51 protein-coding genes, 1 pseudogene and 1 riboswitch (3 of these 53 only partly in view) are annotated in these 57,210 nt (G+C 71.3%); of the genes and pseudogenes, 16 read left to right on the plus strand and 36 right to left on the minus strand.

All coding sequences use genetic code 11. The features are described from left to right. The 6 genes from ACZ7OO_RS07745 to ACZ7OO_RS07770 form a co-directional block, all read right to left on the minus strand. Positions 1-65, minus strand: the start of a protein-coding gene (locus tag ACZ7OO_RS07745) for an SDR family NAD(P)-dependent oxidoreductase (RefSeq protein ID WP_471502570.1). The gene continues 676 nt to the left of window position 1, outside the view; 65 of the gene's 741 nt are visible here — the first part of the coding sequence; its start codon is at positions 63-65; its stop codon lies off the left edge, out of view. 98 nt (positions 66-163) lie between these two features. Beyond that, positions 164-1,750, minus strand: a complete 1,587-nt coding sequence (locus ACZ7OO_RS07750; RefSeq protein WP_471502572.1) for a Na+/H+ antiporter — start codon at positions 1,748-1,750, stop codon at positions 164-166. A 74-nt stretch (positions 1,751-1,824) separates the two neighbouring features. Next, positions 1,825-2,295, minus strand: a complete 471-nt coding sequence (locus tag ACZ7OO_RS07755) for a GNAT family N-acetyltransferase (protein WP_471502574.1) — start codon at positions 2,293-2,295, stop codon at positions 1,825-1,827. Continuing rightward, positions 2,292-3,236 (minus strand): RluA family pseudouridine synthase, encoded by a 945-nt coding sequence (locus ACZ7OO_RS07760; RefSeq protein WP_471502576.1) that lies wholly within the window; start codon positions 3,234-3,236, stop codon positions 2,292-2,294. Before ACZ7OO_RS07760 ends, ACZ7OO_RS07755 begins: the two co-directional genes overlap by 4 nt. Before the next feature lie 73 nt (positions 3,237-3,309). Then, positions 3,310-3,918 carry a signal peptidase II gene (lspA, locus tag ACZ7OO_RS07765; RefSeq protein WP_471502578.1) on the minus strand — a complete coding sequence of 203 codons (609 nt, stop codon included), beginning with the start codon at positions 3,916-3,918 and terminating at the stop codon, positions 3,310-3,312. 66 nt (positions 3,919-3,984) lie between these two features. After that, positions 3,985-4,863 (minus strand): TraR/DksA family transcriptional regulator, encoded by an 879-nt coding sequence (locus tag ACZ7OO_RS07770; RefSeq protein WP_471502580.1) that lies wholly within the window; start codon positions 4,861-4,863, stop codon positions 3,985-3,987. A gap of 590 nt (positions 4,864-5,453) precedes the next feature. Between ACZ7OO_RS07770 and ileS the strand changes: the two genes are divergently transcribed. Beyond that, positions 5,454-8,591 (plus strand): isoleucine--tRNA ligase, encoded by a 3,138-nt coding sequence (gene ileS / locus ACZ7OO_RS07775; RefSeq protein WP_471502582.1) that lies wholly within the window; start codon positions 5,454-5,456, stop codon positions 8,589-8,591. Positions 8,592-8,894: 303 nt separating this feature from the next. Here ileS and ACZ7OO_RS07780 read toward each other — a convergent pair whose 3' ends face one another. The 16 genes from ACZ7OO_RS07780 to rsmH form a co-directional block, all read right to left on the minus strand. Next, complete coding sequence (locus ACZ7OO_RS07780; protein ID WP_471502584.1) at positions 8,895-10,163, minus strand: DivIVA domain-containing protein; 1,269 nt, start codon at positions 10,161-10,163, stop codon at positions 8,895-8,897. A gap of 55 nt (positions 10,164-10,218) precedes the next feature. Further along, entirely contained in the window at positions 10,219-10,503 is a 285-nt protein-coding gene (locus ACZ7OO_RS07785; protein WP_046729537.1) for a YggT family protein, read from the minus strand. 59 nt (positions 10,504-10,562) lie between these two features. Then, a complete protein-coding gene (locus ACZ7OO_RS07790) occupies positions 10,563-11,204 on the minus strand; it encodes a cell division protein SepF (protein ID WP_471502586.1) in 642 nt (213 codons plus the stop codon). 126 nt (positions 11,205-11,330) lie between these two features. Beyond that, a complete protein-coding gene (locus ACZ7OO_RS07795; protein WP_471502588.1) occupies positions 11,331-12,050 on the minus strand; it encodes a YggS family pyridoxal phosphate-dependent enzyme in 720 nt (239 codons plus the stop codon). 3 nt (positions 12,051-12,053) lie between these two features. Then, positions 12,054-12,785 (minus strand): peptidoglycan editing factor PgeF, encoded by a 732-nt coding sequence (gene pgeF, locus ACZ7OO_RS07800; protein ID WP_471502590.1) that lies wholly within the window; start codon positions 12,783-12,785, stop codon positions 12,054-12,056. A 10-nt stretch (positions 12,786-12,795) separates the two neighbouring features. Beyond that, positions 12,796-13,992, minus strand: coding sequence for a cell division protein FtsZ (gene ftsZ / locus ACZ7OO_RS07805; protein ID WP_471502592.1), 1,197 nt, complete (start codon positions 13,990-13,992; stop codon positions 12,796-12,798). Between the two features lie 277 nt (positions 13,993-14,269). Beyond that, the gene (locus tag ACZ7OO_RS07810; protein ID WP_471503380.1) at positions 14,270-15,064 is read right to left on the minus strand and encodes a cell division protein FtsQ/DivIB; all 795 of its coding nucleotides are present in this window, start codon (positions 15,062-15,064) and stop codon (positions 14,270-14,272) included. 28 nt (positions 15,065-15,092) lie between these two features. Next, positions 15,093-16,181 carry an undecaprenyldiphospho-muramoylpentapeptide beta-N-acetylglucosaminyltransferase gene (gene murG / locus ACZ7OO_RS07815; protein ID WP_471502594.1) on the minus strand — a complete coding sequence of 363 codons (1,089 nt, stop codon included), beginning with the start codon at positions 16,179-16,181 and terminating at the stop codon, positions 15,093-15,095. 6 nt (positions 16,182-16,187) lie between these two features. Further along, positions 16,188-17,543, minus strand: coding sequence for a putative lipid II flippase FtsW (gene ftsW, locus ACZ7OO_RS07820; RefSeq protein ID WP_471502596.1), 1,356 nt, complete (start codon positions 17,541-17,543; stop codon positions 16,188-16,190). Between the two features lie 66 nt (positions 17,544-17,609). Then, a complete protein-coding gene (murD, locus tag ACZ7OO_RS07825) occupies positions 17,610-19,043 on the minus strand; it encodes a UDP-N-acetylmuramoyl-L-alanine--D-glutamate ligase (RefSeq protein WP_471502598.1) in 1,434 nt (477 codons plus the stop codon). Beyond that, entirely contained in the window at positions 19,025-20,095 is a 1,071-nt protein-coding gene (gene mraY, locus ACZ7OO_RS07830) for a phospho-N-acetylmuramoyl-pentapeptide-transferase (RefSeq protein ID WP_471503382.1), read from the minus strand. The genes murD and mraY overlap by 19 nt, the downstream gene beginning before the upstream one ends. After that, entirely contained in the window at positions 20,095-21,507 is a 1,413-nt protein-coding gene (locus tag ACZ7OO_RS07835; protein WP_471502600.1) for a UDP-N-acetylmuramoyl-tripeptide--D-alanyl-D-alanine ligase, read from the minus strand. Before ACZ7OO_RS07835 ends, mraY begins: the two co-directional genes overlap by 1 nt. 4 nt (positions 21,508-21,511) lie before the next feature. Continuing rightward, on the minus strand, positions 21,512-23,176 hold the full coding sequence (locus ACZ7OO_RS07840) for a UDP-N-acetylmuramoyl-L-alanyl-D-glutamate--2,6-diaminopimelate ligase (protein WP_471502602.1): 1,665 nt from the start codon (positions 23,174-23,176) through the stop codon (positions 21,512-21,514). A 42-nt stretch (positions 23,177-23,218) separates the two neighbouring features. After that, on the minus strand, positions 23,219-25,204 hold the full coding sequence (locus ACZ7OO_RS07845) for a peptidoglycan D,D-transpeptidase FtsI family protein (protein WP_471502604.1): 1,986 nt from the start codon (positions 25,202-25,204) through the stop codon (positions 23,219-23,221). Positions 25,205-25,209: 5 nt separating this feature from the next. Beyond that, positions 25,210-25,761 (minus strand): cell division protein FtsL, encoded by a 552-nt coding sequence (gene ftsL, locus ACZ7OO_RS07850; RefSeq protein ID WP_471502606.1) that lies wholly within the window; start codon positions 25,759-25,761, stop codon positions 25,210-25,212. Positions 25,762-25,803: 42 nt separating this feature from the next. Beyond that, positions 25,804-26,760, minus strand: coding sequence for a 16S rRNA (cytosine(1402)-N(4))-methyltransferase RsmH (gene rsmH, locus ACZ7OO_RS07855; RefSeq protein ID WP_471502608.1), 957 nt, complete (start codon positions 26,758-26,760; stop codon positions 25,804-25,806). A 354-nt stretch (positions 26,761-27,114) separates the two neighbouring features. Between rsmH and ACZ7OO_RS07860 the strand changes: the two genes are divergently transcribed. The 4 genes from ACZ7OO_RS07860 (at position 27,115) to ACZ7OO_RS07875 (ending at position 32,696) form a co-directional block, all read left to right on the plus strand. Then, positions 27,115-27,663, plus strand: coding sequence for a beta-class carbonic anhydrase (locus ACZ7OO_RS07860; RefSeq protein WP_471502610.1), 549 nt, complete (start codon positions 27,115-27,117; stop codon positions 27,661-27,663). Positions 27,664-27,925: 262 nt separating this feature from the next. After that, positions 27,926-28,966 (plus strand): AAA family ATPase, encoded by a 1,041-nt coding sequence (locus ACZ7OO_RS07865; RefSeq protein ID WP_471502612.1) that lies wholly within the window; start codon positions 27,926-27,928, stop codon positions 28,964-28,966. After that, entirely contained in the window at positions 28,966-30,312 is a 1,347-nt protein-coding gene (locus ACZ7OO_RS07870; protein WP_471502614.1) for a DUF58 domain-containing protein, read from the plus strand. The genes ACZ7OO_RS07865 and ACZ7OO_RS07870 overlap by 1 nt, the downstream gene beginning before the upstream one ends. Further along, positions 30,312-32,696 (plus strand): transglutaminase TgpA family protein, encoded by a 2,385-nt coding sequence (locus ACZ7OO_RS07875; RefSeq protein WP_471502616.1) that lies wholly within the window; start codon positions 30,312-30,314, stop codon positions 32,694-32,696. The genes ACZ7OO_RS07870 and ACZ7OO_RS07875 overlap by 1 nt, the downstream gene beginning before the upstream one ends. 106 nt (positions 32,697-32,802) lie before the next feature. Here ACZ7OO_RS07875 and ACZ7OO_RS07880 read toward each other — a convergent pair whose 3' ends face one another. The 3 genes from ACZ7OO_RS07880 to ACZ7OO_RS07890 form a co-directional block, all read right to left on the minus strand. Next, positions 32,803-33,192, minus strand: coding sequence for a DUF3040 domain-containing protein (locus tag ACZ7OO_RS07880; RefSeq protein WP_471502618.1), 390 nt, complete (start codon positions 33,190-33,192; stop codon positions 32,803-32,805). Between the two features lie 277 nt (positions 33,193-33,469). Beyond that, positions 33,470-34,240: a methyltransferase gene (locus tag ACZ7OO_RS07885; RefSeq protein WP_471502620.1), complete on the minus strand. Its 771-nt coding sequence runs from the start codon at positions 34,238-34,240 to the stop codon at positions 33,470-33,472. A gap of 151 nt (positions 34,241-34,391) precedes the next feature. Further along, the gene (locus ACZ7OO_RS07890) at positions 34,392-34,955 is read right to left on the minus strand and encodes an SAV_6107 family HEPN domain-containing protein (protein WP_471502622.1); all 564 of its coding nucleotides are present in this window, start codon (positions 34,953-34,955) and stop codon (positions 34,392-34,394) included. A gap of 193 nt (positions 34,956-35,148) precedes the next feature. On the opposite strand from ACZ7OO_RS07890, the gene ACZ7OO_RS07895 reads away from it, so the two are divergent. The 5 genes from ACZ7OO_RS07895 to ACZ7OO_RS07915 all read left to right on the plus strand — a co-directional run bounded on the left by ACZ7OO_RS07895 (position 35,149) and on the right by ACZ7OO_RS07915 (position 41,183). After that, entirely contained in the window at positions 35,149-35,919 is a 771-nt protein-coding gene (locus tag ACZ7OO_RS07895) for an ATP-binding cassette domain-containing protein (protein ID WP_471502624.1), read from the plus strand. After that, positions 35,891-37,975 (plus strand): YhgE/Pip family protein, encoded by a 2,085-nt coding sequence (locus ACZ7OO_RS07900; protein ID WP_471502626.1) that lies wholly within the window; start codon positions 35,891-35,893, stop codon positions 37,973-37,975. The genes ACZ7OO_RS07895 and ACZ7OO_RS07900 overlap by 29 nt, the downstream gene beginning before the upstream one ends. A 62-nt stretch (positions 37,976-38,037) precedes the next feature. Next, on the plus strand, positions 38,038-38,664 hold the full coding sequence (locus ACZ7OO_RS07905; protein ID WP_471502628.1) for a TetR/AcrR family transcriptional regulator: 627 nt from the start codon (positions 38,038-38,040) through the stop codon (positions 38,662-38,664). Positions 38,665-39,047: 383 nt separating this feature from the next. Further along, positions 39,048-39,662, plus strand: coding sequence for a DUF4126 domain-containing protein (locus ACZ7OO_RS07910; protein ID WP_471502630.1), 615 nt, complete (start codon positions 39,048-39,050; stop codon positions 39,660-39,662). 48 nt (positions 39,663-39,710) lie between these two features. Beyond that, complete coding sequence (locus ACZ7OO_RS07915; protein WP_471502632.1) at positions 39,711-41,183, plus strand: phytoene desaturase family protein; 1,473 nt, start codon at positions 39,711-39,713, stop codon at positions 41,181-41,183. A 31-nt stretch (positions 41,184-41,214) separates the two neighbouring features. On the opposite strand, the gene ACZ7OO_RS07920 is transcribed toward ACZ7OO_RS07915, so the two are convergent. The 5 genes from ACZ7OO_RS07920 to ACZ7OO_RS07940 form a co-directional block, all read right to left on the minus strand. Continuing rightward, positions 41,215-42,192, minus strand: coding sequence for an SCO2102 family sporulation regulator (locus ACZ7OO_RS07920; RefSeq protein ID WP_471502634.1), 978 nt, complete (start codon positions 42,190-42,192; stop codon positions 41,215-41,217). Between the two features lie 56 nt (positions 42,193-42,248). Next, entirely contained in the window at positions 42,249-43,172 is a 924-nt protein-coding gene (metF, locus tag ACZ7OO_RS07925) for a methylenetetrahydrofolate reductase [NAD(P)H] (protein WP_471502636.1), read from the minus strand. 113 nt (positions 43,173-43,285) lie between these two features. Next, positions 43,286-43,933, minus strand: coding sequence for a thiamine phosphate synthase (thiE, locus tag ACZ7OO_RS07930; RefSeq protein WP_471502638.1), 648 nt, complete (start codon positions 43,931-43,933; stop codon positions 43,286-43,288). 33 nt (positions 43,934-43,966) lie between these two features. Continuing rightward, on the minus strand, positions 43,967-44,332 hold the full coding sequence (locus tag ACZ7OO_RS07935) for an Rv2175c family DNA-binding protein (RefSeq protein ID WP_352226306.1): 366 nt from the start codon (positions 44,330-44,332) through the stop codon (positions 43,967-43,969). A gap of 127 nt (positions 44,333-44,459) precedes the next feature. After that, positions 44,460-45,698 carry an NAD(P)/FAD-dependent oxidoreductase gene (locus ACZ7OO_RS07940; protein ID WP_471502640.1) on the minus strand — a complete coding sequence of 413 codons (1,239 nt, stop codon included), beginning with the start codon at positions 45,696-45,698 and terminating at the stop codon, positions 44,460-44,462. Positions 45,699-45,827: 129 nt separating this feature from the next. After that, a riboswitch (TPP riboswitch) is annotated at positions 45,828-45,939 on the plus strand. On the opposite strand from ACZ7OO_RS07940, the gene thiO reads away from it, so the two are divergent. The 5 genes from thiO to ACZ7OO_RS07965 all read left to right on the plus strand — a co-directional run bounded on the left by thiO (position 45,937) and on the right by ACZ7OO_RS07965 (position 51,243). Then, positions 45,937-47,106 carry a glycine oxidase ThiO gene (gene thiO, locus ACZ7OO_RS07945; RefSeq protein ID WP_471502642.1) on the plus strand — a complete coding sequence of 390 codons (1,170 nt, stop codon included), beginning with the start codon at positions 45,937-45,939 and terminating at the stop codon, positions 47,104-47,106. It overlaps the preceding riboswitch by 3 nt. Beyond that, positions 47,103-47,303 carry a sulfur carrier protein ThiS gene (thiS, locus tag ACZ7OO_RS07950; protein ID WP_351732427.1) on the plus strand — a complete coding sequence of 67 codons (201 nt, stop codon included), beginning with the start codon at positions 47,103-47,105 and terminating at the stop codon, positions 47,301-47,303. The genes thiO and thiS overlap by 4 nt, the downstream gene beginning before the upstream one ends. Before the next feature lie 3 nt (positions 47,304-47,306). After that, positions 47,307-48,101: a thiazole synthase gene (locus ACZ7OO_RS07955; RefSeq protein ID WP_471502644.1), complete on the plus strand. Its 795-nt coding sequence runs from the start codon at positions 47,307-47,309 to the stop codon at positions 48,099-48,101. A 219-nt stretch (positions 48,102-48,320) separates the two neighbouring features. Next, positions 48,321-50,282 (plus strand): Stk1 family PASTA domain-containing Ser/Thr kinase, encoded by a 1,962-nt coding sequence (gene pknB / locus ACZ7OO_RS07960; RefSeq protein ID WP_471502646.1) that lies wholly within the window; start codon positions 48,321-48,323, stop codon positions 50,280-50,282. Between the two features lie 82 nt (positions 50,283-50,364). Next, the gene (locus ACZ7OO_RS07965) at positions 50,365-51,243 is read left to right on the plus strand and encodes a deoxyribonuclease IV (RefSeq protein WP_471503384.1); all 879 of its coding nucleotides are present in this window, start codon (positions 50,365-50,367) and stop codon (positions 51,241-51,243) included. A 9-nt stretch (positions 51,244-51,252) separates the two neighbouring features. Here ACZ7OO_RS07965 and ACZ7OO_RS07970 read toward each other — a convergent pair whose 3' ends face one another. The 5 genes from ACZ7OO_RS07970 to ACZ7OO_RS07990 all read right to left on the minus strand — a co-directional run bounded on the left by ACZ7OO_RS07970 (position 51,253) and on the right by ACZ7OO_RS07990 (position 56,625). Then, positions 51,253-51,744 (minus strand): Pycsar system effector family protein, encoded by a 492-nt coding sequence (locus ACZ7OO_RS07970; protein ID WP_471502648.1) that lies wholly within the window; start codon positions 51,742-51,744, stop codon positions 51,253-51,255. Further along, positions 51,741-52,829, minus strand: a complete 1,089-nt coding sequence (locus ACZ7OO_RS07975) for a hypothetical protein (protein ID WP_471502650.1) — start codon at positions 52,827-52,829, stop codon at positions 51,741-51,743. Before ACZ7OO_RS07975 ends, ACZ7OO_RS07970 begins: the two co-directional genes overlap by 4 nt. Further along, complete coding sequence (locus ACZ7OO_RS07980; protein WP_471502652.1) at positions 52,826-55,039, minus strand: serine/threonine-protein kinase; 2,214 nt, start codon at positions 55,037-55,039, stop codon at positions 52,826-52,828. Before ACZ7OO_RS07980 ends, ACZ7OO_RS07975 begins: the two co-directional genes overlap by 4 nt. Beyond that, a complete protein-coding gene (locus ACZ7OO_RS07985) occupies positions 55,036-55,845 on the minus strand; it encodes a nucleotidyl cyclase domain-containing protein (RefSeq protein WP_471502654.1) in 810 nt (269 codons plus the stop codon). Before ACZ7OO_RS07985 ends, ACZ7OO_RS07980 begins: the two co-directional genes overlap by 4 nt. A gap of 111 nt (positions 55,846-55,956) precedes the next feature. Beyond that, positions 55,957-56,625: a Crp/Fnr family transcriptional regulator gene (locus tag ACZ7OO_RS07990; RefSeq protein ID WP_471502655.1), complete on the minus strand. Its 669-nt coding sequence runs from the start codon at positions 56,623-56,625 to the stop codon at positions 55,957-55,959. Positions 56,626-56,954: 329 nt separating this feature from the next. Here ACZ7OO_RS07990 and ACZ7OO_RS07995 point away from each other — a divergent pair. After that, positions 56,955-57,210, plus strand: a pseudogene (locus ACZ7OO_RS07995) (DUF4396 domain-containing protein); its annotated part runs 20 nt beyond the window's last position; the annotation flags it as partial. Continuing rightward, positions 57,194-57,210, minus strand: partial view of a sulfite oxidase-like oxidoreductase gene (locus ACZ7OO_RS08000; RefSeq protein ID WP_352226300.1) — the end only. 616 nt of this gene lie beyond the right edge of the window; the window shows 17 of its 633 coding nt (coding positions 617-633); its start codon lies off the right edge, out of view; the stop codon is at positions 57,194-57,196. The pseudogene ACZ7OO_RS07995 and the gene ACZ7OO_RS08000 overlap by 37 nt on opposite strands.

A 57,210-nucleotide genomic window follows, 5' to 3' on the forward strand; every position in this document is an offset into this window, starting at 1 on the left:
AACACCCGCGCCGCGGCGAGCCCGATTCCTGTTCCTCCACCACTGATCACAATGTTCCGAGCCATGATCCGAGACTACGAGCGCACCGCCGACCTCGCCTTCGGATATCCACAGCCGCCACATGTTTGTATGACTGCAACTCCGCCGGACCGGCCGTGGGCGATCAGCGCAGGCTACGGACGTCCAGATGCCGCAGCACCCGGTCCACGATCTCCGGATCCGCCCCCGGCTCGCTCCGCGCCGCCAGCACCTCGTGCCGCGCCGCGCTGAGCATCTCCTGCTGGATCCGCCGCAACCGCTTCAACCGCTTCGCCCGCTTGTCGTGCCCCTCCCGCCGCTCGTCATCCGCCACCTCGGGGCTGATCCGGAACCCGATCTCGAAGGCCCGCCGCAGCATCTGCTCCGACACGTCCTCCGGCAGGTCCTCGACCTGCTCGATCTCCCGCAGCCGGCGCCGTGCCGCCTTCGCCGCCCGTACCGCCAGTTCCTTCTCGAACTTTTTCTCCTGGTCGGTGTCGGCCCGTACCCCCAGCCGCTTCACCAGCCACGGCAGGGTCAGCCCCTGGAGCACCAGCGTCGCCATGATCACACCGAACGCGATGAAGACGATCTCGTTCCGGTCCGGGAAGGCGGATCCGTCGTCGGTCTTCAGCGGAATGGCCAGGGCCAGCGCCACCGAGGCCACCCCGCGCATCCCGGACCACCACATCACCACGGTCTCCCGCCAGCTGGTCGGGATCTCCTCGTCGTAGTCCCGCCGGGCGTGCAGCCGCTTGGTCAGCCAGGTCGCCGGCAGCAGCCACACCAGCCGGACCACGACGACCACGCCCACGATCGCGGCCGCCCAGCCGAGCAGCTCGCCCCAGCGGCCGGACGCCGTACGGATCGCGTTGTGCAGTTCCAGGCCGATCAGCCCGAACGCGACGCCGGTGACGAGCGTGTCGACGATGTCCCAGAAGGTGTATCCGGCGAGCCGGGTCATGACGTCGTCGGCGTCGGTGGCGTACTCGGCGATGAACAGCGCGGTGGTGAGCACGGCGAGCACCCCGGAGCCGTGCAGTTCCTCGGCGAGGACGTAGGAGACGTACGGGACGAGCAGGGTCAGGCCGATCTGGAGGGTGGCGTCACCCAGCACGTCCATCAGCTTGTTCGCGCCCCAGCCGAGTGCCAGCCCCACGGCGATCGCGACCACGGCGGACAGCAGGAAGTCCAGCCCGGCCCGCCAGGGCGAGAACGTGCCGCTGACCACGGCGGCGATCGCCACGTGGTAGAGAACGATGGCCGTGACGTCGTTGAAGAGGCCCTCGCCCTCCAGGATCGACACCAGTCGGCGCGGTAGCCCGAGCTGCCCGGCGACGGCGGTCGCGGCGACCGGGTCGGGCGGGGCGACCAGCGCGCCCAGCGCCACCGCGGCGGCGATCGGCAGCCCGGGCACGATCGCGTTGGCGACGACCGCCACGCACACCGTGGTGACGAACACCAGCGCCACGGCGAGCAGGAAGATCGGCCGGATGTTGGCCGCGAACTGCCGCCAGGAGGTCCGCCGTACGGCGGCGTAGAGCAGCGGTGGCAGCAGGCCGGGCAGGATCAGCTCGGGCGGGATGCTCACGTTCGGCACGAAGTCGGCGACCGCCAGGACGATCCCGAACAGGGTCACCAGCACGGGAGCCGGCAGCCCCAGCCGGTCGCCCACCGGGACGCTCACCAGGGCCCCGAGCAGCAGCACGAACAACAGGGCCAACTGATCCACGGCCAGCACTCCGGGAGTCGACGATCACACAGCGGGCCTCAAGCGTGCCATGCGGTCTTCCGGAGTGCTCCGCCCTACAGCGCGCGCCGCATCCCCCGGTGCGGGATGCCCGCCTCCTCGTACTCCGGACCGTAGGGCTCGTAGCCCAGTCGCTCGTAGAAGCCCAGCGCGTGCGTCTGCGCGTGCAGGTCCACCGCCCTCAGGCCACGCGCGCGTGCCGCGTCCTCGATGGCCCGGACCAGGGCCACGCCTATGCCGAGACCCCGGGCCTCCTGGGCGACCGCGAGCCGGCCCAGGGAGCCGAGGGACGGATCGGCGCCGGTCTTCTCCGCCGCCGTCTCGCCGAACAGCAGCCGGCCGGTGCCCAGCGGCATGCCGTCCTCGCGGATCGCGAGCACGTGCAGGGCCGTGGCGTCGTACTCGTCGTACTCCAGGTCCTCGGGAACGGCCTGTTCGACGACGAAGACCTGCTTGCGCACCGCGAAGCACGCCTCCAGGTCGGCGGGATCCCCGGCGACCCGCACCTCGTACGCGCGGGTGCTCATCCGTACGTCTCCTCGCGGACCTGGTCCAGCGCCTGCTGCAGGTCGGCCGGGTAGTCACTCTCGAACTCGACCCAGTCGCCGCTCCCGGGGTGCTCGAAGCCGAGCCGGACCGCGTGCAGCCACTGGCGGGTCAGGCGCAGACGCTTGGCGAGCGTCGGGTCGGCGCCGTAGGTCAGGTCGCCGACGCAGGGGTGGCGGTGGGCGGCCATGTGGACGCGGATCTGGTGGGTGCGGCCGGTCTCCAGCTTCACGTCGAGCAGGGAGGCCGCGCGGAACGCCTCGATCAGGTCGTAGTGGGTCACGGAGGGCTTGCCCTCGGCCGTGACCGCCCACTTGTAGTCGTGCTGGGGGTGGCGGCCGATGGGGGCGTCGATGGTGCCACTGGTCGGGTCCGGGTGGCCCTGCACGACCGTGTGGTAGCGCTTGTCGACCGTGCGCTCCTTGAACTGGCGTTTGAGCGAGGTGTACGCGCGCTCCGACTTGGCCACCACCATCAGGCCGGAGGTGCCGACGTCGAGGCGGTGCACGATGCCCTGGCGCTCGGCGGCGCCGGAGGTGGAGATGCGGTAGCCGGCGGCCGCCAGACCGCCGATCACGGTGGGGCCGGTCCAGCCGGGGCTGGGGTGCGCGGCAACGCCGACGGGCTTGACGATCACGACCACGTCATCGTCGTCGTGCACGATCTCCATGCCCTCGACGGGCTCCGCGACGATCTGCACGGGCGCGGGCGCCCCCGGCATCTCGACCTCAAGCCAGGCGCCGCCGCTCACCCGCTCGGACTTGCCGACCACCGCGCCGTCGACCTGGACCTTGCCCGCCGCGGCCAGCTCGGCCGCCTTGGTGCGGGAGAAGCCGAACATGCGGGAGATGGCGGCGTCGACGCGCTCGCCCTCCAGGCCGTCGGGCACGGGCAGGGTTCGGATCTCGGGAACGGTGCTCACCCGTCGAGTATGCCGGACGGCACCGACAGCCCCGTACGCAAGCCCATCCGGCCCCGGCCCCCCCGGCCCCGGGTCAGCCCTTGTGGACGGTCCCGTCCGGGTCCAGGCCGCGGAAGGAGAGCAGGACGATCAGGACGCCGCCGCAGACGATCGCCGAGTCGGCCAGGTTGAACACCGCGAACCCCTTGGGCGCGATGAAGTCGACGACCTGGCCCTCGAAGACGCCGGGCGAGCGGAAGATCCGGTCGGTGAGGTTGCCGAGCGCGCCACCGAGCAGCAGGCCGAGCGCGACGGCCCAGGGGAAGCTGTAGAGCTTGCGGGCCAGGCGGAAGATCACGACGATCACGGCCGCCGCGATCACCGTGAAGATGATCGTGAAGGCGCCGCCGAACCCGAAGGCCGCGCCCGGGTTGCGGATCGCGTGGAACTCCAGCCAGTCACCGATGACCTCGATCGGCGCGTGGTGCTCCAGCTTCGCGACCACGATCATCTTGCTGGCCAGGTCGAGGGCGTACGCGAAGGCGGCCACCGCGAACAGCACGGCGATCCGGCGTCCGCGCCCGGGCCGCCGTTCGTCCCCGGTCCGCTGCTGCTCCGCGCCGGACACGCGGGGCGCCGCCGTCTCCTCACCGCCGTCGTCCGGAGTGTCCGGAGTACCGATGATGCGCTCCGCCTCTGCCACGTGAGTCCCTCAACCTAGGTGCCTGCTCGGCACGAGAGTACGGCACGCCCCACGCGACCCCGATGCTCAGTAGCGGCGTTCCTGCTTCTGCTTGCACTCGACGCACAGAGTCGCCCTCGGGAAGGCCTGCATACGGGCCTTGCCGATGGGGTTCCCGCAGTTCTCGCAGAGTCCGTAGGTGCCGGCGTCGAGCTTCTCCAGGGCCCGCTCGGTCTGTTCGAGCATCTCGCGCGCGTTGGCGGCCAGCGCCAGTTCGTGCTCACGGGTGATGTTCTTGGTGCCGGTGTCGGCCTGGTCGTCGCCGGCACCGTCCCCGGAGTCCCGCATCAGGCCGGCCAGGGCGCTGTCGGAGGCGTCGAGCTCGGCGCGCAGCCGCAGCGCCTCGGCCATCAGCTCGGTGCGCGCCTCCTCGACCTCCTGCGGCGTCCACGGGTCCTCGCCCGGACGCACCGCGAGCTCGCCCGGAGCCGCCGTGGCGACCCGCGCCTTGGGGACGGCGGTCTCCGCCGCCGCAGTGGCCGTGCCAGGGGTCTTCTTCGCAACCACCGTCGTGGCTCCCGTCTGCTTGGCGGCCCGCGCCGCGCCCGCCTTCTTGGCCGTGCTCTTCTTGGCCGTGCCCTTCGCCGCCGCGGTCTTCGTCGCCGCGATCTTGGACGCGCTCTCCTCCGGCCTCTCGGACTTCTCCGCAGAGCCCTTGGCGACCGCGTCGGTCTTCTTCCCGGCCGTCTTCTTCACCGGTGTCCTCCTTGCGGCCGTTTTCCCGGCGGCACCCCTCTCACCAGCCGTTTTCTCGGACACCTCAGCCCTCTTCACGGCCTTGTCCGCCGTCTCCCCCGCGCGCGTCCCCCTCCTTTTGCCGCCCCCCTTGGTGTCCGCGTCGGAGGCAGCCGCGGCCCTGGACCGGCCGGACGCCGACTGCTGTACGGCGGTCTTCTTCGCCACCATGGCCGCGGCCCCTTCACATATTGTGATCTTGCACGCGAATCGTGCTGGGACGATAAATCGACTTGAGTCCCGCGGCAACGGGGCACGCCGCCCGATCCGCCTGCCCCGCGCCCCCCACGCAGCAGGTATGCATCCGTTGTGCCCAGCTCCCCGCGCGGTAATCCGCCGAGCCGGACATCCCAGGATGCGAACACGCGTACCGCGCCATTCGGGTCATCCCGGCAGGTGGACGGCCCGGCGCCGCCGGTGCCCGGAAAACGGGTCGGCCGCTGTCCTTGCGGCGCCGTACACTGGGCGGAGCGAGAAGCGTGGATGGGGACGAGTAGCGGCGTACGCAGCCAAGAGCGACCCGGGGACGGTGGAAGCCCGGGGGCGAGCACGACGTGAAGATCACCCCGGAGCCGCCGGAAGAAAGCCCCAGGGCGAGTAGAACCGGCTTCGCGACCCCAATGAGGGGGCTCACCGACGCGTAGGGCGTCCGGGGAGCCAAGGAGGGTGGTACCGCGGGAGCGCGCCGCACACGGCGTTCGGAAGGCAAGGCTCTCGTCCCTCCGACGGAAGGCAGCAAGTCCGTTGGAGGAAGCTCGCAGATGACAGCGCCGACGTACCGCCAGGTGCCCGCACAGGTCGACCTGCCCGCCCTCGAGCACGCCGTGCTCGACTTCTGGCGCGAGCAGAAGATCTTCGCCAAGACCCTGGAGCAGTCCGAGGGCCGCCCCGAGTGGGTGTTCTACGAGGGCCCGCCCACCGCCAACGGCATGCCCGGCGCCCACCACATCGAGGCGCGTGTCTTCAAGGACGTCTTCCCGCGCTTCCGCACCATGCGCGGCTACCACGTGGCCCGCAAGGCCGGCTGGGACTGCCACGGCCTGCCCGTGGAGCTGGCGGTCGAGAAGGAGCTGGGCTTCAGCGGCAAGCCCGACATCGAGGCGTACGGCGTCGCCGAGTTCAACGCCAAGTGCCGTGAGTCGGTACTGCGCCACACCGACGCGTTCTCCGAGCTGACGACCCGCATGGGCTACTGGGTCGACCTGGACGACGCGTACGTGACCATGGACCCCGAGTACATCGAGTCGGTCTGGTGGTCGCTCAAGGAGATCTTCAACAAGGGTCTGCTGGTCCAGGACCACCGCGTCGCCCCCTGGTGCCCGCGCTGCGGCACCGGCCTGTCCGACCACGAGCTGGCGCAGGGCTACGAGACGGTCGTCGACCCCTCCGTGTACGTCCGTTTCCCGCTCACCTCCGGTCCGCTCGCCGGCCAGGCCGCTCTCCTGGTGTGGACGACCACCCCGTGGACCCTGGTGTCCAACACGGCGGTGGCCGCGCACCCCGACGTCACCTACGTCGTCGCGACGAACGGCGAGGAGAAGCTGGTCGTCGCCGAACCGCTGGTCGCCAAGGCGCTCGGCGAGGGCTGGGAGACCACGGGCCAGACCTTCACCGGCGCCGAGATGGAGCGCTGGACTTACCAACGTCCGTTCGAGCTCGTCGAGTTCCCGGAGCCGGCGCATTTCGTCGTCAACGCCGAGTACGTCACGACCGAGGACGGTACGGGCCTGGTCCACCAGTCCCCCGCCTTCGGTGAGGACGACCTCAAGGTCTGCCGCGCCTACGGCCTGCCGGTGGTGAACCCGGTCCGCCCGGACGGCACCTTCGAGGAGGACGTCCCGCTGATCGGCGGCGTCTTCTTCAAGAAGGCCGACGAAAGGCTCACCGAGGACCTGAAGCAGCGCGGCCTCCTCTTCAAGCACCTGCCGTACGAACACAGCTACCCGCACTGCTGGCGCTGTCACACCGCACTGCTCTACTACGCGCAGCCGTCCTGGTACATCCGCACGACGGAGATCAAGGACCGTCTCCTCGAGGAGAACGAGAAGACGAACTGGTTCCCGGACACCGTCAAGCACGGCCGGTACGGGGACTGGCTGAACAACAACATCGACTGGGCGCTGTCCCGCAACCGCTACTGGGGCACCCCGCTGCCGATCTGGCGCTGCGAGGACGACCACCTCACCGTGGTCGGCTCCCGCGCGGAGCTGACCGAGCTGACCGGCACCGACCAGTCCGGCCTCGACCCGCACCGCCCGTTCATCGACGAGGTCACCTTCGCGTGCCCGCAGTGCCGGCAGACGGCCACGCGCGTGCCGGAGGTCATCGACGCCTGGTACGACTCGGGTTCGATGCCGTTCGCGCAGTGGGGCTACCCGTACAAGAACAAGGAGCTGTTCGAGAGCCGTTACCCGGCCCAGTTCATCTCCGAGGCGATCGACCAGACGCGAGGGTGGTTCTACACCCTCATGGCGGTCGGCACGCTGGTCTTCGACAAGTCGTCGTACGAGAACGTGGTCTGCCTGGGTCACATCCTCGCCGAGGACGGCCGCAAGATGTCCAAGCACCTGGGCAACATCCTGCAGCCGATCCCGCTGATGGACCAGCACGGCGCGGACGCGGTGCGCTGGTTCATGGCGGCCGGCGGTTCCCCGTGGGCGGCCCGCCGGGTCGGGCACGGCACCATCCAGGAGGTCGTCCGCAAGACGCTGCTGACGTACTGGAACACGGTCGCCTTCCAGGCGCTGTACGCCCGTACGTCGGACTGGGCGCCGAGCGCTGCGGACCCCACCCCGGCCGACCGCCCGGTCCTGGACCGCTGGCTGCTGTCCGAACTGCACGCGCTCACCGACCAGGTCACCCAGGCGCTGGAGGCCTACGACACCCAGCGCGCCGGCAAGCTGCTGTCCGCGTTCGTCGACGACCTGTCCAACTGGTACGTCCGCCGCTCGCGCCGCCGCTTCTGGCAGGGCGACAAGGCCGCGCTGCGCACGCTGCACGAGGTCGTGGAGACCGTCACCAAGCTGATGGCCCCGCTGACGCCGTTCATCACCGAGCGGGTGTGGCAGGACCTGGTGGTGCCGGTGACCCCGGGCGCACCGGAGTCGGTGCACCTGTCCGCCTGGCCGGAGGCGGACCTGTCCGCGATCGACCCGGAGCTGTCCCGCCAGATGGTTCTGGTACGACGGCTCGTGGAGCTCGGCCGGGCCACGCGCGCGGAGTCGGGCGTCAAGACGCGTCAGCCGCTGTCCCGGGCGCTGGTCGCGGCAGTCGGCTTCGACGCGCTCGCCCCGGAGCTGCACACGCAGATCACCGACGAGCTGAACGTCTCCTCGCTGGCGTCGCTGTCCGAGGTGGGCGGCTCGCTGGTGGACACCACGGCCAAGGCCAACTTCCGGGCGCTGGGCAAGCGGTTCGGCAAGCGGGTGCAGGACGTGGCGAAGGCGGTCGCCGCGGCGGACGCGGCGGCGCTGTCGCTGGCGCTGCGGGAGGGCACGGCGTCGGTGGAGGTCGACGGCGAGACCGTGACCCTGGCGCCGGACGAGGTGATCATCACGGAGACGCCGCGTGAGGGCTGGTCGGTGGCGTCGGACTCCGGTGCGACCGTCGCGCTCGACCTGGAGATCACGGAGGAGCTGCGCCAGGCGGGGCTCGCCCGGGACGCGATCCGGCTGATCCAGGAGGCGCGCAAGAACAGCGGGCTGGATGTGGCCGACCGGATCGCGCTGCGGTGGGTGTCGACCGACCCGGCGGTGATCGCGGCGCTCGCGGAGCACGCGTCGCTGATCGCCGACGAGGTGTTGGCGACCGACTTCTCGCAGGGCGAGGGGGATGACAGTTACGGGGCTCCCTTCACCGACGAAGGGTTGTCGTTGACGTTCCGTCTGCGCAAGGCGTAGGCGCCGGCCTTTCGAGAAGGGCCCGGTCTTCACGTCGGGGATCGGGCCTTTTCTCATGTCTGCGGGCCGGTGCGGTTGCCGTGCGCGGTTTCCCGCGCCCCTTTCCGGCGGTCCCCTTCTCTTGCCTCAGGGCCGGACCACCAACCGTGCGCCCGCGCGGCGGAGCCGCATACCGACACAGCCCCGCGCCCCTTGGGGCGGCATCTGCGCAACACGCATAAACAGGGCGGGGCCCCGGATACTTATCCGGGGCCCCGCCCTGTTGTGCTCTGCCGATGCCTACGGCGTCTTACGCGCCCGCCGTCAGTTGTCGTCCTCGTCGATGAGGAAGCCGCGCATCGGGGACGGCGCCTGGCCCATCGGGGACGGGCCCTGCGGGCGTACCGGTGCCATCGGCTGGGTCATCGCCGGCGTCATCTGCTGCTGGCCGCCGTAGGACGGCGGAGCGGGAGACGGGCCGCCGCCCATCGGCTGGTTGCCGCCGTAGGATGGGGCGCTCGCGCCGGCCGGAGCCATGGAGGGCGCCGGGGACGGCGGGAGGGAGGCCGTGGCCGGAGTACGCGGCGGCGCCAGGGAGTCGTCGGCCTGGGTCTCCAGCTGACGCAGCTGCGACTCCAGGTACGACTTCAGACGCGTGCGGTACTCGCGCTCGAAGCCGCGCAGGTCCTCGACCTTGCGCTCCAGCGTGGCGCGCGCGGACTCCAGTGAGCCCATGGCAACGCGGTGCTTCTCCTGCGCGTCCCGCTCCAGCGCGTCCGCCTTGGCACGGGCGTCACGCTCCAGACCCTCGGCGCGGCTGCGGGCCTCGCCGACGATCTTGTTGGCCTCGGAGCGGGCCTCGGCGATCGCCTGGTCGGCGGTCTGCTGGGCCAGCGAGAGGACTCGGGCGGCGCTGTCGCCACCGGGGCCCTGACCGGGGCCGCCCATCGGACCGCCCATGGGGCCGCCCATCGGGCCACCCATCTGCTGCTGCATGGGGGGCTGGCCCATCGGACCCTGGCCCATGCCCTGGCCCATCGGGCCGTGGCCCTGGCCCATCGGACCGCCCTGACCCATCGGGCCCTGGCCCATCGGCCCCTGCCCCATAGGACCGGGACCCTGCGGACCGCCCTGGCCACTGGGACCGGCCGGCAGCTGCGGGGCGCCGCTCGGCAGCTGCGGGGGACCGCCCATGGGGCCACCCATCTGCTGCTGCGGCGGGCCCGATATGCCGGCGGGCACCGGAGCGCCGGGACCTCGCATGCCCTGCTGCGGCATACCGCCCTGCTGCATACCACCCTGCTGCGGCATTCCGCCTTGCTGCGGCATGCCGCCCTGCTGCATGCCGCCCTGCTGCATGCCGCCCTGCTGGTCCTGCGGCTCCGGAGGCTTGCGCATGTTCTGCTGGTTCTGCGCGGCCGCGCGCGTGGCCGCGGCCAGCTTGGCGCGCAGGTCCTCGTTCTCGCGCAGCAGGCGCGTCAGTTCGGCTTCGACCTCATCGAGGAAGGCATCGACCTCGTCCTCGTCATAGCCTTCTCGGAGGCGGACGGTCGTGAACTGCTTGTTCCGCACGTCCTCGGGGGTCAACGGCATCTCTTCACCTCAACGTAGTCGTCGGCATCGGCAAGACGGTAGGTCACATCGCTCATCACAGCCGACCAACGATCGCGATCAGGATGTAGACGATGATCATCAGTACGAAGAAGGACAGGTCGAGCGCCACGCCCCCGAGACGCAGCGGCGGAATGAACCGCCGCAGAAGCTTGAGCGGTGGATCGGTGACAGTGTAGGTGGCCTCAAGTACGACCACCATCGCCTTGCCGGGTTGCCATGAGCGGGCGAACTGGAACACGTAGTCCATGACCAACCGGAAGATGAGCACGATGAGGAAGCACATCAGCGCGATGTAGATCACATCAAGGAACACGCTCATGGTCCGTGCTTCCCTCTCCCCTGTTTCCGTCGTGCCTTGCCTTGTACCGGTGTTGCGTCTCAGCTCTGGTTGAAGAACCCGCCCTCTGCGATGCGGGCCTTGTCCTCCGCCGTGACATCGACGTTAGCAGGCGACAACAGGAACACCTTCTGCGTCACCCGCTCGATGCTGCCGTGAAGACCAAACACCAAACCGGCCGCAAAGTCGACAAGTCGCTTCGCGTCTGTGTCATCCATCTCAGTCAGATTCATGATCACCGGGGTGCCCTCACGGAAGTGTTCCCCGATGGTACGGGCCTCGTTGTAGGTCCGGGGGTGAAGTGTGGTGATCCGGTACGGCTCTCGTTCCGACACGACCTTGGGCATGATCACCGGTGCGTTCTTCTCCAGGCTTGCGCGTTCTTGTGTGATGGACGCCACGGGGGCGATACGCGCCGGGCGTCCCGATTCCGGGGGTAGCGAAGCGGAATGCGACACCGGTTCGCGCGGTGCCGACGGTTGTACCACTCGTACCGAATCGTCCCTTTGGGACTGGTGTGCGCTGTGGGACTGGTGCGACGGCTCGTGCCGTCGATGGTCCCGCTCGGGCTCCGGGTCCAGTTCGGGCTCGAAGTCGTCGTCGGGGTCGAATCCGCGGCCGTCGTACCCATCGTCCTCCACGAGGCCGAGGTAGACCGCCATCTTGCGCATCGCGCCGGCCATGCTCTGAGTCCTCCGCTCTGTGGTGGATCGGTGACGACTGCCAAGTCCCGCGATCCACGTGGCCGTTGTGCCCGCCTTGGGCCACATTGACCATATTTTCTGCTGTGGTCCGACTTCTTGGCGACGTTACCCGAGCCTGGGGCGGACTCCGAGTACCGCAGTGCCGACGCGCACATGTGTCGCCCCGGCGGCCACGGCTTCCTCAAGGTCCGCACTCATCCCTGCCGAGACCATGTTCGCAGCCGGATGGGCTCGGCGCAGGTCGGTCGACAAATCCATCAACCGCTCGAACGCCGCCCGTTGGCGCCCCGCGTACTCCCCGGTGAGCGGAGCGACGGTCATCAGTCCGTCGAGCCGGAGCCCCGGCGCCCCCGCGACGAGGTCGGCCAACTCTTCGATTCCGCCCGGCGCCACGCCACCGCGCTCACCCCTTCCGCTCGCACCCGCGTCGAGCGCGACCTGGAGAAGACACCCCACCTCGCGCCCGGCCCGCACCGCCTCCTTCGACAGTGCCTCCACGAGCTTGGAACGATCGACGGACTGCACGAGATCCGCGTAACCCACCACGGATCGCACTTTGTTGGTCTGCAATTGACCAACAAAGTGCCAAGTAAGCGGCAGATCCGCACATTCGGCAGCCTTGGGGGCCGCGTCCTGGTCGCGGTTCTCGGCGACATGGCGCACGCCGAGTCCCGACAGCATCCGCACATCGCTCGCCGGGTAGGTCTTGGTGACCACGATCAGGGTCACCTCCTCCCGTTCGCGCCCGGCCGCCACACACGCGGCGGCGATGCGCGCCTCCACTTTCGCCAGATTTGCGACGAGTTGAGCCTTACGGTCCGTCATGTCCTACCAGTCCAGCCACACATAGCTCGCGAGCCGCCCGGTGGTGCGGTCGCGGCGGTACGAGAAGTGGTCGCCCGACTCCAGCGTGCACACCGGCGACTGCACCCGGTCGAGCACCCCGGCGCGCGCGAGCTGCGCATGCACTCCGGCGCCCACGTCGACCGCCGGAGTGCCCCAGCCGGTCTCGGCGTGCGCCGCCGGCTCGACGGCGGCCACTTCGGCGCGCATCGCCTCCGGCACCTCGTAGCACCGTCCGCAGACGGCGGGTCCGGTGCGGGCGACGATCCTGGCCGGGTCGGCGCCGAGTTCGGTCATCGCGTGTACGGCGGCGGGGACGACCCCGGCGACCATGCCGGGGCGCCCCGCGTGGGCGGCGGCCACCACTCCCGCGACCGGGTCGGCGAGCAGGACGGGGGTGCAGTCGGCGGTGAGGACGGCGAGGGCGAGCCCCCGTCGTGCCGTGACCACCGCGTCGACCTCCGGCACCGGCCGGTCGCCCCAGGGGCCGTCGACCACGGCCACGTCGGCGGAGTGGACCTGGTTCATCCAGACCACCTCCGCGGGGTCGAGCCCCAGCGACCTGGCGGCGAGTTCCCGATTGGTCCGTACCACGTCGGGGTCGTCGCCGACCGCCCCGCCCAGGTTGAGCTGCTCGTACGGAGCGGCGCTCACCCCGCCCCACCTGTCGGTGAAGGCGAAGTGCGCGCCGCTCACGGTTTCGCGCTGTCCTATCACGTCTGAAGGATCACTTGAGGAAGTCCGGTACGTCCAGTTCCTCGGCCGCGCTGTCCGTGTAGGAACGCGACGGCGGGACCGGCGGGGCGACCGGGATGTCGGCCACCGGCTCGGGCGCCGGCTCCGGCTCCTCCTTCGGGGTCACGCTGCCGAGCGAGCCGAAGGAGGGGCGGGACTCGGGCTGCCGGGCCGGAGTGGGCTCCTCGCGGCGGGCGGAGGTCGAGGACGAGCCGAGGACGGTGTCCCTGCGGGCCGGAGGCTGGCCCCCGTCGAAGCCGGCCGCGATGACCGTGACGCGGACCTCGTCGCCGAGGGCGTCGTCGATGACCGCGCCGAAGATGATGTTGGCCTCGGGGTGGGCGGCCTCGCTGACCAGCTGGGCGGCCTCGTTGATCTCGAACAGGCCCAGGTCCGAGCCGCCCGAGATGGAGAGCAGGACGCCCCGGGCGCCGTCGATGGAGGCCTCCAGGAGCGGCGAGGAGATCGCCATCTCGGCGGCGGCCACCGCACGGTCGTCGCCGCGGGCCGAGCCGATGCCCATGAGGGCCGAACCGGCCTCGGACATGACGGACTTGACGTCGGCGAAGTCGAGGTTGATCAGGCCGGGCGTGGTGATGAGGTCGGTGATGCCCTGGACACCGGAGAGCAGGACCTGGTCGGCCGACTTGAACGCGTCCAGGACGGAGACCTGGCGGTCCGAGATGGAGAGCAGCCGGTCGTTCGGGATGACGATGAGGGTGTCGACCTCTTCGCGGAGCTCGGCGATGCCGTCCTCGGCCTGGTTGGCGCGGCGCCGGCCCTCGAAGGTGAACGGGCGGGTGACCACGCCGATGGTTAGGGCGCCCAGGGTGCGGGCGATGTTGGCCACGACGGGCGCGCCGCCGGTGCCAGTGCCGCCGCCTTCACCGGCCGTCACGAAGACCATGTCGGCCCCCTTGAGGACCTCCTCGATCTCCTCGCGGTGGTCCTCGGCGGCCTTGCGGCCGACGGCCGGGTTGGCGCCGGCTCCGAGTCCACGGGTGAGTTCACGGCCGACGTCGAGCTTGACGTCGGCGTCGCTCATCAACAGCGCCTGTGCGTCGGTGTTGATAGCGATGAACTCGACGCCCTTGAGACCGACCTCGATCATCCGGTTGATGGCATTGACACCACCGCCGCCGACACCGATGACCTTGATGACTGCGAGGTAGTTCTGCGGTGCTGCCACGTCGAAGGCCTCTCGCCTCGAATTACGTTGCCGTCGCCATGCGATGCCCGCGTGGGACGGCAGATGCCGATTGGGACGGTCCGTAGCGCCGACCCGAACCCTAACCCTGAAGTTTAGGGTTACCAGTGTGTCTGTTTCCTGGAGTCTTCTGAACAGGACACTAAGTCGACAAGTGGCGCCCGTTCAACGAACACGCCGAACCTCCCGTTTTTCTTTTCACCCTATGTGATCAGCCGTAGCAGTGCCCAACCAGGGTGCTGGCCTGCGCTGATGTGCGTCAACTCGCTGATGACGCAGGGGCGGTGGGAACGCTCACGTCGAAGTGCCGCGCACCGGAAGCGGCTTTCATGAGAGCGGTGAGCGTGCGCGCCTTGGCGGCGCCGTTCTCGGCACTGCCCCACTCGACCGTGCGGCCGTCGCCCAACTCCAGCGTGATGTCGTCGTAGGAACGGACCTTGAGGGTTCGGGTGTCCCGGCGGACGGCGGCCGGAATGTCACCCGCGACATCGACGGCTTCCCGCACCAGCCGGTCGGTGCCGAAACGGCGCAGGCTCGCGGTGGCGGAACCCGGCCGGGACAGACTCAATTCCAGTGCCGGAGCACCTTCCGGCGCCTGCGAGACCGTAGCGAAACGGACGCCTTCCTTGTCCACTTCGGTGAACTTTCCGCCCTTTTCGATGAGCAGAACCGGAGTGCGCTCGGTCACTTTCAGCCCGATTCCGTGGGGCCAGGAGCGGACGACGTCAACCTCGTCAATTCTGGGCAGTTTTCGGCGCAGCCGGGCCTCGATGCCGTCGGTGCCGACGGAAATGAGCGGCGCTCCGACCGGGACGTCGGCGGCCTCCCGTACCTGCTCGGGCGTCAGAACGGCCGTACCGGAGACGGAGACGTGCCGTACACGCAGCCACGGGGAGCCGTAGAGCAGCCAGACGGAACCGGAGCCGAGGAGCACAACCCCCAGAGCCAGAATGACGATCGTACGAAAGCGGCGGTTTCTGAACCGGCGGACGAGCGGCGGGCCGGACGACTCCTGCTGGCGTTCACCGCGCTCGGCGGTGGTCGGTCCGGCCACGCTGCTCACTTGCCTTTCGTCATACGGCCTAACGGCGCGAGGCGATCGCCTCGTACACCATCCCGACGAGCAGGTCGTCGGCGTCCCGGCGGCCGAACTCGCTTGCCGCGCGGGACATCTCGTACAGCCGGTGCGGATCGGCGAGCACGGGCAGGACGTTCTGCTGCACCCATTCCGGGGTGAGTTCCGCGTCGTCGACCAGCAGACCGCCGCCCGCCTTGACCACCGGCTGGGCGTTCAGCCGCTGTTCGCCGTTGCCGATGGGCAGCGGGACATAGGCGGCCGGGAGTCCGACGGCGGAGAGTTCGGCGACGGTCATCGCGCCCGCGCGGCAGAGCATCATGTCGGCCGCGGCGTACGCGAGGTCCATCCGGTCCAGATAACCTACCGGGATGTAGGGGGGCATTCCCGGCATCTGGTGCACCTGCGGCAGTTCGTTCTTCGGGCCGACCGCGTGCAGGATCTGGATGCCGGCCTGCTGGAGCCAGGGCGCGACCTGCTGGATGACCTCGTTGAGGCGGCGGGCACCCTGGGAGCCGCCGGAGACCAGCAGCGTGGGCAGGTTGGGGTCGAGGCCGAAGCGGTGCCGGGCCTCGGGGCGGGCGGCGGCGCGGTCCAGGAGAGAGATGGAGCGGCGCAGCGGGATGCCGATGTAGCGGGCGTCGCGCAGCTTGCTGTCCGGGGTGGAGACGGCGACCCGGGCGGCGTAGCGGGAGCCGATCTTGTTGGCGAGGCCGGGGCGGGCGTTGGCCTCGTGGATCACGATCGGCACACCGAGGCGCTTGGCGGCGAGATAGCCGGGCAGGGCGACATAGCCGCCGAAGCCGACGACGCAGTCCGCCTTGGTGCGCTCCAGGATCTGCTCGGCAGCCTTGATGGTGCCGCGCAGCCGGCCCGGGACGGTGATCAGTTCAGGGGTGGGCTTGCGGGGCAGCGGCACCGCCGGGATCAGGGCGAGCTCGTAGCCGCGCTCGGGCACCAGCTTGGTCTCCAGGCCGCGCTCCGTGCCCAGGGCCGTGATCCCCACGGTGGGGTCCTGCCTGCGCAGGGCGTCCGCGAGGGCGAGCGCGGGCTCGATGTGGCCGGCGGTCCCCCCACCAGCGAGTACGACATGCACCGAAATTCACCGCTCTCCGGACGAGCGCGCCGCGGAGGCACGCCGTCGCATCGTGTTCCATCTCCGAGGCCCCTGAGGGCCCCCGGCTCCCCGCTTTCTACCAAAGCGAGGTTGCCGCATCGCAAGCGCCGCCCGCGCAGCGGGCTCGTCGCGCGCGAAGGCGATCAGCAACCCGATGGCGAACATGGTCGGCAGCAGGGCGGAGCCTCCGTAGGAGAACAGCGGGAGAGGGACGCCGGCGATCGGCAGCAGGCCGAGCACCGCACCGATGTTGATCACCGCCTGTGCGGTGATCCAGGTGGTCACGCCTCCCGCGGCGTACCTCACGAAGGGGTCCTCCGTGCGTCCGGCCACGCGGATACCCGCATAGCCTAGAGCCGCGAAGAGGGCCAGTACCGACAGCGTCCCCGCCAGGCCCAGTTCCTCACCGGTGACGGCGAAGATGAAGTCGGTGTGGGCTTCGGGCAGTTGGCCCCATTTTTCCACACTCGCACCGAGTCCGGAGCCGAAGAGTCCGCCGGAGGCCAGGGCGTAAATGCCATGAACTGCCTGCCAGCAGTCGGCGACGCCCGTCTTGGGCTCGGTGGCGCCGATGCAGGCGAGCCGGGCCATACGGTTGGGGCTGGTCTTGATGAGGATCACACCGAGCACGCCGGCGATCGACAGCACCCCGGCGAACAGCCGGGTCGGCGCCCCCGCCAGCCACAGCAGGCCGAACAGGATCGCGGTCAGGATGATCGCCGTACCCATGTCGCCGCCGAGCATGATCAGGCCGAGCAGCAGGAAGCTGACCGGGACCAGCGGCACCAGCATGTGCTTCCACTGGTTCAGCAGCCGCTTCTCCTGCTTGCGCGCCATCAGGTCGGCACCCCAGAGCACCAGGGCGAGCTTGCCGAACTCACTGGGCTGGATCTGGAAGGAGCCGCCGAGGGAGATCCAGTTCTGGTTGCCGTTGACCGACATCCCTATCCCGGGCACCTGCACCAGGGCCATCAGGAAGACGGCACCGGCGAGGATCGGATAGGCGAGCGCCCGGTGCAGTTTCACCGGCATGCGCGACGCCACGAACAGCAGCACGCCCCCGATACAGGCGGCCAGGAACTGCTTGCGGAAGAAGAACGAACCCGGCAGCGACATCTGCAGCGCGGTGATCTGGGAGGCCGAGTAGACCATCACCAGGCCCAGCACGATGATCAGCACACTGCCGCCGAGGATCAGGTAGTAGGCGGTCAGTGGCCGGTCCCAGGCGCGGTGGGCGCGGGTGCGGAGCCGCCGCAGCGGATTCTCGCGCGACACGCGGGGCGTGGCGGGCCTGCGGACTGCTCGCTGTACGGGAGGTCGGCCGGTGCGACTACCTGGCATCAACGCCTCCGCTGAACGTCGACCGTCCCACGCGTCCCTCCCAAGGTCGCCCGGCAGGCGGCCGGGTCAGGCGCCGAGTTCGCGAACAGCCTGAGCGAACGCGTCACCGCGCTTGTTGTAGTTGGCGAACATGTCCATGGAGGCACAGGCGGGGGCAAGGAGCACCGTGTCCCCGGCAACAGCGAGTCGCCGCGCCTCCTGGACCGCCGCGAGCATCGCCCCAGTGTCGGTCCGGTCGAGGTCGACGACGGGGACTTCCGGCGCGTGTCGCGCGAGGGCCTGCCGGATGAGGGCGCGATCGGCTCCGATCAGCACCACACCGCGAAGTCGCTTTGCCGACTTGGCGACCAGTTCGTCGAAGGTCGCACCCTTGGCCAGACCACCGGCAATCCATACAATCGACTCATATGATGCCAATGAGGCTTCCGCCGCATGCGTGTTGGTGGCCTTGGAGTCGTCGATGTACGCGACGCCGTCCACGTCGGCCACGTGCGCGATGCGGTGGGCGTCCGGGGTGAAGTTCCGCAGCCCGTCCCGTACGGCCGTGGGGGGCACCCCGAAGGCGCGTGCGAGGGCCGCCGCGGCAAGGGCGTTGGCGATGTTGTGCGGGGCGGGCGGGTTGACGTCGGAGACCTCGGCCAGCTCCTGGGCGTTCTTGTGCCGGTTCTCGACGAAGGCGCGGTCGACCAGGATGCCATCCACGACGCCGAGTTGGGAGGGTCCCGGGGTGCCGAGGGTGAAGCCGATGGCCCGGCAGCCCTCCTCGACGTCGGCCTGGCGGACCAGCTCCTCGGTGAGCTTGTCGGCCACGTTGTAGACGCAGGCGACCCGATTGCCCTCGTAGATACGGCCCTTGTCGGCCGCGTACGCCTCCATGGAGCCGTGCCAGTCGAGGTGGTCGGGGGCGAGGTTGAGCACCGCCGCCGAGTGGGCGCGCAGGGAGGGGGCCCAGTGCAGCTGATAGCTCGACAGCTCCACGGCAAGAACGTCGTACTCCTCCTCGCCGAGGACCGCGTCGAGCAGCGAGACGCCGATGTTGCCGACGGCGGCCGTGCGCAGGCCGGCGGCCTTCAGGATCGACGCCAGCATCTGGACGGTGGTGGTCTTGCCGTTCGTCCCCGTGACGGCCAGCCAGGGGGCCGCACCGGGGCCCCTGAGCCGCCAGGCGAGTTCGACATCGCCCCAGATCTCGATGCCTGCCGCGCGGGCCGCCGCGAACAGCGGCTTGTCCGGCTTCCAGCCGGGCGCGGTGACGATCAGCTCGGTGCCCTCCGGCAGGGTCGCGCCGTCGCCGAGGCGCACGGTGATGCCGAGCGCCTCCAGCTCCGCGGCCTGTGCACGCGCACGTTCGTCGTCGCCGTCGTTGACGACCGTGACGACCGCCCCGCGCGCGTGCAGCACCTTCGCCGCCGGGATGCCGGAGACGCCGAGCCCGGCGACGGTGACGTGCGTGCCGTGGAAGTCCGGGGACACCGAGGAGGTCACTTGTCCGCTGCCCATCCCGCGTAGAAGAGGCCGAGTCCGACAATCACACAGATACCCTGGATGATCCAGAAGCGGACCACCACAAGGACTTCGGACCAGCCCTTGAGTTCGAAGTGGTGCTGGAGTGGTGCCATCCGGAAGACGCGCCTGCCGGTGAGCCGGAAGGAGCCGACCTGGATGACGACCGACATGGTGATGAGGACGAACAGACCGCCCATGATGGCCACGAGGAGTTCCGTGCGGGACAGGATCGCCAGGCCCGTGAGGACACCGCCGAGCGCGAGCGAACCGGTGTCGCCCATGAAGATCTTGGCCGGCGAGGTGTTCCACCACAGGAAGCCCAGGCAGGAACCCATCAGCGCGGAGGCGATGACCGCGAGGTCCAGCGGATCGCGCACCTCGTAACAGGCGGCCGGGTTGGTGAGCGACTGCGCGTTGGCGCAGGACTCCTGGAACTGCCAGACGCCGATGAACGTGTAGGCGCCGAAGACGAGCACGGAGGCGCCGGTGGCCAGGCCGTCCAGACCGTCGGTCAGGTTCACGCCGTTGGACATCGCGAGAATCATGAACAGCGCCCAGACCACGAACAGCACCGGGCCGATGGTCCAGCCGAAGTCCGTGATGAACGACAGCTTCGTGGAGGCCGGGGTGTTGCCGCGGGCGTCGGCGAACTGCAGCGAGAGCACCGCGAAGGAGATGCCGACGATCAGCTGGCCGGCCATCTTCGCCTTGGCCCGCAGACCCAGCGAACGCCGCTTGACGATCTTGATGTAGTCGTCCAGGAAGCCGACCAGGCCCATCCCGCACATCAGGCCGAGGACCAGCACACCCGAGTAGGTCGGGGCGTAGCCGGTGATCACCTTGGACAGGAAGTAGGCGGCGACCGTCGACAGGATGAAGGCGATACCGCCCATCGTCGGCGTACCGCGCTTGCTGGCGTGCTCGCGCGGGCCGTCGTCACGGATGTACTGCCCGTAGCCCTTGCGGGCGAGGAGCTTGATCAGCAGCGGAGTGCCGATCAGCGTCAGGAAGAGACCGATGACGCCCGAGAAGAGGATCTGCTTCATCATCGGGCATCAACACCCTCGGCACCGCTCTGGAGAAGCGCCTGGGCAACGCTCTCCAGGCCAACCGACCGTGACGCCTTCACGAGGACGACGTCCCCCGGGCGCAACTCGCTGCGCAACAGGTCGACCGCCGCCTGTGCGTCGGACACGTGCACCGACTCCTCACCCCACGAACCCTCGTTATATGCGCCCAGTTGCAGCCAGGAGGCTTCCAGTCCCCCGACCGCGACGAGCTTGCCGACATTGAGCCGGACGGCGAGCCGTCCGACCGCGTCGTGCTCGGCGAGCGCCTCGTCCCCGAGCTCGGCCATCTTGCCGAGCACCGCCCACGTGCGGCGCCCCTTGCCCATGGCCGCCAGCGCGCGCAGCGCGGCTCGCATGGACTCGGGGTTGGCGTTGTAGGCGTCGTTGACGATGGTCACGCCGTCCGGGCGCTCGGTGACCTCCATACGCCAGCGGGAGAGGGAGCCAGCCTCGGAGAGCGCGGTGGCGATCTCTTCCGCGGACATGCCCAGCTCATGGGCGACGGCGGCCGCGGCGAGCGCGTTCGACACGTGATGCTCACCGTACAGGCGCATGGTCACATCGCTTGCACCGGAGGGTGTGTGAAGGCTGAACGCGGGCTGTCCCGTGTCCGTGAGTCGTACGTTCTCGGCGCGTACGTCCGCTTCGGCCGACTCTCCGAAAAGGACCACCTTCGCCTTGGTACGGGATGCCATGGCCCGCACCAGGGGGTCGTCCGCGTTGAGGATCGCGGCGCCGCCGTCCTCTGCGGGGGGCAGGGCCTCCACCAACTCGCCCTTCGCCTGGGCGATCTGCTCGCGGCCGCCGAACTCGCCGATGTGGGCGGTGCCGACGTTGAGGACCAGGCCGATCCTCGGGGGCGTCAGATCCGTCAGGTAGCGGATGTGGCCGATACCGCGGGCGCCCATCTCCAGCACCAGGAACTTCGTCTCCTCGGTGGCGGACAGGGCGGTCAGCGGCAGCCCGATCTCGTTGTTGAGCGAGCCGGGCGTGAACACGGTCGGCGCCTTGGTGCGCAGCACCTGGGCGATGAGGTCCTTGGTGCTGGTCTTGCCGGCCGAGCCGGTGAGGGCCACCAGGGTCGCGCCGAGCCGTCGTACGACATGGCGGGCGAGGGCGCCGAGGGCGCTCTGGACGTCGTCCACGACGATCGCGGGCACGCCGACGGGGCGGGACGCCAGAACGGCGACCGCACCCTTTTCGACGACCTGGGCGGCGAAGTCGTGGCCGTCCACGCGTTCGCCCACGAAGGCGGCGAACAGGCTGCCCGGTCTCACCTCGCGGGAGTCCCGGACGACTTCTCCGGTGACCTGGACGGACGGATCCGGTATGTCGTGCGTCTGCCCGCCGACGACTGCTGCGATCTCGGCGAGGGAGAGGGCGATCACAAGTTCATCCCTGGGTCTTCTGGATAGCTTCGCGAAGCACCTGGCGGTCGTCGAAGGGACGGACCACACCGGCGATGTCCTGGCCCTGCTCGTGGCCCTTGCCGGCGACCAGCACGGTGTCGCCGGGATGCGCACGGGCGACGGCCGCGGCGATCGCGGCGGCCCGCTCCTCGAAGAGGAGCACCTCACCGCGCTCGTGGGCGGGCACCGAGGCAGCGCCTTCGAGCATGGTCGCGAGGATGGCGAGCGGGTCCTCGGAGCGGGGGTTGTCGGAGGTCAGTACGGCGATGTCGGCGAGCCGTGCCGCGGCGGCGCCCATCGGGGCCCGCTTGGTCTTGTCGCGGTCGCCGCCGCAGCCCAGGACGATGTGCAACCGGCCCTTGGTTACCTTACGAAGGGCCTTGAGGACCGACTCGACGGCGTCCGTCTTGTGGGCGTAGTCGACGACCGCGAGGTAGGGCTGTCCGGCGTCCACGCGCTCCAGGCGGCCCGGCACGCCGGGGACGGCGGCGATGCCGTCGGCGGCGGTCTGCGGGTCGAGGCCCGCGGCGGCGAGGGCGACGATCGAGGCGAGGGCGTTGGCCACGTTGAAGGGGCCCGGCAGCGGCGACTTGGCGGCGATCCGGACGTCCTCGGGCCCGACGACGGTGAACGTCGAGTCCATCGGGCCGATGCGGACGTCCTCGGCGCGCCAGTCGGCGTCGGGGTGGCCCTCGGCGGAGTAGGTGACGACCGGGACGCCGGCCTCCTGGGCGAGCCTGCGGCCGTACTCGTCGTCGACGTTGACCACCCCCCGTTTGCTGCGTTTCGGGGTGAACAGCTGTGCCTTGGCCCGGTAGTAGTCCTCCATGTCGGAGTGGAACTCCATGTGTTCCGGGCTGAGGTTGGTGAAGACGGCGATGTCGAAGACGCAGCCGTCGACCCGGCCGAGGACCAGCGCGTGGCTGGAGACCTCCATGGCGACCGCCTCGACTCCGCGCTCGCGCATGACGGCGAACAGGGCCTGGAGGTCGGTGGCCTCGGGGGTGGTGCGCTCGGACTTGATGCGCTCGTCGCCGATGCGCATCTCGACGGTGCCGATGAGCCCCGTGCTGCGGGTGCTCTTCAGACCGCCCTCGACCAGGTAGGCGGTGGTGGTCTTGCCGGAGGTGCCGGTGATGCCGATCTGGAGCAGGTCGCGGCCCGGGTGGCCGTAGATGGTGGCCGCCAGTTCGCCCATCCGCGCGCGCGGGTCGTCGACGACCAGGACCGGCAGGCCGGTCGCGGCGGCGCGTTCGGCGCCCGTCGGGTCGGTCAGCACGGCGACCGCGCCGAGGCCGGCGGCCTGGGCGACGAAGTCGGCGCCGTGCAGCCGGGCGCCCGGCAGGGCGGCGTACACGTCGCCGGGGCGGACCGCGCGCGAGTCATGGGTGATGCCCGTGACCTGGGCTGCGTTTTTCACGGCCTCCGGTTCGTCGGCACCCAGCTGATCGGCGAGCTCCGCGAGGGATGTGGCGGAGACCTGTACCGGCCTGGGCGGCCCCGGATATGTCACGGAAGCGCCCTTCTGGGTGGTTTGGGACTGATCAGCGTGTGGCACGGCGGTGAGCGTACCGGGCGCACCCGCTCCGGAGCGAAGTGAGGGCTCTGGGGCCCGGTGGTTCCCGGGATCGGGGGTGATCGTTGTCACGGGCTCGTTCCTGGTGGTCTTTCCGAAAAGCTGAGGCGCTGATCAGGGCTTGTAGTCGACGGGCAGGTTCGCCGCCTTGGCGCCGGTCGGCGGGATCTGCAGGGTCTTGAGGGCGAACTCCATCACCTGCTTGTAGATCGGACCGCAGATCTGGCCGCCGAAGTAGCTGCCGGCGGTGGCGTTCTGGATGGCGCAGTAGACGGTGATGCGGGGGTTGTCCGCGGGCGCGAACCCGGCGAACGACGAGGTGTAGCCGCGGTATCTGCCGGTGGCCGGATCCACGCGGTTGGCGGTACCGGTCTTGCCCGCGACGTTGTAGCCGGGGATGGCCGCCTTGGCGCCGGTGCCCTGCTCGTCGTCCACGACCGACTCCAGCATCCGGGCGAGGGTCTTGGCCGTCTTCTCGCTGACCACACGGCTCTTCTTGGGCTGCGCGGCCGGGGTGAAGTTGCCGTCGGCGCCCTTGGACCCGCGCACCAGGGTCGGCTGGACACGGACTCCGCCGTTGGCGATCGTCGAGTAGACCGAGGCCGCCTGCATGGCGTTGATGGAGAAACCCTGGCCGAAAGGGATCGTGTACTGCTGCGAGGTCGACCACTTGGCCGGGGAGGCGAGGATGCCGGGGGTCTCGCCGGGGAAGCCGAGCCCGGTGTAGCCGCCGATGCCGAACTTGCGCAGATACGAGTAGAGGACCTGGTTGGCCTGCTGCTGGGTCTTGCCGAGCTGGCCGGTGGCGAGGATGGTGCCGATGTTGCTGGACTTGGCCAGCACGCCGTTGAGCGTGAGGTACCAGGTCGCGTGGTCGATGTCGTCCTTGAAGAGCCGGTCGCCGCGGTGCAGCCGGTTGGGCACCACCACGTGCGTGAGCGGGGTGGCGGCGTTCTCCTCCAGGACGGCCGCCATCGACATGACCTTGGCGGTGGAGCCGGGCTCGTAGGCGTCCTGGAGGGCCGCGTTGCCCATCGCTTCGGCGTCGGCCGTCGACAGGTCGTTCGGGTCGAAGCCGGGCGAGTCGGCCATCGCCAGGATCTGCCCGGTCCTGGTGTCCTGGACGACCACGTAGCCGCGGTCCGCCTTGGACTTCTTGACCTGGTCGGTGATGGCGTTCTGCGCGGCCCACTGGATGTCGCGGTCGATGGTCAGCTCGACGTCGGAGCCGGGCACGGCCGGGGTCTCCGTGGAGCCCGCGGTCGGCACCTCGCGGCCGCCGGACTGGGCGTAGCGGATCTTGCCGTCCTTGCCGGTCAGCTGCTTGTCGAGCTGCTGCTCGATACCGCCGCCGCCCTTGCCGTCGGCGTTGACCCAGCCCAGTATCCCGGCGGCCAGGTCGCCGTTCGGGTACACGCGCTGGCTGCTGGGGTCGGCGAAGACACCGGCCAGCGCGTTGACGGTGCTGTGGTCGGTCTCGGCCTTGTTGGTGAGGGCGGTCTTCAGGTCCTTGATCTGCTTCCAGACCTGCGGGGTCTGCCGGGCGGCGAGCCGGACGTAGCGCAGCTCCTTGTTCTCGGGCCGCAGCAGCTTGACGAGATCGGCCTGGCTCTTGCCGAGGATCGGGGCGAGCAGCGCGGCGGCCTGCTCGGGGCCGTCGTCCACCTTGAGCTGCTTACGGGTGAACATCGTGGGGTCGGCGGTGATGTCGTACGCGTCCTCGCTGATCGCCAGCGCCACACCGTTGCGGTCGGTGATCCCGCCGCGCTCGGCGGCCAGGGTGTGCACGACATACCGGTTCTGCTCTGCCTTCGCGGCGTACGCGCTGGCGTCGACGGCCTGGACCTGGAGCAGTCGCCCCACGAAGATCAGCAGCACCAGGGTCAGGGCGAAGCCGACCGTGCGCAGCCGGGGCCGGGGGCTGCCGAGCCGCAGCGGCCGCTGGGCCGAGGGGCGCTGCGCGCTCGGGCGGCGGACCGGGCGGGCGCCGGGGCCGGGCCCGCGCCGGACCGCACCCCGGGGCTCTCGGGGGCGGGGCGGCTTGGCGGGGCCGGGCACACGGCGGCGCGGCGGTTGCCTTTCTCCAGAAGTGTCTGGCACTTCCGTCACCTGCCGGGGGTCGTGGTCGGGGTCGTCACGGGCGTGAGTGCCGGCGCCGGGGTCGTCACCGGCGTGGTGTCCGGCGTGGGTGCCGGTGCGGTCGCCGGCGCGGAGACGTCCGGCGTCGGTACGGCGACGACGGACGGGCTGCCGATGACCTCGGGGGCGAGCGGCTGGGTGTCCTGCCGGAGGGCGGCGGGGCTGGGGACGCCCTTGACGGTGCCGTCGGGGCCGAGGAAGACCGGGTCGCCGCCGGGGACCATGCCGAGCTCGCGGGCCCGGCGCTGGAGGGCGTCGGGGGCGGAGTAGGCGTCGATGTCCCGCTGCAGGGCCTGTTCCTCGTCGGTGAGGTTCTTGGTCTGCTTCTGCAGGTCGTCGAGTTTGAACGAGCCCTCACTGAGCGCCGAGTTCAGCACCAGCAGGCCGATCAGGCCGCCACCGAGCAGCAGGACGACGAGCAGGACGAACGGGGTGCGGGCGGCCTGGTTGGAACGGCCGACCGGAAAGAGCCGCGCGAGCCGGGCGGCCCGCCCTTTCAGCTCGGGTTTCCTACTCACGTGTCCTCCGGTGGGTCCGGAAACCCCGCGTGCTCACGCCGCTCATTCAATGGACTCCCTGATGCGCTGGGCCCCTCGAAGACGCGCGGGGGCGGCCCTGCGGTTCTCGGCGACCTCTTCCTCGGTGGGAAGTTCGGCACCGCGCGTGAGCAGCTTGAGCCGGGGCTGGTACTGCTCGGGCACGACCGGCAGCCCGGGCGGCGCGGTGGTGGCGGCACCGGCCGCGAACACCTGCTTGACGAGACGGTCTTCGAGCGAGTGGTACGACAGTACGGCGATCCGACCGCCGACCACGAGGGCCTTCACCGCGGCCGGGATCGCCCTTTCCAGGACGGCCAGTTCACCGTTGACCTCGATGCGCAGCGCCTGGAAGGTGCGCTTGGCCGGGTTGCCGCCGGTGCGCTTGGCGGCCTGCGGCAGGGAGTCCCGGATCAGCTCGACGAGCCGGGCGCTGTTGCTGAACGGCTCCTTCTCGCGCTCCCGGACGATCGCCGAGACGATCCGCTTGGCCTGCTTCTCCTCGCCGTACGCGAACAGGATGCGCACGAGGTCACCGGCCGGGTAGGTGTTGAGGACCTCGGCGGCGCTGATGCCGGTCGTCTGGTCCATGCGCATGTCGAGGGGCGCGTCCTGGGCGTAGGCGAAGCCCCGGTCCGCCTCGTCGAGCTGCATGGAGGAAACACCGAGGTCGAACAGCACGCCCTGCACGCGCGCGATGCCGAGGCGTTCGAGTACCCCGGGCAGCTCGTCGTAGACGGCGTGCACCAGGGTGGCGCGGTCACCGAAGGGGGCGAGGCGCTCGCCGGACAGGCGCAGGGCCTCCTTGTCGCGGTCAAGGGCGACCAGGCGGGCCTCGGGGAACCGGGTCAGCAGCGCCTCGCTGTGCCCGCCGAGGCCGAGGGTGCAGTCGACGACCACGCTTCCCGGCGCCTCCAGGGCGGGTGCCAGCAGATCCAGGCACCGCTGGAGCATCACCGGGACGTGTCGACTCTGGCTCAAGGGGGCCTCTCAGGTCCGCGCGGGAGTACGCACCGCCGGGTCCCCGCCCGCTCGGTACGCGCGCCGCGCACGTGGGGAGACGCCCGGGCGCCGTGCCGGGGTCTCCAGGGGATTTCACCAGCGGGGAGAGCCTCGCCTCCCGCTTCGCGTCACTTTAGTCCACCGTGTCGCCCGGTCAATCAACCGGCCTGCGCGGCGCGTACGGCATGGCGGCGGGGGCCGCGATTCGCAGGGAATCACCCGTACAGCCCTGGTTTGCCCTCCGTGTGGGTTAGGTCACAACAAGCCACGATGACGCTCTTTGTGCCCTCTCACAGCAGGCCCTGACCGCCGGTGACCAGTACCGTCGTGTCTATGACGACTTCCGCAGCAGCTCCCACTGGATCTGAAGGCGCCATAACCCAGGGCGGCACCGTGACGGATCGCCTGGTCGACGCCAACCGTACGTACGCCGCCGCCTTCACCGACCCCGGCATGGACGCCCGGCCCGTGCTGCACGTGGCCGTGGTGTCCTGCATGGACGCCCGTATCGACCTGCACAAGGCGCTCGGCCTGCAGCTCGGCGACTGCCACACCATCCGCAACGCCGGCGGTGTGGTCACCGACGACGTGATCCGCTCCCTCACCATCAGCCAGCGCAAGCTCGGCACCCGCAGCGTGGTCCTCATCCACCACACCGGCTGCGGCCTCGAAGCCCTCACCGAGGACTTCCGCAACGAGCTGGAGATGGAGGTCGGCCAGCGCCCGGCCTGGGCGGTGGAGTCCTTCCGGGACGTCGACCAGGACGTACGGCAGTCCATGCAGCGGGTGCGCACCTCGCCGTTCATGCTCCACACCGACGACGTACGCGGCTTCGTCTTCGACGTCCGCACCGGCCTGCTGCGCGAGGTCGACCCGGCCTGAGCCCGGAGGCTCCGACGGACCACCCACCCCGAAAACCGCCGCCGTACCCTGTCTGGATGCTGTCGAATACGCGGTCAAAAGGCCGTAAGACCGACATAGTACGGGCAGTTGTCCACAGGCGAGTGACACGAATCGGTAACGGCAGCAAGAATGCGGTGCGAGACGTCACGCGGAACTATTCACGTGTGGTGTCCGTGTTTCGGGGTGGGCCGGTTCCGCTGACAGAGCGTCGGCCCGGCAATAACGGGCCGAGGAGGGCCGGGTGACGACCTATGACGATCGAGCGAGCCTTACTGATCTGACCGCCACTGTGGAGCGGGTCCGCAGTTCCGTGGAGGGTGTGATCGAGGGCAAGCCCGAGGTCGTACGGCTCTCGCTGACCGTACTGCTGGCCGAGGGACATCTTCTGATCGAGGACGTCCCCGGCGTGGGCAAGACGATGCTGGCGAAGGCACTGGCGCGGTCCATCGACTGCTCGGTACGGCGTATCCAGTTCACGCCGGACCTGCTGCCGTCCGACATCACCGGCGTGTCCATCTGGGACCAGCAGCGCCGGGACTTCGAGTTCAAACCGGGCGCCATCTTCGCCCAGATCGTGATCGGCGACGAGATCAACCGCGCCTCGCCCAAGACCCAGTCCGCGCTGCTGGAGTCGATGGAGGAGCGGCAGGTCACCATCGACGGGCAGACCTATGAACTGCCCAGCCCGTTCATGGTGGTGGCCACCCAGAACCCGGTCGAGATGGAGGGCACCTACCCGCTGCCGGAGGCCCAGCGCGACCGCTTCATGGCCCGCGTCTCGGTCGGCTACCCCAGCGTGGAGGCCGAGTTGCAGATGCTCGACATCCACGGCGGGGCCAGCCCCCTTGAGGACCTCCAGCCGGTGGCGCACGCGCACGACATCGTGAAGCTCGTCGATACCGTGCGGGGCGTCCATGTCGCCGAGACCGTCCGGCGGTACGCGGTGGACCTGGTCTCCGCCACCCGTACCCACCCCGACCTCAGACTCGGCGCCTCCCCGCGCGCGACGCTGCATCTGCTGCGCGCGGCGAAGGCGTCCGCCGCCCTGAGCGGCCGGGAGTACGCGCTGCCGGACGACGTGCAGGCTCTCGCCGTGGCGGTCCTGGCCCACCGGCTGCTGCCCACAGCACAGGCCCAGCTCAACCGGCGCACCGCGGAGCAGGTCGTCCAGGAGATCCTGCAGCAGACCCCGGTGCCGGCGGCCGCCCAGCAGCAGAGCGGCTTCGGCGGTCTGGGCCGAGGCGTGCCCGCGTATCCCCAGCAGCCCCCGCGGAGTCTGTGATGGCCGCCCCGGCGGAGGCCGGCCGCGAGGAGTCGGGCGGCGTCCGCACGGCCCTGGCCGGGCTGACCACCCGTGGCCGCTCCTTCCTGGCGGCCGGCATCGCGGCGGTGATCTGCGCGTACATACTCGGCCAGAGCGATCTGCGCCGGGTCGGGCTGCTGCTCGCCGTGCTGCCGCTGATCTGCGCGGCCGTGCTCTACCGCACCCGTTACCGGGTGGCCGGCAGCCGCCGGCTCTCCCCCTCGCGGGTGCCGGCCGGCAGCGAGGCCCGGGTCCATCTGCGGATGGACAACGTCTCGCGGCTGCCGACCGGCCTGCTGATGCTCCAGGACCGGGTGCCCTACGTCCTCGGCCCGCGCCCCCGCTTCGTCCTGGACCGCATCGAGCCGGGCGGCCGCCGGGAGGTCTCCTACCGGGTCCGCTCGGACCTGCGCGGCCGCTATCCGCTGGGCCCGCTCCAGCTGCGCCTGACCGACCCGTTCGGGATGTGCGAACTGACCCGGTCCTTCTCGACGTTCGACACGCTGACCGTCATCCCGCGCGTGGAGCCGCTGTCGCCGATCCGGCTCGGCGGCGAGGCGAAGGGGTACGGCGACGGGCGGCAGCGCTCCCTGGCCCTGGCCGGCGAGGACGACGTGATCCCGCGCGGCTACCGGTACGGCGACGATCTGCGCCGTGTGCACTGGCGCTCCACCGCCCGCTACGGCGAGCTGATGGTGCGCCGCGAGGAGCAGCCGCAGCGTGCCCGCTGCACGGTGCTGCTGGACACCCGGGGCATCGCCTACGAGGGCGCGGGCCCCGACTCGGCGTTCGAATGGGCGGTCTCCGGCGCCGCCTCGGTCCTGGTCCACATGCTCGAACGCGGCTTCTCGGTCCGGCTGTTGACGGACACCGGTAGCGCGGTGCCCGGTGAGGGTGCCGACGGTTTCGCGGGCTCCGGCCAGGATTCGGCGGACGCGGCCGGGCTGCTGATGGACACCCTGGCCGTGATCGACCACTCGGACGGCACCGGCCTGTCCCGTGCCTACGACGTGCTGCGCGGCGGGAACGAGGGGCTGCTGGTGGCCTTCCTGGGCGACCTCGACGAGGAACAGGCGGCGGTGGCCACGAAGATGCGCCGGCGCAGCGGCGGCGGTGTCGCCTTCGTCCTGGACCCGGACACCTGGGTGCGGGAGCCCACCGACGTGCCCGCTTCGGGCAACGCGCACGAGGAGGGGCTGCGGACGCTGCGCGAGGCCGGCTGGACGGCGGTCAGCGTGCCGCGCGGGGCCCCGCTGGCCGAGCTGTGGCGGCAGGCCGACCGGGACCGCCTCTCGGTGGCCGCGGCGGGCGGGGAGGCCCGGTGATGAGCGGACGGGCCCGGCTGACCCTCACCGCGGCGGCGGCGACGCTGATGGCGTCCTGTGCCCTGCTGCCCCTGGTCTCCCCGATCACCTGGCTGTTCCAGGCCGCGTTCCTGGTGGCGATCCAGACCGGCGTGGGCGCGGCCGCGCGACGGGTACCACTGGCCCGGCCGCTGACCGTGGCCGCGCAGGCCCTGGTCACCCTGCTGATGCTGACCCTGGTCTTCGCCCGGGGCCACGCCGTCGCCGGGCTGATCCCCGGCCCGGACACCTTCCGGTACTTCGCCGACCTGCTCCAGCAGGGCTCCGGGGACGTCAGCCGGTATGCGATACCCGCGCCGCTGTCGCCCGGCATCCGGCTGATGGTGATCGGCGGGGTCCTGGTCGTCGGGCTGATCGTGGACACCCTCGCGGTGACCTTCCGCAGCGCGGCCCCTGCCGGGCTGCCGCTGCTCGCGCTGTACTCGGTGGCGGCGGGCCTGTCCGACGGGCCGACCGACTGGCTCTGGTTCCTGGTGGCGGCGGCCGGCTATCTGCTGCTGCTGCTCGCCGAGGGCCGGGACCGGCTCTCGCAGTGGGGCCGCATCTTCGGCGGGGTCTCGCGCACCCCGGGCGGCCCGGAGAGCGGCGCGGTGGCACCGGTGCGCACCGGACGCCGGATCGGCTTCGCCGTGCTGAGCGTCGCCCTGTTCGTGCCGTTCGTGATGCCCTCGATCCAGGGCGGCCTGCTGGACGGCACCGGGACCGGTGTCGGCGTGGGCGACGGGAACGGCGGCACCATCTCCGCGGTCAACCCCCTGGTATCTCTGCGGGACAGCCTCAACGTGGACGAGGACCGTCAGGTGCTGTCCGTGCGGACCAGCACCGCCGACGTCTCCGACCTGTATCTGCGGATCGTCTCCCTGGACGACTTCGACGGCACCACCTGGAAGCCGGCCCAGCGGCACATCACCGGCGTCCCGGACACCTTCCCGACCCCGGCCGGGCTGGGCGGCGACGTCAAGCGGGCGACGGTGAGGACCACGATCTCGGCCGCCGACTGGTACGCCCAGGACTGGCTGCCGATGCCGTACCCGCCGAGCGGGGTGAAGGTCGCCGGCACCTGGCGCTACGAGCCCGTCGGGATGACCCTGGTCGGCGACCACGGCCAGAACACCCGCGGTGAGACCTACCAGGTCACCAGCCTGGACGTGCAGCCGACGGCGGATCAGCTGGCCACGGCGCCGGAGTCGTCGGCTGTCATGAAGAAGGAGTACACCAAGGTGCCCTCCTCGCTGCCGTCGGTGGTGGCGAAGACGGCCGAGGAGGTCACCGCGGGCTCGACGAGCCACTACGAGGAGGCGGTCAAGCTCCAGGACTACTTCGCGGTGAACGGCGGCTTCCAGTACGACACCCAGGTCCAGGTCGGACGGGGCGAGGGCGCGATCGCGAACTTCCTTAAGCAGAAGCGCGGTTTCTGTGTGCACTTCTCCTTCGCGATGGCCGCGATGGCCCGGACGCTGGGCATCCCGGCCCGGGTCGCGGTGGGCTTCGCGCCCGGCACCCCGCAGGCCGACGGCACGGTCTCGGTGGGTCTGAAGGACGCGCACGCCTGGCCGGAGCTGTATTTCGAGGGCGTGGGCTGGACCCGGTTCGAGCCGACCCCGACCCGGGGCACGACGCCGTCGTACACCGTCTCGGACATCCCCGGTTCCTCGGTGCCGGACGAGGCCCTGCCCTCCAAGGGTGTGTCGGCGGCGCCGTCGGCCTCTGCCTCGGCGAGCGCGAGTTGCACGGCCCAGCTGCGCAAGCAGGACGTCTGCGCGAGCCCGTCGGCGGCGAGCGCGGTGCAGCGGGGCGACGGCGGCCCGCCGTGGTGGCAGCTGGCGCTGTGGGCGCTCGCCGGACTCGCCGTGCTGGCGGTGCCGCTGTCGCCGATGCTCTACCGGCAGCGGGTGCGCGCCAAACGGCTCGGCGCCTACGATCACACCCCCGACGGTGTGGCTGCGCACACACTGGCGGTCTGGGAAGAACTGATCGACATGGCCTGGGACTTCGGCGTCCCGCCGGACGAGTCGCAGACTCCGCGCGGCGCGGCGGCCCGGATCGTCCGGCTCGGCCACCTGGACCCGGTCGCCGGCGCCTCGGTGCACCGGGTGGCGGGCGCGGTCGAACAGGTGCTGTACGCGCCGCGGCCACGGCTGACGGCGGGGCTCTCGGACGACGTCCACCGGGTGGCGGCCGCGCTCAACGGCATGGTCAGCGTCTCCACCCGGCAGAGGGCACTGTTCGCTCCACGGTCGACCGTGCGTGCGGTGTGGGCGGCGTCGGCCGGGTGGGCAAGGCTGCGGGAGCGGGCGGCAGCGGGCCGGCCGACCCTGCGGAAGCCGTCGGAACAGCAGAGCTGATCGGCAAGAGGCCCGCGCACATGAGCGGGCGGACATGAGTGAGGGGTGACCACCCGGCGGGTGGTCACCCCTCACTCGTGCTCTGTTCTGCCTGTTCGGCGAAGCTCTAGTGGCCCTGCTCGTCACGGCGGCGCTGCCAGCGCTCCTCGATGCGGGCCATCAGGGAGCGCTTGGGTCGTCCCTGGCGGCGGGCCTGCGGCCCTCTCGCGGGCTGCTCGCCGGGCTTGGGAGCCTTGCGCCAGCCGGTGACGGCGAGGACCGCGCAGCCCAGCATGACGAGGAAGCCGACCACGCTTACCCAGATCTGCAGTGTGACCATTCCGGCAATGAGGAGCGCGATACCCACGAGGAAGCCCGCGACCGCCTGGTAGACCCGTCGCCGGGTGTACGTCCGCAGCCCGCTTCCCTCAAGCGCTGTCGCGAACTTGGGGTCTTCGGCGTACAGCGCTCGCTCCATCTGCTCAAGCATTCGCTGCTCGTGCTCCGAGAGCGGCACGGCGTCCTCCTCATCGTGCAGTCGCCGGGGCGACCCGGGGGGTCCCTTCAGGATAGGCAGGGAATCGCCCCCGTGAAACCCGCCCCTCTAGGCCAATTGGCCAACCGGAATCCGACATGGCCGTCCCGGCTCGCTGAGGCTTCCATTCCCCAGAGGCCGACCCGTCATGCCGAGCGGTCTCCCTCGATCATACGGCGCAAACCCCTCGATCGGGGGGCCTGTGGCGTACTCCATCCGCTGTCGAGCCCCTGATCAGCGGGCTCGTCCCGGGAGGATCTCAGGCCCCGGCCGCACCCGGAGTCTCGCCGAGCACATGGAGCTGGGTGGCGACGGCGTGGAAGGCGGGGAGCTCGGCCGCGGCGGCCTCCAGCTTCAGCAGGGCGTCGAGTGCGCCGGGCTCGGTGTCCACCAGGACGCCGGGGACGAGGTCGGCGAAGACCCGCACGCCGTGCACGGCGGCGACGGCCAGGCCCGCGTCCTCGACCAGGCCGGTGAGCTGCTCGGCCGTGAAGCGGCGCGGCATGGGGTCGCCGCTGCCCCAGCGGCCGTCGGGGTCGTCGAGGGCCTGCCTGGCCTCCTTGAAGTGCCCGGCGAGGGCCCGTGCGACCACGGCCCCGCCGAGCCCGGCGGCGAGCAGGCTGAGGACGCCCTCGGAGCGCAGCGCGGCCACCGTGTTGCGCACGCCCTCGGCCGGGTCGTCGACGTACTCCAGGACGCCGTGGCAGAGCACCACGTCGTGGCCGCCGCGCTCGACCACGTCGAACAGGCCGAGGACGTCGCCCTGGACGCCCTTGACCCGGTCGGCGACGCCGGCCTCGGCGGCGCGGCGCTCCAGCGCGAACAGCGCGTTCGGGCTGGGGTCGACGACGGTGACACGGTGGCCGAGGCGGGCGAGGGGTACGGCGAAGTTGCCGCTGCCGCCGCCGGTGTCGAGGACGTCCAGCGCCTCCCGGCCGGTGGCCTTGACCCGGCGGTCGAGGGCGTCCTGGAGGACCTCCCAGACCACGGCGGTACGGAGAGAAGCGCGGGGTCGTGTGGGGTCCGGCACGGCAGTTGACTCCTCGGCGCGGCACCGCCTGTTGCCCGGCGGCGCGAACTCGGTGCCTCCCCGGCCCGGGGTGCGGGAGGAAGGAAGGCTTCAGGCGCTCTCCACCCTATTGCCTCCGCTGTCGCCCTCCTGCCTCCGCTGCCTCGCCCGGTCATCCCGCGTCGGGCAAGCCCCTCTGCGGGTCGCTGTCCGGGCTCTCTCCGTCCTGTCGGCGCGGCTGTGGCAGTACCGGCTGGAGGATGAGCATCCGCTCCACGATGCGGACGAACATCTCCACGTCACGTATCAGGTCGTCGGCGTCGCGGCGGCTGGCCGCGCCCTGGATGCCCGCCTCGGCGCGGGCGCGGCGGCGGGCGCCGGAGGCGAACAGGGCGCTCCACTCGGTGAGCTCGGGCGCGACCTCGGGGAGCACCTCCCAGGCGCTGCGGATGCGGGCCCGGCGCCGGGGCGAGGTCTCCGGGCGGGCGCGGGCGGCGAGCACGGCGGCCGCGGTGCGCAGGGCGGCCAGATGGGCGCTCGCGTAGCGTTCGTTGGGGGTGCCGAGGAGTTCGGCCTCGTCCAGGGCGGCGCGGGCCTGGGTGAGCAGGTCGAGGGCGGCGGGCGGGGCCGTGGCCCGGCGGAGCACGGGGTGCACATCGCTCGCCGGGCCGGTCAGTGAGGGGGCAGGGCCGGTGACGCGGCGCCGGTGGGCGGCGGCCGCTGAGGAGTTGGCCATGACGAACCTCCTGTCGTCTGAGTGACGGCTCCCTCACACGGGGTGCCGTATGTGCCCATCGTGAGGTATGGCACTGACAATCCAGTCTGACCTGGGACTTTGCTTCGATCGCAGGTTCGGGTTAGCTTTTGCACTGACCAGTCAGTTCAAAAATGATGCCGATACGGAAACACCTCGGAAGGCAGGGGGACCTGTGCACGGCGTATCTGTCACGGCCGAAGGCCTCGGGCTCAAGGGTCCGCGGGGCTGGGCGTTCCGGGGGATCTCCCTGTACGCCGCGCCCGGCGCGCTGATCGCGGTGGAGGGGCCGTCCGGCTCCGGCCGTACCTGTCTGCTGCTGGCGCTCACCGGACGGATGCGGCCCACCGAGGGCACCGCGGCCGTCGGCGAGACAAAGCTGCCCAAGCAGCTGGCGGCCGTGCGCCGGATCAGCGCGGTGGCCAACGTCGCCGGGGTCACCGACCTCGAACCAGCCCTGACCGTGGGCGAGCACCTGCGTGAACGGGCCCTGCTCCAGCGCCGGTTCGGCGACTCGCTGCGCGCTCTGCTGCGCCCCCGGGCCGAGCGCTCCGCACGCGCGCGTCAGCTGACCGACGACGCCCTGGCCGCCGCGGGGCTCGACCTGGAGGGGCTACCGAAGGGCGCCCGGACCGCCGTACGGGATCTGGAGCGGATCGAGGCGCTGCGGCTGTCCGTGGCGCTGGCGCTCGTCGGGAAGCCGCGGCTGCTGGCCGTGGACGACGCGGACCTGAAGCTGTCGGTGGCCGAACGGGCCGAGGTGGGGGCGCTGTTGGCGTCGATCGCCGAGGCCGGGACGACCGTGCTGGCGGTGTGCGGGGAGGCGCTGGAGGGGGCCGTCGTCGTACGCACCGGGACCGCCCGGGAAGGGGAGACCGGGATGTCGGAAGGCACCGGAACCGGGGAGGAGGCCGGCGATGCGCTCGCCGCGACTGGCCGCGCTTGAGCTCAGGCGCTTCGGACGAGGGAAGCTGCCCCGCGCGGCCCTGGTGGCCCTGCTGGTGCTGCCACTGCTGTACGGCGCGCTCTATCTGTGGTCGTTCTGGGATCCGTACGGCCGCCTTGACCGCATCCCGGTGGCGCTCGTGAACGACGACAAGGGGGCGAGTGCGAGCGGCAGGAGGATCACCGCGGGCGACGACCTCGTCGACGGGCTGCGGGACAGCCGGACGTTCGACTGGCATCAGGTGAGTGCCGCCGAGGCGCGCCGGGGAGTCGAGGACGGCACCTACTACCTGTCGCTGACCATGCCCGCCGACCTCAGCTCGCGCATCGCCTCCAGCGCGGGCGACTCCCCGGAGACCGGGGCGCTGCAGGTGCGCACGAACGACGCGAACAACTACATCGTCGGCCAGATCTCCCGCACGGTCTTCAACGAGGTGCGCTCGGCCGCGTCCGCCAAGGCGTCCCGGTCCTTCCTGGACCGCATCTTCATCTCGTTCGCAGACATCCACGGGCAGACGGTGAAGGCCGCCGAGGGCGCCGACACGCTCACCGGTGGCATCGGCAAGGCCGAGAAGGGCTCGAAGGACCTCGCCGACGGGCTGAAGGACGCCAGGACCGGCAGCGGGAGGCTTGCCAAGGGGATCAAGAAGCTGGACGCGGGCGCGGGAACACTGCAGGACGGTTCCCAGCAGGTCGCGGACGGCACCCAGACCCTCGCGGACCAGGTCAACGGCGTCTACGGCAAGGTCGGCCCGTATCTCAAGGACAACGAGAAGACCATCGGCGACACGGCGCGGCTGGTCGCCGACTCGGCGGGGACCGTCCGCGACAACCTGGGCGTCCTGGTGAAGACGGCCCCCGCGGCCGCGAAGACCGCGCACACGGCCGCCGGCACGCTGGACGAGGTTCATCGGACGCGCTGCTCGGCCGGGTTGCTCGACGACCCCGTCTGCCCCGACCTGAAGAAGGCCAGGGACGCGGCCGACGACGTGGCCGCCGTCGCCGACGACCTCAACACGCTGATCGCGAACCAGCACGGGGACCTGCGGACGCTCGACGCCAACCTCGGCACCCTCCAGCACCAGGCCCGGGCTCTCGCCGACCGCGCCCCGCATCTCTCCGAGGACGTCGCCGACGCCGTCAAGAAGATCAACAAGCTGAACGACGGCGCGGCCCAGGTCGCCGCGGGAGCCGAGAAGCTGCACACCGGCCTCGGCACGGCCCTGACCGGCGCGACCGGCCTGGACACGGGCGTCGGCAAGCTCGAGACCGGCGCCTACGACCTCAACGGCGGGATGTACAAGCTCGTGGACGGCTCCGGCAGGCTCGCCGGCGGTCTGCACGACGGCGCCGCCCGGATCCCCGACTACGGCAAGAAGGACCGCGACCGGCGCACCGGGGTGATGGCCGACCCGGTCCAGCTCGCCTCCCATGACCTGCACAAGGCGCCCAACTACGGCACCGGGTTCGCCCCGTACTTCATCCCGCTGTCCCTGTGGGTCGGCGCGATGGTGGCCTACATGCTGATCCAGCCGCTCAACCGGCGGGCCCTGGCGGCCGGTTCGGCGGCCTGGCGGATCGCGCTGGCGGGCTGGCTGCCGGTGGTCGCGGTCGGCGTGCTGCAGACGGCCGCCCTGATGGCCGTACTGCACTGGGCGATCGGTCTGCAGATGGTCCGCGCGGCCGGGACGGTCGGGTTCCTCTTCCTGGCGGCGGCCTGCTTCGCGGCGATCGTGCAGTGGCTGAACGCGCGCTTCGGGGCGGCCGGCCGGATCCTGGTGCTGGCGCTGCTGATGCTCCAGCTGACGTCGGCGGGCGGCACCTATCCCGTGCAGACCAGCCCGGGCTTCTTCAACGCGATCCACCCGTTCCTGCCGATGAGCTACATCGTGGAGGCGCTGCGAAGGCTGATCACGGGCGGCGGACTGGGACCGGTGTGGCAGGCCTGCGCCGTCCTGACGGCGTTCACGGCGGGCGCCCTCGCGCTCACCGCCCTGTCCGCCCGGCGCCGCCAGGTGTGGACGCTGGACCGGCTGCACCCCGAGCTCAGCCTGTGAGGAGATCCATGTCCTCGCCTCCGGTGCCCGCCGGGGCCGCAGTTCCTGTGAGAATCAGGACCATGGAACCCAGCAGCACCACGGGCGGCAGCACGCGCCGTGAAGCCACCCGGCAGAAGCTCTACGAGGCGGCCGTCACCCTCATCGCCGAGCAGGGCTTCTCCGCCACCACCGTGGACGAGATCGCCGAGCGTGCCGGGGTCGCGAAGGGCACGGTCTACTACAACTTCGCGAGCAAGTCGGTCCTGTTCGAGGAGCTGCTGCGGCACGGCGTGGGCCTGCTCACCGCCTCCCTGAAGGAGGCCGCCGAGCGGACCGCGCGGGAGGGCGGCAGCCGGGTCGACGCCCTGGACGCGATGGTCCGCGCGGGTCTGGTCTTCATCGACCGCTATCCGGCCTTCACCCAGCTGTATGTGGCCGAGCTGTGGCGGACCAACCGGGCCTGGCAGTCGACGCTGATGGTGGTCCGGCAGCAGGCGGTCGCGGTCGTCGAGGACGTGCTGCGCGAGGGCGTGGAGAACGGCGAGTTCAGCGACGAGATCGACATCCAGCTGTCGGCGGCCGCGCTGGTCGGCATGGTGCTGGTGGCCGCGCTTGACTGGAAGTCCTTCCAGCCGGAGCGCTCCCTGGACGACGTCCACTCGGCCCTGTCCCGGCTGTTGCAGGGGCGAGTGAGCGGGAAGGGCTGAACCGGAAAGGACCGAACCGGAAAGGGAAGAGCGCCGGCCCGCGGTGGCCGCGTCCCCCGCGGGCCACCGTCGGACCGGCGCCTTCCGTACTCCCCCGTGGTTCCCCCGGTTTCCCGTCGTTCCCCCGGGTCCCGGTCCCCTCTCCCCCGTGTCTCGCTTCCGCCGACGGATCGGCGGAAGGAGCGGTCGAGGGCGCCGGCACCGTTCCGCCGCCCCGTGTCGGCGGTACCGGACCAGGCGCCCCTTTCCGCGTCTCCACTCTCTCGTTCGCGCAGGTCGCGGCCCATCCGCGCGCGTACTCAACTCACTCCCTAGGTGCGCGTACTCAGTTCTGTGTGCTCAGGCCCAGGACGCGCGGTCGCCGACTGGCTACGATCGCGTCCGTGTCGGTACTCCCCTTGGTCTTCACCAGCGGCTGGGCCAGCGGAATCAACGCCTACGCGGTGGTGCTGCTGCTCGGCCTCTTCGGCGCGACAGGCGTGAGCGACGACGTCCCCGCGACGCTGCAACGTCCCGAGGTCCTGATCATCGCGGGCGTGCTGTTCCTGTGCGAGGCGGTCGCCGACAAGATCCCGTACGTCGACTCGGCGTGGGACTCCGTGCACACGGTGGTCCGCCCGGTGGCGGGCGCCTGGGTCGGGGCGCTGCTCGCCGGGCACAGCGGCTCCCTGTCGGACGTGGCGGCCGGACTGATCGGAGGTTCGACGGCGCTGGCCAGCCACACGGTCAAGGCCGGGACCCGGATGGCGGTCAACACCTCGCCGGAGCCGTTCAGCAACATCGTGCTGAGCTTCGCCGAGGATCTCGGGGTCGGCGCGATCGTGTCGTTCGCGATGTTCCACCCGCTGGCGGCGGCGATCATCGCGGCGGTGCTGCTGGCCACCGGTCTGACCGTGCTGGTGTTCCTGATCTCCCGGATCCGCCGCTTCTGGCGCCGCCGCGCCCAGCACCGGGAGGAACGCCGGCTCGCGGCCCACCTGGGAAGGCCACCGGACTGACGGGCCCGCCCCACCGGATTGTCAGTGGCGGTCGATAAAGTCGCGGGCATGGGACGGATTGCGGTGATCGGCGCCGGGATGGGCGCCATGGCGGCGGCCGCCCGGCTGGCCGTCGCGGGCCACCGGGTGACGGTGTACGAGCGTACGGAGACGTTCGGCGGCGGGGTGCGCCGGTTCGAGCGCGACGGGTTCGCCTTCGACACCGGCCCGGGGCTGCTGCCGCTGCCCGCCGTCTACCGCGACCTGTTCGTCAAGACCGGCAAGGAGCCGCTGGAGGACCTGGTCGAGCTGGTCCAGGTCGACCCGTCGGCCCGGCATGTCTTCGCGGACGGCACCGAGGTGGCACTGCCCAACGCGTCCCGCGCGGGTGTCGTCACCGCGCTCGACGAGGCCCTCGGAGGAGGCGCGGGGCAGCGTTGGGGCGACTTCCTGGTGCGGGCCCGGGAGGCCTGGGACCGCACCCGGCGCCCACTCCTGGAGGAGCCGCTGTGGCCGAACTGGCAGGTGCTGGCGGAGCGCGAGCCCTACCCGTCCGTGCCGCACAGGAGGCTGCTGCGTACCCGCCGGGCGGCCACACTCGCCGAGATCGGCACCTGGGAGCTGCGCGACGAGCGCCTCGCCGCCCTGCTGAACAGCCACGCACTCGCCTACGGCCTCGACCCCCGTGACACTCCGGCGAGTGCGGCCGTCCTGCCGTACCTGGAGCACGCCTTCGGCACCTGGTATGTGCGCGGTGGCATGCGGGAGTTGGCGCGGGCCGTGTACGAGCGGTGTGTGAAGCGCCGGGTCGAGTTCGTCTTCGGCTCGGAGGTCACCGGCGTCCAGGAGAAGGACGGCCGGGTGGCGGGGGTGGAGCTGGCCGACGGAGGGGTGGCCGACGCCGACTTCGTGGTGGCGGGCGTACCGCCGGAGGCGCTGAGCCGGCCCGCGGTACGGACCGACGCCGGCCCCGCGCCCCGGCAGGGGCAGCCGAGCCGGCTCACCGTGCTGCTGGCGCTGCGGGGCGACCGGCCGGAGGGGACCGCCCACCGGACCGTGGTGCACCCGGCGGACCCTGCCGCGGAGTTGGACGGCCTGTTCGGCTCGGCGCCTGCCGCGCCCGGGACGGTGACGGTGCTGCGGCCCGACGACCCGGCCCTGGTCCCGGACGCCGGACACGAGGCGGTCGCACTGGTCTCGACGGTGCCCGCCGGGGGCGGCGGTCCCGATGGGGCAGAGCGGATGATCACCGTCGCCGAGCGTGCCATACCGGGGCTGCGGGACCGCGTCCTGTGGCAGGAGGTACGCACTCCGGCGGACATCGCGGCGGAGACCGGCGCGGTCGGCGGGGCGGTGCCGCCCCCGGCGCTGGCGGCCGGCGCGGGCAGGCTGCTGCACCCGGCCAACACCACTGACCTCTCAGGTCTGTTCACCGTGGGCGGCTGGTCGCACCCCGGTGGCGGGCTTCCGCACGCGGGTATGTCGGGGGCGCTGGTGGCCGGACTGGTCGTGGAGGGACCGGAGTTCCGCGGCTCGCGGTGAGAAACGGCCGGGCGCTTGGGAAGCGGTGGCTTCAGAAACGGTACTGCTCGTCGTACCCGGTGCCCTGCTGGTCCTGCTGCTGGCCCTGTCCGTCTCCCTGGTAGGGGTACGGCTGCTCCTGCGGGAGTTCGCCGCCGTAGGTCTCGTCGGCGCGCTGCTGCGGGACCCAGACACCGCCCGCCGGGGTCTCGCCGTAGCCGCCGTTGCCGTACTGGTCCTGGGTGTAGCCCTGCTGGTCGTACTGCTGGGTGCCGTAGGACTGGTCGTACCCGGCGCCGCCGTAGGTCTGGTTGCCGATGTACGGGTCGGAGTAGTTGGCGTACTGCTGCTGGCCGTTGGCGTCGTAGCCGTACTGCTGCTGGCCGTAGCCGGAGTAGTCGTAGGCGTAGTTCTGGTCGGTGCCCTGGGCCGCGTACGCCTGGTCCTGGCCGGCGGTCGCGTAGGCCGGGTCGCCGGTGGTGGCGTAGCCGGGCTCGTTGTATATGCCGTAGGAGCCGGTGTCGTCGGGCATCGGCTGCGGCTCGTAGACCGCGGTGGACTCGGCGGCGGTCGGCTCGGCAGCGCCGGCCGGGGAGAAGACGTCGTCGCGGTCGTAGTCCTCGTCGCCGTAGCGCGGGTTGCCGCCGGTGGCGTAGGCGGCCTGCTGGTCGGCGTAGGCGGCGTCGGCCGCGTCCGGGTCGGTGGCCTCCGGGCCCGGGTCCTCGTCCGGCTCGCCGCGGCGGCGCTTGATCGGGCCGCCGTCACCGTCCGCGCCGGGGCGCTTGACCGCCCAGCCGGCCTCGAAGCCGCGGCGGAACGAGAGTGTGACGTAGGTCTGGCCGACCGCGAAGGCGATCGCGCCCAGACCGATGACGATCACCGACGGAATCAGGACACCGAAGACGACCCCGAGGAAGCCGGCGAAGGCGAGCAGCCGCCAGCGCAGTCGCGCCTTGTACTGCAGCAGTACCTCGCCCAGCAACCACAGCGCGACGATGCCGAACGCTGCGTAGAGGACCGTCCAGCCCATGTACGCCCCTCTCCCAATGACCGCTACGCAGTGTGTCGTACTCCGGTGCGGCCGGTCTAGGCCCGCGGGGGATGGTGCAGGCCCAGGTTCTCGTGGATTTCCAGCGTCGCCGTGGAGCTGTTGAGCGTGATGAAGTGCAGTCCGGGGACGCCCTCGGCCAGCAGCCGTGCGCAGAACTCCGTGGCGAACTCGATACCGATGGAGCGTACCGCCGCCGGATCGTCTTTGGCTGTGAGGATCCGCTCTTTCAGGGCGTCCGGGAAGGCCGCGTTGCTGAGTTTGGGCAACCGTTCCAGCATCTTCACGCTGGTGACGGGCAGGATTTCCGGAATCACCGGGGTCTCGCAGCCCGCCGCGACGACCCGGTCGCGAAGGCGAAGGTACGACTCGGGCTGGAAGAACATCTGCGTGATGGCGTAGTCGGCGCCCGCGCGGCACTTGTCGACGAAGTGCCGGACGTCGGTGTCCCAGTCGCTGGAGCGCGGGTGCATCTCCGGGAAGGCGGCCACGCCCACACAGAAGTCACCCGACTCCTTGATGAGCCTGACGAGTTCGGCGGCGTAGGTCAGGCCCCGCGGATGTGCCACCCACTCCCCCATCGGGTCGCCGGGCGGGTCGCCACGCACCGCGAGCATGTTGCGGATCCCGGCGTCCGCGTACTGGCCGATGATGTTGCGCAGTTCCGCCAGGGAGTGGTCGACCGCGGTGAGGTGGGCGACCGGGGTGAGCGTGGTGTCGGCGACGATCTGCTGGGTCTCCCTGACCGTGCCCGCGCGGGTCGAGCCGCCGGCGCCGTAGGTCACGGAGACGAAGTCGGGGGCGACCGCTTCGACCCGACGGAGCGCGGTCCACAGGTTCCGCTCGCCCTTGGGGGTTTTCGGCGCCGAGAACTCGAACGAGCACGTGGTCTTGCCGGAGGCGAGCATGTCACGCACGGTGAGTGCGCGGTCAGTCCTGGTGGATGCGGTTCCGAGGGCCATACTCGCAGGTTAGCCAGGGGCGGACGGTCACCCAACCGCACTCGGGGGATTTGCCTGGATTGTCGGCCTCACGTCCGGATACTGGACAAGTTTCCGGACGGGTGTGCCGACGGCTACTCGGACCGCAGTCGCTTCGCGAACTCGGCTGCCGCCGCGCCCGGGTCGTCGGCCTCGGTGAGTGCGCGGACCACGACCACCCGACGGGCGCCCGCGTCCAGCACCTGGTCGAGGTTGCCCAGGTCGATGCCGCCGATGGCGAACCAGGGGCGGTCCGTGCCCAGAGCGGCGGTGTACCGCACCAGGTCGAGGCCGGGAGCGGGGCGGCCCGGCTTGGTGGGGGTGGGCCAGCAGGGGCCGGTGCAGAAGTAGTCCACGCCGTCCTGGACGGCGGCCGCGGCCGCCTCGGACTCGGCGTGCGTGGAGCGGCCGATCAGGAAGTCCGGGCCGAGGATCGCGCGGGCGGCCGGGACCGGCAGGTCGCCCTGGCCGAGGTGGAGCACGTCGGCGCCGGCCGCGTGGGCCACGTCCGCGCGGTCGTTGACCGCGAGCAGCCTGCCGTGCCGGGCGCAGGCGTCGGCGAACACGGCGAGGTGCTCCAGCTCCTCGGCGGCCTCCATGCCCTTGTCGCGCAGCTGCACGATGTCGACACCGCCCGCCAAAACCGCGTCCAGGAACTCGGCGAGGTCGCCCTGCTCCTTGCGGGCGCCCGTGCACAGGTAGAGACGGGCGTCGGCCAGCTGGGCGCGGGCGGTGTCGGTCATTCGGGGTCCCCCGTTGTGTCAGTACTTGCTGCCTCAGACGGCGAGCGCCTGGGCGCGGCGCTTCACCTCCGTGCCGCGATTCTCGCTCAGGGCCTGCGCGGGGGTGCCGGGCAGGCTCGCGTCAGGTGTGAAGAGCCACTCCAGCATCTCTTCGTCCGTGAAGCCGTCGTCCCGCAGGAGCGTCAAGGTTCCGGACAGGCCCTTGACGACCTTGTCCCCGTCGATGAAAGCGGCGGGGACGTGCAGCGCGCGGTTCTCACCACGGCGTACGGCGATGAGCTGGCCCTCCTTGACCAGCTGCCGCACGCGCGTCACCTCGACGTCCAGCATCTCTGCGATGTCGGGGACGGTGAGCCAGGCGGGGACGAGAGCATCGATCTTTGCGTCAATCTCGGTCACGGATCCAGGGTAGGCGTTCCGCCAGGGGTGCCGCGATGGCAGTGCCGGGAGGGTCGTCGTTCGGGTGCGGCCCTGTGGGGCAGATCGCGCCCACACGGCGGAGCCGCATATGCCGGACCCCGCACCCCTAAAGGGGCGCCGCAGTGGCATTCTTCAAGGGTCGGGCGGGATCGGACAGGGCCTCGGCGTCCATTCGGGTGTTCGCCTCGAGCAGACGGCGGCCCTGGGCCAGGTCACGCGGGCGGCCTACCGCCAGGAGGGCGACCAGGCGGTCCTCGCGGAGCCAGCAGACACTCCAGGCGGGGCCCGTCGGGTCGCCGCGCCACACCAGCCGGTCGGCCGCCGCGTGGTGGCCGGCGTACTGCACGAAGCGGCCGAACTGCTCCGACCAGAAGTACGGCACCGGGTCGTAGACCGCGTCGGACTCGCCCAGGATGTTGGCGGCCACCGTACGCGGGCCCTGGAGGGCGTTGTCCCAGTGGTGGACCAGGAGGCGCTCGCCGTAGCGGCCGGACGGGAAGGAGGCGCAGTCGCCGACCGCGTAGACGTCCGGGACGCCGGTGCGCAGCCGGTCGTCGGCGAGCACCTCCCCGTGCGCGCCCAGTCCGATGCCGGAGCCGGCCAGCCAGCCGGTGGCGGGGCGGGCGCCGATGCCGACCACGACGGCGTCCGCGGGCAGCCGCGAGCCGTCGTCGAGCACCACCGCGCCGGGTTCGACACGCGCCACGCGCGCGTGCGTGCGCAGTTCGGCGCCGCTGTCCGCGTACCAGGCGGTCATCGGCGCGGCCACCTCGGCCGGGAGAGCTCCCGCGAGCGGGCGGTCGGCGGCCTCCACGACGGTCACCGCGCAGCCGGCCTCGCGGGCCGCGGTGGCGAACTCGGCGCCGATCCAGCCCGCGCCGACCACCACGATGTCGTGCTGCCGGGCGAGCACGGGCCGCAGCCGTTCGGCGTCGTCCAGGGTGCGCAGCAGATGGACGCCGGGCACACCCTCGGTGCCGGGCAGTGTGATCGGCTCGGCACCGGTGGCGATGACCAGGACGTCGTACGGCACCGGTCCGGCCTCGGTGTCCAGCTCACGGTCGGCGGGGCGCACGCCGAGGGCGTCGCGGCCGAGCGCCAGCTCGATGCCGAGCGCCTCGAAGTCGACCTCGAAGGCGGAGTTCTCCGCTTTGCCGAGCAGCACGGCCTTGGAGAGCGGCGGCCGGTCGTACGGCTGGTGCGGCTCGGCGCCGATCAGGGTGACGGTGCCGGTGAACCCCTGCTCGCGCAGGGCCACGGCGGTCTGGACCCCGGCCATGCCCGCGCCCACCACGACCACCCGTCGCGTCTGTGACGTGCCGCGTCGCTGCGTCTGCTCGCTCACCTGATCACCATAGACAAGAACGATAGACAACTGACAAAGAGTCAGTCAGAGGGCGTGCTGAGTGACCTGTTCCACATCGCCGGCCGAGGCCGTCTTACAAGGGCGGAGCTCTGCGGGCTAGGGTGGCGAGGAAGCACACGCGGGAGCCCGGACGCACCGGGCTGAGAGGGAGGCTGGCGGCCTCCGACCGTACGAACCTGATCCGGGTCATGCCGGCGAAGGGAGGGGCTGGACGCCCATGTCCGCACACACGTCCGACGTCCTTGTCATCGGGGGCGGAATCATCGGCCTGGTCACGGCCTGGCGGTCCGCGCAGCGCGGGCTCGCCACCGCCGTGGTCGACCCCGCGCCCGGCGGCGGGGCCGCGCAGGTCGCGGCGGGGATGCTGGCCGCGGTCACCGAACTGCACTACGGCGAGCAGACCCTGCTGGGGCTCAACCTGGCCTCCGCCCGCCGCTATCCCGACTTCGCCACCGAGCTCACCGAGCTGACCGGCCACGACCTCGGCTACCGGCGCTGCGGCACGCTCGCGGTCGCGCTGGACGCCGACGACCGGGCGCATCTGCGCGAGCTGCACGCCCTCCAGCAGCAGTCGGGGCTGGACTCCGAGTGGCTGTCCGGGCGGGACTGCCGGCGCCTGGAGCCGATGCTCGCGCCCGGCGTGCGCGGCGGGCTGCGGGTGGACGGCGACCACCAGGTCGATCCGCGCCGGCTGGCGGCCGCGCTGGTGGCCGCGTGCGAGCGGGCCGGGGTGGTCTTCCACCGCGACTGGGCCGAGCGCCTGGAGGTGGTACGGGAGCGGGCCGCCGGTGCCGTCACCCGCGCGGGAGAGCTACTGGGCGCGGACCGGGTCGTGCTCGCCGCCGGCAGCCTCAGTGGGCGGCTGGCGGGGGTGCCCGAGGACGTGCTGCCGCCGGTGCGGCCCGTGAAGGGGCAGGTGCTGCGGCTGACCGTGCCCGCGCGGTACGCGCCGTTCCTCAGCCGGACCGTACGGGCCGTGGTCCGCGGCGGCCATCTCTACCTGGTGCCCCGGGAGAACGGCGAGCTGGTCGTCGGGGCGACGAGCGAAGAGCTGGGCTGGGACACGACGGTCACAGCGGGGGGCGTGTACGAGCTGCTGCGCGACGCACACGAGCTGGTGCCCGGCATCACCGAGCTGCCGCTGACCGAGACCCGGGCCGGGCTGCGCCCCGGCTCCCCCGACAACGCGCCGCTGCTCGGGCCGACCCGCCTCGACGGGCTGCTGCTGGCCACCGGGCACCATCGCAACGGGGTGCTGCTCACGCCGGTCACGGGTGACGTGATGGCGGAGCTGCTGACCGGCGGTGAGCTTCCGGAAGAGGCCCGTCCGTTCTCGCCGAAGCGTTTCGGCCCCGTCCCCGGCGTACTCGTGGAGCAGACCGCATGAACATCTCCGTCAACGGGGAGCGCCGGGAGATCACCCCGGGCACCGCTCTCGACACACTCGTGAAGTCCCTCACGGCCGCACCGTCCGGGGTGGCCGCGGCGGTCAACGAGACCGTCGTACCGCGCGGGGAGTGGCCGGGTACGGCTCTCGCCGAGGGTGACCGCGTGGAAGTCCTGACCGCCGTACAGGGAGGCTGAGCCATGGCCGACGATCCGTTTGTCCTCGGGGGTACGGCCTTCTCCTCCCGGCTGATCATGGGGACCGGGGGTGCGCCTGGCCTGGAGGTGCTGGAGCGGGCGCTGGTCGCGTCCGGGACCGAGCTGACGACGGTCGCGATGCGGCGGGTGGATCCGGGTGTACGGGGCTCCGTGCTGTCGGTCCTCGAGCGGCTGGGGATCCGGGTGCTGCCGAACACGGCGGGGTGCTTCACCGCCGGGGAGGCCGTGCTGACGGCCCGGCTGGCCCGGGAGGCGCTGGGGACCTCGATGGTCAAGCTGGAGGTCATCGCCGACGAGCGGACACTGCTGCCGGATCCGATCGAGCTGCTTGACGCGGCGGAGACGCTGGTCGACGACGGGTTCACGGTGCTGCCGTACACCAACGACGATCCTGTGCTGGCCCGGAAGCTGGAGGACGTCGGGTGTGCCGCGGTGATGCCGCTGGGGTCGCCGATCGGGTCGGGGCTCGGGATCCGCAACCCGCACAACTTCCGGCTGATCGTCGAGCACGCGCGTGTGCCGGTGATTCTGGACGCGGGGGCCGGTACGGCGTCCGACGTGGCGCTGGCGATGGAGCTGGGGTGTGCCGGGGTGATGCTGGCGTCGGCGGTCACGCGGGCGCAGGATCCTGAGCGGATGGCGTCCGCCATGCGGGCCGGGGTGGAGGCGGGGAGGCTGGCCCGGCTGGCGGGGCGGATTCCGCGGCGGTTCTTCGCGGAGGCGTCGTCTCCTGCGGAGGGCCTGGCCGTGTTCGACCCCGAGCGTCCCGCGTTCTGACCGCCGGTCCGGTCCCGCCCTTCCCTCCCATCCACGCACCACCCGAAACGGTTCGCTGGGAAGCGGAACTCTCCCGTGGGGGCCGAGCGCCGTCGGCGGCCGCGGGGTGAGTGTCGGCAGTGCGGGCGGAGTACGTGGTGCGTCACAGGTGCGCTGCAGTCCGGTGGGAAAACCTGTCTCACCTGTGGGGGTTTCAGCCGGGGCTCGTACACTCGCTGGGTGGATACGACGCTTCAGGACCCTCTCGTCGGGCAGGTGCTCGACGGCCGTTATCGCGTCGACGCGCGGATCGCCGTCGGCGGGATGGCCACGGTCTACCGGGCCCTGGACGTCCGGCTGGACCGGGTGCTCGCGCTGAAAGTGATGCATCCGGCACTCGCCGCGGACGGGTCCTTCGTCGAGAGATTCATCCGGGAGGCCAAGTCGGTCGCCCGGCTGGCCCACCCGAATGTCGTCCAGGTCTTCGACCAGGGCACCGACGGGTCGTATGTGTATCTCGCGATGGAGTACGTCGCCGGGTGCACCCTGCGTGACGTGCTGCGCGAGCGCGGCGCGCTGCAGCCGCGGGCCGCGCTGGACATTCTGGAGCCGGTGCTGGCAGCACTGGGCGCCGCGCACCGCGCCGGGTTCGTACACCGGGACATGAAGCCCGAGAACGTGTTGATAGGGGACGACGGACGGGTCAAGGTCGCCGACTTCGGGCTGGTGCGGTCCGTGGACAGCGTCACCAACACGACCGGCGCCGTGCTCGGGACCGTGGCCTACCTCGCGCCCGAGCAGGTCGAGAGCGGGGCCGCCGATCCGCGCGTCGACGTGTACGCCTGCGGAGTCGTGCTCTACGAGATGCTCACCGGGCAGAAGCCGCACGACGGGGACTCGCCCGCGGTGATCCTCTACAAGCATCTCCACGAAGACGTGCCGCGGCCGTCCGCCGCCGTCCCCGGGCTGGCCTACGAGCTGGACGAGCTGGTCGCCCTCGGCACCGCCCGCAATCCCGAGGTCCGGCCGTACGACGCCGTCGCGCTGCTGGCCCGGGTCCGGGAGGCGCGCGGCACGCTCGGTGACGAGCAGCTGGACGCCGTACCGCCGCAGGCGCTCTCGCAGGCGCATGACATAGCCGAGGACCGGACGAGTATCCTTCCGCGGTCGCTGACCTCCCCCACGCTGGGCTTCGCTCGCGCGGGGGGACCCCCATCCCGGCCGCTGCCCGTCAACGAGCCGGCCGACAGGGTCCTGATGACCAGCCGGTTCGAGGCGCCGCCGGTGCCGGACCGGCGGCACACGGGCCGCCGCCGCTCCCGGCGCGGACTGGTCACGCTCGTCGTCGCGGTACTGGTCCTCTTCGGCGCCGGCACCGGGATCTGGTACATCAACTCCGGTCAGTTCACCAAGGTCCCGCCGCTGCTGTCGAAGACCGAGGCGCAGGCCACCGCGCGGCTGAAGGAGGCCGGGCTCGACATCAGGAAGGTCGAGCACGCCTACAGCGACACGGTGAAGCGGGGCACGGTGATCAGCACCGATCCGGCGGCCGGCCAGCGCATCCGCAGCAACGACTCGGTGACGGTGACCATCTCGGACGGCCCGGAGACGGTGAACGTGCCGGATGTGCAGGGTCGGACGCAGGCGAGGGCCAAGGCGCTGCTGAAGGCCGACGGGCTCGAACCGGGCATGGTGACACGGGAGTTCAGCGACAGCGTGCCCAACGGGTCGGTGATCTCCAGCGATCCGGGGGCCGGGACCAGGCGGCACGCGGGGACCGCGATCGCGCTCGTCGTCAGCAAGGGTTCGCCCGTCGACGTCCCGGATGTCACCGGTGACGACCTGGACAACGCCCGGCATGAACTGCAGGACGCCGGGCTGAAGGTGACCGTGTCGGCCACCGAGGTCAACTCCGAGTACGACCAGGGGCAGGTCGCCCGGCAGACCCCGGTGGGCGACGCCCAGGCAGCCGAGGGCGACACGGTGACGCTGACGCTGTCCAAGGGCCCGGAGATGGTCGAGGTGCCGAGCGTGGTCGGGGCCACGGTCGACGACGCGACCAAGCTGCTCGAGCAGTCCGGCTTCCAGGTCAAGGAGGACCGCGGGCTGCTCGGACTGTTCGGCAACACCGTGAAGCAGCAGTCGGTGGACGCCGGGGAGCAGGCGCCCAAGGGGTCGACGATCACGATCACCATCCGGTGACCGGGGCGGCCTCGCGCCGTGACACCCTTGACGGGTGAAGAGTCACCCGTCCCGTCCCTCCGGCACCCCGAAATCCGGCCCCGTGGGCACCCCGCAGTCCGGCCCCTCCCGCAACCCCGTCGGCGGCCATGTCCCCGTGGCCGGCGGCCTGCACTCCGTGGGGCTTTCGTACGCCCGTGAGCTGAAGGCCGAGACCGTGCAGGTCTTCGTCGCCAACCCACGCGGCTGGGCCACCCCGGCGGGCAGCCCGAAGCAGGACGAGGCGTTCCGCGCGGCCTGTGCGGAGGGGGCGATCCCCGCGTATGTGCACGCCCCGTACCTGATCAACTTCGGCTCGCACACCGAGGCGACCGTCGAGCGGTCGGTGGAGTCGCTGCGGCACTCGCTGCGGCGCGGGCGCGAGATCGGGGCGCTGGGGGTCGTCGTGCACACCGGGAGCGCCACCGGTGGGCGGGCCCGGGAGGTGGCGCTGAAGCAGGTGCGGGCGCATCTGCTGCCGCTGCTGGACGAGCTGACCCATGACGACGACCCGTTTTTGCTCCTCGAGTCCACCGCCGGGCAGGGCGCCTCGCTCTGTTCACGGACCTGGGATTTCGGGCCGTACTTCGAGGCGCTGGACGCGCATCCCAGGCTGGGCGTGTGCCTGGACACCTGCCATGTGTTCGCCGCCGGGCACGACCTGACCGGGCCGAGCGGGATGCACCAGACGCTGGATCTGCTGGTGGAGACGGTCGGGGCGGGGCGGCTGAAGCTGATCCACGCCAATGACTCCAAGGACGTCGTCGGCGCGCACAAGGACCGGCACGAGAACATCGGCTCCGGGCACATCGGCGAGGACCCGTTCCGTGCGCTGATGACCCACCCGGCGACCGCGGGCGTACCGCTGGTCATCGAGACGCCCGGCGGCAAGGAGGGGCACGCGGCGGACGTCGAGCGCCTCAAGCGCCTCCGCGACGGCTGACCACCCCGGTCAGCCGACCCCCAGCGGCACCGCCGCCAGCAGCAGTCCTGCCCCGAGCAGCGCCATCGACCGGCGCAGCCAGCGGTACTTCGCCGAGAGGATGACACTGACGTCCTGGAACTGGGTGAGCAGCCAGCCCACCCGGTCCGCGCCGGCCTCGGCGGCGGCGCGGCGCAGCGCCTCCTGGTCGGTGACGGTGAGCGCGTCGGCGTAGAAGGTCGGGCCCGGCGCCGAGCGGAACGTACGGGTGCGGGGCACGATCACCGCGAGCAGCAGCAGGGTGCCCGCCGCCCACAGCGCCCCGCCGGCCGCGAGAAACACCATGGCGAGGCCGGAGACGCCGGGCGGCAGCCCGCGCCCGAGGACCAGGGCGGGCACCGCCACGGCTCCGGACAGCAGGACGGACGCCTTCACGTCCGCCCTGCCCAGGTCCTCGCGCACGGTCAGCAGCAGCCGTTCGGCGACATAGCGCGCGGCGGCGTCGGGGTCGTCCGGGGTCATCGGCGCGCCTCGGGGCTGGAGTCGTCCTCCACCCCCGTTCTCTCTCCGGGGACGGTGTCCATCGGGGGTACCGGCGGCGCGGGCGGGACCGGCGGGGGCGCGTCGGCCGGGAGCAGCGGGGGCGCGGGCGGCATCGGCGGTATCGGCAGCGAGGTCGGGGCCTGCGGCAGGCCGTTCGGGAAGACGCCGGTGGAGAGCGTGCGGCTGAAGTCGATGAGGGCCTGGACCTGGTCGTCGATCTGGTGACGCTGCACCACGCCCTGGTTGATCAGGTTGGTCAGATAGTCCAGGGCGCCCTGGCGCTGTTCGCGGGCCTGCTGCTGGAGCACGCCGAGGATCTCGTGCGCCCGGCTCGGGTCCTGGGCGAGCATCGTGGCGTACTGGACGGTCTCGCCCGCGGTGATCAGCTTGTGCGCGTCGTCGAGGTTGGCGGCGATCCGTGCCTTGTTGGCGATGTCGATGGCCTCCTGGACCTTGCTGCCCTTCTCCACCGCGACCATCTGCTCCTGATGGTCGGCGGCCGCCTGGCCGAGGTCGATCCGGACGAACACCTGGGTGGCGAGGCCGAGATCGGCCCCGAAGTCGCTCCACCGGCCGCTGGCCAGCTCGTCCTGGATCGCCTCGTCGACCTGCTGGGCCGAGTCCAGGCTGTAGCGGCGGCTGAGTCCGCGCAGCCGGGCCTCCAGGGAGGGGCGGAGCATGCGCTCCACGTCGACCACCCGCTTCTCGGCGGCCTGGTAGAAGTCGTTCACCTCCCAGTTGACGTCGGCGCCCGCCCGGAACCGGGAGCGGTCGCCGTAGGTGGGCAGTTCCAGCTGGAAGGAGACCTGGTGCTGGCCGCGGGCGATCCAGCACACCGAGGTGGGCTTGCCCATCAGCGGCTTGTTGTAGTGCTCGGCACCGCGCACGGTGATGACGCTGTGCCCGCCGTTCTTGTAGTAGAGCACCGAGGCCACCTGGCTGTTGCGGTGCCGGTAGGTGGTCTGTGGCGCGAACTCGCGGACGAAGGGACCTCTGAGGTCGTGCGGAAGGACGAACTCCTGGTCCTGGGGCGGCCACTGCTGCCCCCACTGGTTGTGCGTCATGGTGTACTCGCTCCCTGGACCGCCCCCCACAGGCGGCGGACCTGCTGATCGTTCAGTGGTTGGTCGGGGTCTTCGGTCAGTTCCTTGATCAGGCCGAGCAGCCGGTTACGGTCGTCGTGGGTGTGTACGAGGAGCGGCAGGAACTGCTCCAGCCGGTCGGCCCATGGCTGGTCGGCCGAGCCGCGCAGCCAGTCGGAGAGGGTCTCAACCGCCGCCTCGTACGACCGTGGGGTCTGGAGCGCGGTCCACAGGAGCCCGGCGAGTTCCGCGGCGAGGGCGGGCCGGACCGTGGCCAGGGCCAGCATCAGCGGCCAGTCGCCGTAACCCTCCAGGTCCTCGTGCTGGTTCCAGAGGTCGACGACCGGGACGGCGGCGAGATAGACCGTGCTCTGCAGGCCGAGGTCCTGCTGCGGCCGGCGTTCGTCGGAGAGCCAGGCGCGGATCCGGCGCAGGGTCTGAACCTCGGGGTGGGCGCCGGCGAAGTGGGCGACCTGGACGGCCGCGCCGGCCCGCAGTCTGCCCTCTTCCCAGACGCCGATCCCGCCGAGCAGGTCGAGCGACTCACGGACGGTGTCCGTGGCCCGGCCCCGGCCGAGCACGGCCCCGGCCGTCCACCGCAGGTGCTCGTCGCCGTACCGGGCCCAGGAGGCGACCAGAGCACGGACGGCGGTGCCGACCTCGATGGAGCGCAGGGCCACGTCGAGCACGGTCGCGGCGAACAGCCGACGGCGGGCCCGCTCGGACTCGGCCATGGGCTGGACCAGTTCGTGCGCGGTGTGCGAGAGGTCGAGGCGGCACAGCTGACCGGCCGCTACGGCGGCCCGCACCCAGACCTGGGGCCGGGTGTCCTCGCAGAGTCCGGCCAGCCAGCGCAGCACGGGTCCGCGCGCGTTGTGCCGGTGCTGCCACAGATGGCCGAGGACGGCCGGGGCGAGGGCCTCGCCGCCGAACCGCACGGTGCGGACCGGCACTTCCTCGGTGGCGACCTCCTCGGTGCCGAGTTCGGCGACCGCGCGGGCGGAGACCAGCCGGGCGTCGACGCCGTCGCTGAACAGAGGCCGGCCCGGGGTGGCCTCCGGGTCGACGGTGACGGCCAGTTCCCAGGCGAGCACCTCGGCGGCCTCGGCGACGGCGCTGAGCGAGGCTCCCTCCAGTACGGCGACGGCGATCCGGTAGGCCGCGTCCCGCAGCCGCTCCGGGGTCTCGGAGCGGATACCGCCGGCGAACCATTCGGCGGCCTGGTTCTCGGCGAACTTCCGGCACTCGGCGAGGAGTTCGTCGTGGGTGAGCTCGTCCCTGGTGTGCCGGGCGAGGAGCCTCGCGAAGTGGGCGGCCTCCGCGGGCCGCAGCTCGACGAGTCCGCGCGCCTCCAGGACGTCGGGGTCGAGCGCGGTCGCCCGGGCCCGCTCGTACAGCTCGGGGGCCGAGTCCTCCAGTTCGAGGGCGAGGTGGCCTTCGAGTACGGCGGTCTGGGCGGCCGGGGTGTGGGCGCGGTAGTAGCGGCCGCCGCGGGAGAGGACGTCACCGGGTTCGGGGGTGGCCAGCAGGACCGCGTACGCCTCCTTCCTGCCGAGCAGTTCGCAGAGCCGGTCGAGGCCGGTCTCGTCCGGTAATCCGGTGGCGCTGGGTTCCAGGGCGTAGCCGTGGCCGTCGTGGATCTGGTCGTCGTGCAGCCGGTCCAGGTCGGTGCGCGGGTCCAGCCGGGAGACCTGGCCGCGGGTGAGGTCGTCGAGCAGGGACAGGGCGGTGTAGGCGCGGCCGGTGCCGGGCTGGCCGTACAGCACCAGGAGGCGTCCCTCGCGCAGTTGGTCGCGGTACTCGCCGTAGTCCGCCGGTTCCTTGAAGACCCGGCGCAGTCGGCGCAGTTCGTCCTCCGGGAGCGGGCCGGCGAGCAGGCGTTCCGCAGTGTGCGTCAGCCGGCTGTAGAAGTTCATGGTGCCGACGGATCCGGAGCTGACGAGGGTGCCGGATCCGTGCTGGTTCACGGTGGAGCGGTAGATCCGGGAGGCGGCGGCCGCGGCCCCGGGCAGCGCTTCCTCGCCGAGCGGGTTGGCGGCGGAACCGCCGATGACGTCGGCCTTCTCCGGTTCGGATGCGCCGCCGGAGTCGGCGCCGGGCGGCTTGTCCGGTTCGGCCTTCTGCTGTGGCTGCGGTTGCTGCGGCTGCGGTTTCGGGCCGGCCTGGGGCGGCTGGGGGTTCTGCGCGTTCACCGGTCACCGCCGTCGGAGAAGTTGATGGTGTCGATGGTCCCGCCGACGACGATCCTGCCGGTGCCGTGCTGGTTGATGTTCTGGACGACGCCGCCCCCGGTGTCCTTGGGTGCCGGCGACCGCGGCGGGTTGCCGCCCGACGGCCCTCCCTGGTCCTCCTGGCCGTCCGCCGCGTCCGGCCCCTGCTCCTCACGCGGCTCGGGCGGCCCGGGGAACTCCTCCGGCTCGGGCGGCTGGGACCGTCCGGGGACCATGAACCAGGCGGTGGTCCGGCCCTCCTTGAGGTCCACGTCGTGCCGGCGGTAGTGCTGGGGGTCCACCCAGCGCCCGCCGGGCAGGACGAAGTCCTCGTGCACCCGGTCGGAGGCGGCCACCACCATGGGTGCGCCGTCCGCGGCCCTGAGGATCGCCTTGGCGACACCGCAGTCGGCCAGCCGGCAGGCGAGGTCGACGGCGCGTCCGGAGCGGCCGTGGGCGTCGGCGGTGACCCGGCCGATGTGCAGGCCGACGCGCAGCCGAAGCGGCTTTCTGAGGTGCCGGTTGCTCTCGCGGAGGTTCTGGTGGAGGTGCTCCACCCACTCCCCGAGGACCCGGACGGGCGGCACGTCGGGCGTCAGTACGCCCAGGATGCCGTCGCCGCGGTCCTCCTGGTAGAGGCGCGGCGGGCGGATGCCGGCCTGTTCGAAGGCGGTGCCCGTGACGTCGTAGAGTCTGCGCCGCATCTCGGGTTTCTCGGTGTCGGACAGCAGACCCGAGCCCTGTGCGTCCACGTTGACGATGAAGCCGTAGGCGGCTTCCCCCTCCATCGTTTTCTCCTCCCTGCCGTCCCGCCGGGCCACCGGCGCCTCCGGTGTGATGCTCGCGGAGCCGGCCGGTCGCCGCTGTAGCCGTTTACACAGCGCGGGACTCGATGTTTGTCAGGTCTCCGTGCCGTGTGGTTGTCCGGCGGCGAGCAGGCGGAGCGGGTCCAGGTCGGCGACGGCCAACGTGCCGGGGCCGGTGCGGACCAGTCCTTGTTCGCGTAACAGGCGCAGTGCCTTGGCGACGGCCTCGCGGGTGGAACCCACGGAGGCGGCCAGTTCGTGCTGGGCGAGGGGCAGCCGTATGGTCACGGCCTCGTTCTCCCGCAGGCCAGTGCGGTCGGCGAGTTCGACCAGGCGCTCGGCGAGCCGCTGCAGCACGGTCATGGAGGCCAGGGCCCGGCGCTCGTGGTCCGCGCTGCGCAGCCGCTCGGTGAGCTGGATCGTCATCAGCGCGTTGGCGCGCGGCCGGGCGGCCAGGAACCGCCGGAACCGCTCGCCGGGTATGACCAGGCCGGTGACCGGGCCCAGGGCGCTCACCGAGGCGCTGCGCGGACGGCCGTCCAGTGCCGCCATGTCGCCGACGACCTCTCCGGCCCGTCTGAGGGCGAGGATCAGCCGGCCGCCGCGCTCGGTGGGCGTCCACACCGTGCACCAGCCGCTGAGCAGGACCACCGCGAACGTGGTCCGGTCGCCTTCCGCCATGACCGTGTCGTACGGCGGGTACTCGTGCCGGGTGCCGAGTCCCGCCAGTGCCTCCCGGTCCCCCGGACCGAGTCCGCCCATGAAGGTATGCCGCTCTCCGAACAGCCCCACCGTCGTCCCCCGACCGCTCGCCCCCGAACCGGACCACAAGCGGAACCCCAAGGGCCCCCTGGATCCGTCTCCGCCCGGCGCGTCTCCCGCCAGGCAAGGATCTCAGCGTAGCGCTCTGGGCACGGAAAGTGCCGCCCGTTACCGGAAGAGGCCCGAACCCTTGGTCAACAACGCCTGTGGAGGCCCATGTAAGACCGATCTCCCCGGAGACCGGCGAGGGCCCGAAGCAGGAACCCATGGCGTTGCCGCAAAACGGTACGGACCGGAATCTCCCGCCTTCACACGGGAGAGGACGTCAATCGCTCACCATGCGCGGGGTGCTGCGGGCGGGTTCGCCACCCGCACCGCCCCGCGGGTGGCGCCGGCCGCGGACACCCGCGATGGATGCTCAGCTGGGTGACGCCCTGTTCTGGATCTCGCCGGCCGTCGCGCTGGTGATCGCGTTCGTGGTGACGACCCCGGTCAACAGGTGGACGATCGCCCGGGGCAAGGGGCACGCGGTGGTGCACCGGTACCACCACTGGCCACCAACGGAGACTCAGAGTTCCGGGCCGT

It is taken from the genome of Streptomyces sp. NPDC111744 (genome assembly GCF_055634995.1).

Bases quoted from the DNA above. Each gene is read 5' to 3' on its own strand.
- ACZ7OO_RS07755 (WP_471502574.1), bottom strand. From the start codon at position 2,295: ATGAGCACCCGCGCGTACGAGGTGCGGGTCGCCGGGGATCCCGCCGAC.
- ACZ7OO_RS07770 (WP_471502580.1), bottom strand. From the start codon at position 4,863: ATGGTGGCGAAGAAGACCGCCGTACAGCAGTCGGCGTCCGGCCGGTCC.
- ileS (WP_471502582.1), top strand. From the start codon at position 5,454: ATGACAGCGCCGACGTACCGCCAGGTGCCCGCACAGGTCGACCTGCCC.
- ACZ7OO_RS07780 (WP_471502584.1), bottom strand. From the start codon at position 10,163: ATGCCGTTGACCCCCGAGGACGTGCGGAACAAGCAGTTCACGACCGTC.
- ACZ7OO_RS07785 (WP_046729537.1), bottom strand. From the start codon at position 10,503: ATGAGCGTGTTCCTTGATGTGATCTACATCGCGCTGATGTGCTTCCTC.
- ACZ7OO_RS07790 (WP_471502586.1), bottom strand. From the start codon at position 11,204: ATGGCCGGCGCGATGCGCAAGATGGCGGTCTACCTCGGCCTCGTGGAG.
- ACZ7OO_RS07795 (WP_471502588.1), bottom strand. From the start codon at position 12,050: ATGACGGACCGTAAGGCTCAACTCGTCGCAAATCTGGCGAAAGTGGAG.
- ftsW (WP_471502596.1), bottom strand. From the start codon at position 17,543: ATGCCAGGTAGTCGCACCGGCCGACCTCCCGTACAGCGAGCAGTCCGC.
- murD (WP_471502598.1), bottom strand. From the start codon at position 19,043: ATGGGCAGCGGACAAGTGACCTCCTCGGTGTCCCCGGACTTCCACGGC.
- mraY (WP_471503382.1), bottom strand. From the start codon at position 20,095: ATGAAGCAGATCCTCTTCTCGGGCGTCATCGGTCTCTTCCTGACGCTG.
- ACZ7OO_RS07860 (WP_471502610.1), top strand. From the start codon at position 27,115: ATGACGACTTCCGCAGCAGCTCCCACTGGATCTGAAGGCGCCATAACC.
- ACZ7OO_RS07870 (WP_471502614.1), top strand. From the start codon at position 28,966: ATGGCCGCCCCGGCGGAGGCCGGCCGCGAGGAGTCGGGCGGCGTCCGC.
- ACZ7OO_RS07875 (WP_471502616.1), top strand. From the start codon at position 30,312: ATGAGCGGACGGGCCCGGCTGACCCTCACCGCGGCGGCGGCGACGCTG.
- ACZ7OO_RS07890 (WP_471502622.1), bottom strand. From the start codon at position 34,955: ATGGCCAACTCCTCAGCGGCCGCCGCCCACCGGCGCCGCGTCACCGGC.
- ACZ7OO_RS07900 (WP_471502626.1), top strand. From the start codon at position 35,891: ATGCGCTCGCCGCGACTGGCCGCGCTTGAGCTCAGGCGCTTCGGACGA.
- ACZ7OO_RS07905 (WP_471502628.1), top strand. From the start codon at position 38,038: ATGGAACCCAGCAGCACCACGGGCGGCAGCACGCGCCGTGAAGCCACC.
- ACZ7OO_RS07915 (WP_471502632.1), top strand. From the start codon at position 39,711: ATGGGACGGATTGCGGTGATCGGCGCCGGGATGGGCGCCATGGCGGCG.
- ACZ7OO_RS07920 (WP_471502634.1), bottom strand. From the start codon at position 42,192: ATGGGCTGGACGGTCCTCTACGCAGCGTTCGGCATCGTCGCGCTGTGG.
- metF (WP_471502636.1), bottom strand. From the start codon at position 43,172: ATGGCCCTCGGAACCGCATCCACCAGGACTGACCGCGCACTCACCGTG.
- thiE (WP_471502638.1), bottom strand. From the start codon at position 43,933: ATGACCGACACCGCCCGCGCCCAGCTGGCCGACGCCCGTCTCTACCTG.
- thiO (WP_471502642.1), top strand. From the start codon at position 45,937: ATGTCCGCACACACGTCCGACGTCCTTGTCATCGGGGGCGGAATCATC.
- thiS (WP_351732427.1), top strand. From the start codon at position 47,103: ATGAACATCTCCGTCAACGGGGAGCGCCGGGAGATCACCCCGGGCACC.
- ACZ7OO_RS07955 (WP_471502644.1), top strand. From the start codon at position 47,307: ATGGCCGACGATCCGTTTGTCCTCGGGGGTACGGCCTTCTCCTCCCGG.
- ACZ7OO_RS07970 (WP_471502648.1), bottom strand. From the start codon at position 51,744: ATGACCCCGGACGACCCCGACGCCGCCGCGCGCTATGTCGCCGAACGG.
- ACZ7OO_RS07975 (WP_471502650.1), bottom strand. From the start codon at position 52,829: ATGACGCACAACCAGTGGGGGCAGCAGTGGCCGCCCCAGGACCAGGAG.
- ACZ7OO_RS07985 (WP_471502654.1), bottom strand. From the start codon at position 55,845: ATGGAGGGGGAAGCCGCCTACGGCTTCATCGTCAACGTGGACGCACAG.
- ACZ7OO_RS07990 (WP_471502655.1), bottom strand. From the start codon at position 56,625: ATGGGCGGACTCGGTCCGGGGGACCGGGAGGCACTGGCGGGACTCGGC.